General features: G+C 64.5%; 72 protein-coding genes. 5 read left to right on the top strand and 67 right to left on the bottom strand.

Annotation, left to right across the window (positions count from 1 at the left end; translation table 11 throughout):
• Positions 1–200 precede the first annotated feature (200 nt).
• From BST13_RS33065 to BST13_RS39165, 3 genes are all read left to right on the top strand, one after another.
• Positions 201–587 carry a hypothetical protein gene (locus tag BST13_RS33065; protein ID WP_083169709.1) on the top strand — a complete coding sequence of 129 codons (387 nt, stop codon included), beginning with the start codon at positions 201–203 and terminating at the stop codon, positions 585–587.
• Positions 584–835 (top strand): hypothetical protein, encoded by a 252-nt coding sequence (locus tag BST13_RS33070; protein WP_083169711.1) that lies wholly within the window; start codon positions 584–586, stop codon positions 833–835. The genes BST13_RS33065 and BST13_RS33070 overlap by 4 nt, the downstream gene beginning before the upstream one ends.
• A gap of 197 nt (positions 836–1,032) precedes the next feature.
• A complete protein-coding gene (locus BST13_RS39165) occupies positions 1,033–1,194 on the top strand; it encodes a hypothetical protein (RefSeq protein ID WP_158087241.1) in 162 nt (53 codons plus the stop codon).
• Positions 1,195–1,386: 192 nt separating this feature from the next.
• Here BST13_RS39165 and BST13_RS33075 read toward each other — a convergent pair whose 3' ends face one another.
• From BST13_RS33075 to BST13_RS33395, 66 genes are all read right to left on the bottom strand, one after another.
• Positions 1,387–1,896, bottom strand: a complete 510-nt coding sequence (locus BST13_RS33075; protein ID WP_142282890.1) for a DUF2746 domain-containing protein — start codon at positions 1,894–1,896, stop codon at positions 1,387–1,389.
• A 249-nt stretch (positions 1,897–2,145) separates the two neighbouring features.
• Positions 2,146–2,634, bottom strand: a complete 489-nt coding sequence (locus BST13_RS38860; RefSeq protein WP_211296248.1) for a hypothetical protein — start codon at positions 2,632–2,634, stop codon at positions 2,146–2,148.
• Positions 2,631–4,103, bottom strand: a complete 1,473-nt coding sequence (locus BST13_RS33085; protein ID WP_083169717.1) for a glycoside hydrolase family 19 protein — start codon at positions 4,101–4,103, stop codon at positions 2,631–2,633. Before BST13_RS33085 ends, BST13_RS38860 begins: the two co-directional genes overlap by 4 nt.
• Positions 4,100–4,354 (bottom strand): hypothetical protein, encoded by a 255-nt coding sequence (locus tag BST13_RS33090; protein WP_083169719.1) that lies wholly within the window; start codon positions 4,352–4,354, stop codon positions 4,100–4,102. Before BST13_RS33090 ends, BST13_RS33085 begins: the two co-directional genes overlap by 4 nt.
• 71 nt (positions 4,355–4,425) lie before the next feature.
• Positions 4,426–4,551, bottom strand: a complete 126-nt coding sequence (locus BST13_RS40260) for a hypothetical protein (protein ID WP_281254783.1) — start codon at positions 4,549–4,551, stop codon at positions 4,426–4,428.
• On the bottom strand, positions 4,548–4,979 hold the full coding sequence (locus BST13_RS33095; RefSeq protein ID WP_083169721.1) for a hypothetical protein: 432 nt from the start codon (positions 4,977–4,979) through the stop codon (positions 4,548–4,550). Before BST13_RS33095 ends, BST13_RS40260 begins: the two co-directional genes overlap by 4 nt.
• Positions 4,980–5,019: 40 nt before the next feature.
• Positions 5,020–6,741, bottom strand: coding sequence for a hypothetical protein (locus BST13_RS39170; RefSeq protein WP_083169723.1), 1,722 nt, complete (start codon positions 6,739–6,741; stop codon positions 5,020–5,022).
• Positions 6,741–7,067, bottom strand: coding sequence for a DUF7572 family protein (locus BST13_RS33105; protein ID WP_142282891.1), 327 nt, complete (start codon positions 7,065–7,067; stop codon positions 6,741–6,743). Before BST13_RS33105 ends, BST13_RS39170 begins: the two co-directional genes overlap by 1 nt.
• Positions 7,068–7,082: 15 nt before the next feature.
• Complete coding sequence (locus tag BST13_RS39175; protein ID WP_083169727.1) at positions 7,083–9,740, bottom strand: hypothetical protein; 2,658 nt, start codon at positions 9,738–9,740, stop codon at positions 7,083–7,085.
• Positions 9,737–11,533 carry a hypothetical protein gene (locus BST13_RS33115; RefSeq protein ID WP_142282892.1) on the bottom strand — a complete coding sequence of 599 codons (1,797 nt, stop codon included), beginning with the start codon at positions 11,531–11,533 and terminating at the stop codon, positions 9,737–9,739. The genes BST13_RS39175 and BST13_RS33115 overlap by 4 nt, the downstream gene beginning before the upstream one ends.
• Before the next feature lie 4 nt (positions 11,534–11,537).
• A complete protein-coding gene (locus BST13_RS33120; RefSeq protein WP_083169731.1) occupies positions 11,538–11,900 on the bottom strand; it encodes a hypothetical protein in 363 nt (120 codons plus the stop codon).
• Positions 11,901–11,907: 7 nt separating this feature from the next.
• The gene (locus BST13_RS33125; protein WP_083169733.1) at positions 11,908–12,768 is read right to left on the bottom strand and encodes a hypothetical protein; all 861 of its coding nucleotides are present in this window, start codon (positions 12,766–12,768) and stop codon (positions 11,908–11,910) included.
• Between the two features lies 1 nt (position 12,769).
• A complete protein-coding gene (locus BST13_RS33130) occupies positions 12,770–18,073 on the bottom strand; it encodes a phage tail protein (RefSeq protein WP_083169735.1) in 5,304 nt (1,767 codons plus the stop codon).
• A gap of 30 nt (positions 18,074–18,103) precedes the next feature.
• On the bottom strand, positions 18,104–18,457 hold the full coding sequence (locus BST13_RS33135) for a hypothetical protein (protein WP_083169737.1): 354 nt from the start codon (positions 18,455–18,457) through the stop codon (positions 18,104–18,106).
• Entirely contained in the window at positions 18,426–19,151 is a 726-nt protein-coding gene (locus BST13_RS33140) for a DUF7391 family protein (protein ID WP_083169739.1), read from the bottom strand. Before BST13_RS33140 ends, BST13_RS33135 begins: the two co-directional genes overlap by 32 nt.
• 40 nt (positions 19,152–19,191) lie before the next feature.
• Positions 19,192–20,061: a fibronectin type III domain-containing protein gene (locus BST13_RS33145; RefSeq protein ID WP_083169741.1), complete on the bottom strand. Its 870-nt coding sequence runs from the start codon at positions 20,059–20,061 to the stop codon at positions 19,192–19,194.
• A 265-nt stretch (positions 20,062–20,326) separates the two neighbouring features.
• Complete coding sequence (locus tag BST13_RS33155; protein WP_083169744.1) at positions 20,327–20,728, bottom strand: hypothetical protein; 402 nt, start codon at positions 20,726–20,728, stop codon at positions 20,327–20,329.
• A gap of 30 nt (positions 20,729–20,758) precedes the next feature.
• Positions 20,759–21,205 carry a hypothetical protein gene (locus BST13_RS33160; protein ID WP_083169746.1) on the bottom strand — a complete coding sequence of 149 codons (447 nt, stop codon included), beginning with the start codon at positions 21,203–21,205 and terminating at the stop codon, positions 20,759–20,761.
• Between the two features lie 3 nt (positions 21,206–21,208).
• Positions 21,209–21,613 carry a hypothetical protein gene (locus BST13_RS33165; RefSeq protein WP_095533812.1) on the bottom strand — a complete coding sequence of 135 codons (405 nt, stop codon included), beginning with the start codon at positions 21,611–21,613 and terminating at the stop codon, positions 21,209–21,211.
• Complete coding sequence (locus tag BST13_RS33170; RefSeq protein WP_083169747.1) at positions 21,606–22,013, bottom strand: hypothetical protein; 408 nt, start codon at positions 22,011–22,013, stop codon at positions 21,606–21,608. Before BST13_RS33170 ends, BST13_RS33165 begins: the two co-directional genes overlap by 8 nt.
• Positions 22,013–22,468 (bottom strand): hypothetical protein, encoded by a 456-nt coding sequence (locus tag BST13_RS33175; RefSeq protein ID WP_083169749.1) that lies wholly within the window; start codon positions 22,466–22,468, stop codon positions 22,013–22,015. The genes BST13_RS33170 and BST13_RS33175 overlap by 1 nt, the downstream gene beginning before the upstream one ends.
• Positions 22,465–22,803, bottom strand: coding sequence for a hypothetical protein (locus BST13_RS33180; protein ID WP_083169751.1), 339 nt, complete (start codon positions 22,801–22,803; stop codon positions 22,465–22,467). The genes BST13_RS33175 and BST13_RS33180 overlap by 4 nt, the downstream gene beginning before the upstream one ends.
• Positions 22,803–23,843, bottom strand: a complete 1,041-nt coding sequence (locus tag BST13_RS33185) for a major capsid protein (RefSeq protein ID WP_083169753.1) — start codon at positions 23,841–23,843, stop codon at positions 22,803–22,805. The genes BST13_RS33180 and BST13_RS33185 overlap by 1 nt, the downstream gene beginning before the upstream one ends.
• Before the next feature lie 14 nt (positions 23,844–23,857).
• Positions 23,858–24,268 (bottom strand): head decoration protein, encoded by a 411-nt coding sequence (locus BST13_RS33190; RefSeq protein ID WP_083169755.1) that lies wholly within the window; start codon positions 24,266–24,268, stop codon positions 23,858–23,860.
• Positions 24,269–24,277: 9 nt separating this feature from the next.
• Positions 24,278–24,991, bottom strand: a complete 714-nt coding sequence (locus BST13_RS33195; RefSeq protein WP_142282893.1) for a hypothetical protein — start codon at positions 24,989–24,991, stop codon at positions 24,278–24,280.
• 122 nt (positions 24,992–25,113) lie between these two features.
• On the bottom strand, positions 25,114–25,383 hold the full coding sequence (locus BST13_RS33200) for a hypothetical protein (RefSeq protein ID WP_083169759.1): 270 nt from the start codon (positions 25,381–25,383) through the stop codon (positions 25,114–25,116).
• On the bottom strand, positions 25,380–27,092 hold the full coding sequence (locus BST13_RS33205; protein ID WP_083169761.1) for a hypothetical protein: 1,713 nt from the start codon (positions 27,090–27,092) through the stop codon (positions 25,380–25,382). The genes BST13_RS33200 and BST13_RS33205 overlap by 4 nt, the downstream gene beginning before the upstream one ends.
• Entirely contained in the window at positions 27,076–28,530 is a 1,455-nt protein-coding gene (locus tag BST13_RS33210) for a phage portal protein (protein WP_083169763.1), read from the bottom strand. The genes BST13_RS33205 and BST13_RS33210 overlap by 17 nt, the downstream gene beginning before the upstream one ends.
• A 12-nt stretch (positions 28,531–28,542) precedes the next feature.
• Positions 28,543–30,261, bottom strand: a complete 1,719-nt coding sequence (locus BST13_RS33215; RefSeq protein ID WP_083169765.1) for a terminase large subunit — start codon at positions 30,259–30,261, stop codon at positions 28,543–28,545.
• 6 nt (positions 30,262–30,267) lie between these two features.
• Complete coding sequence (locus BST13_RS33220) at positions 30,268–30,762, bottom strand: phage terminase small subunit (RefSeq protein WP_083169767.1); 495 nt, start codon at positions 30,760–30,762, stop codon at positions 30,268–30,270.
• A 252-nt stretch (positions 30,763–31,014) separates the two neighbouring features.
• Positions 31,015–31,383 (bottom strand): HNH endonuclease, encoded by a 369-nt coding sequence (locus tag BST13_RS33225; protein WP_083169768.1) that lies wholly within the window; start codon positions 31,381–31,383, stop codon positions 31,015–31,017.
• A gap of 7 nt (positions 31,384–31,390) precedes the next feature.
• Entirely contained in the window at positions 31,391–31,816 is a 426-nt protein-coding gene (locus BST13_RS33230; RefSeq protein ID WP_083169770.1) for a hypothetical protein, read from the bottom strand.
• Positions 31,816–32,028, bottom strand: coding sequence for a hypothetical protein (locus BST13_RS33235; protein ID WP_142282894.1), 213 nt, complete (start codon positions 32,026–32,028; stop codon positions 31,816–31,818). The genes BST13_RS33230 and BST13_RS33235 overlap by 1 nt, the downstream gene beginning before the upstream one ends.
• 156 nt (positions 32,029–32,184) lie before the next feature.
• Complete coding sequence (locus BST13_RS33240; protein WP_083169774.1) at positions 32,185–32,445, bottom strand: hypothetical protein; 261 nt, start codon at positions 32,443–32,445, stop codon at positions 32,185–32,187.
• 4 nt (positions 32,446–32,449) lie between these two features.
• On the bottom strand, positions 32,450–32,854 hold the full coding sequence (locus BST13_RS33245) for a hypothetical protein (RefSeq protein ID WP_083169776.1): 405 nt from the start codon (positions 32,852–32,854) through the stop codon (positions 32,450–32,452).
• A gap of 99 nt (positions 32,855–32,953) precedes the next feature.
• Entirely contained in the window at positions 32,954–33,178 is a 225-nt protein-coding gene (locus BST13_RS33250) for a hypothetical protein (RefSeq protein WP_083169778.1), read from the bottom strand.
• A 609-nt stretch (positions 33,179–33,787) separates the two neighbouring features.
• On the bottom strand, positions 33,788–34,123 hold the full coding sequence (locus tag BST13_RS33260; RefSeq protein WP_245839906.1) for a hypothetical protein: 336 nt from the start codon (positions 34,121–34,123) through the stop codon (positions 33,788–33,790).
• Positions 34,124–34,157: 34 nt separating this feature from the next.
• Positions 34,158–34,481, bottom strand: a complete 324-nt coding sequence (locus BST13_RS33265; RefSeq protein ID WP_083169782.1) for a hypothetical protein — start codon at positions 34,479–34,481, stop codon at positions 34,158–34,160.
• Positions 34,478–35,479, bottom strand: coding sequence for a hypothetical protein (locus tag BST13_RS33270; RefSeq protein WP_083169784.1), 1,002 nt, complete (start codon positions 35,477–35,479; stop codon positions 34,478–34,480). The genes BST13_RS33265 and BST13_RS33270 overlap by 4 nt, the downstream gene beginning before the upstream one ends.
• The gene (locus BST13_RS39180; RefSeq protein ID WP_158087242.1) at positions 35,476–35,748 is read right to left on the bottom strand and encodes a helix-turn-helix transcriptional regulator; all 273 of its coding nucleotides are present in this window, start codon (positions 35,746–35,748) and stop codon (positions 35,476–35,478) included. Before BST13_RS39180 ends, BST13_RS33270 begins: the two co-directional genes overlap by 4 nt.
• A gap of 328 nt (positions 35,749–36,076) precedes the next feature.
• The gene (locus BST13_RS39185) at positions 36,077–36,289 is read right to left on the bottom strand and encodes a hypothetical protein (RefSeq protein WP_158087243.1); all 213 of its coding nucleotides are present in this window, start codon (positions 36,287–36,289) and stop codon (positions 36,077–36,079) included.
• Entirely contained in the window at positions 36,286–36,633 is a 348-nt protein-coding gene (locus tag BST13_RS33280) for a hypothetical protein (protein ID WP_083169788.1), read from the bottom strand. Before BST13_RS33280 ends, BST13_RS39185 begins: the two co-directional genes overlap by 4 nt.
• Positions 36,630–37,055, bottom strand: coding sequence for a hypothetical protein (locus tag BST13_RS33285; protein ID WP_142282895.1), 426 nt, complete (start codon positions 37,053–37,055; stop codon positions 36,630–36,632). Before BST13_RS33285 ends, BST13_RS33280 begins: the two co-directional genes overlap by 4 nt.
• Positions 37,048–37,236, bottom strand: coding sequence for a hypothetical protein (locus BST13_RS38485; RefSeq protein ID WP_211296249.1), 189 nt, complete (start codon positions 37,234–37,236; stop codon positions 37,048–37,050). Before BST13_RS38485 ends, BST13_RS33285 begins: the two co-directional genes overlap by 8 nt.
• 643 nt (positions 37,237–37,879) lie before the next feature.
• Positions 37,880–38,242 carry a GIY-YIG nuclease family protein gene (locus tag BST13_RS33295; RefSeq protein WP_083169794.1) on the bottom strand — a complete coding sequence of 121 codons (363 nt, stop codon included), beginning with the start codon at positions 38,240–38,242 and terminating at the stop codon, positions 37,880–37,882.
• A gap of 122 nt (positions 38,243–38,364) precedes the next feature.
• Positions 38,365–38,520, bottom strand: a complete 156-nt coding sequence (locus BST13_RS39365) for a hypothetical protein (RefSeq protein WP_170064367.1) — start codon at positions 38,518–38,520, stop codon at positions 38,365–38,367.
• Positions 38,521–38,710: 190 nt separating this feature from the next.
• Positions 38,711–39,091: an HIT family protein gene (locus BST13_RS33300; protein WP_083169796.1), complete on the bottom strand. Its 381-nt coding sequence runs from the start codon at positions 39,089–39,091 to the stop codon at positions 38,711–38,713.
• Positions 39,088–39,612 carry a hypothetical protein gene (locus BST13_RS39550; protein ID WP_211296250.1) on the bottom strand — a complete coding sequence of 175 codons (525 nt, stop codon included), beginning with the start codon at positions 39,610–39,612 and terminating at the stop codon, positions 39,088–39,090. Before BST13_RS39550 ends, BST13_RS33300 begins: the two co-directional genes overlap by 4 nt.
• On the bottom strand, positions 39,609–39,854 hold the full coding sequence (locus tag BST13_RS33310) for a hypothetical protein (protein ID WP_083169798.1): 246 nt from the start codon (positions 39,852–39,854) through the stop codon (positions 39,609–39,611). The genes BST13_RS39550 and BST13_RS33310 overlap by 4 nt, the downstream gene beginning before the upstream one ends.
• A gap of 67 nt (positions 39,855–39,921) precedes the next feature.
• Positions 39,922–40,482, bottom strand: a complete 561-nt coding sequence (locus tag BST13_RS33315; RefSeq protein WP_142282896.1) for a hypothetical protein — start codon at positions 40,480–40,482, stop codon at positions 39,922–39,924.
• Positions 40,483–40,768: 286 nt separating this feature from the next.
• On the bottom strand, positions 40,769–42,304 hold the full coding sequence (locus tag BST13_RS33320; RefSeq protein ID WP_083169802.1) for a DNA cytosine methyltransferase: 1,536 nt from the start codon (positions 42,302–42,304) through the stop codon (positions 40,769–40,771).
• The gene (locus BST13_RS33325; RefSeq protein ID WP_083169804.1) at positions 42,301–42,981 is read right to left on the bottom strand and encodes a hypothetical protein; all 681 of its coding nucleotides are present in this window, start codon (positions 42,979–42,981) and stop codon (positions 42,301–42,303) included. Before BST13_RS33325 ends, BST13_RS33320 begins: the two co-directional genes overlap by 4 nt.
• 190 nt (positions 42,982–43,171) lie before the next feature.
• Positions 43,172–43,327, bottom strand: coding sequence for a hypothetical protein (locus BST13_RS39190; RefSeq protein ID WP_158087244.1), 156 nt, complete (start codon positions 43,325–43,327; stop codon positions 43,172–43,174).
• Between the two features lie 508 nt (positions 43,328–43,835).
• Positions 43,836–44,846 (bottom strand): DEAD/DEAH box helicase family protein, encoded by a 1,011-nt coding sequence (locus BST13_RS33335; protein ID WP_083169806.1) that lies wholly within the window; start codon positions 44,844–44,846, stop codon positions 43,836–43,838.
• Positions 44,843–45,298 (bottom strand): hypothetical protein, encoded by a 456-nt coding sequence (locus BST13_RS33340; protein WP_083169808.1) that lies wholly within the window; start codon positions 45,296–45,298, stop codon positions 44,843–44,845. Before BST13_RS33340 ends, BST13_RS33335 begins: the two co-directional genes overlap by 4 nt.
• Positions 45,299–45,452: 154 nt before the next feature.
• Positions 45,453–45,659, bottom strand: coding sequence for a hypothetical protein (locus BST13_RS33345; RefSeq protein WP_083169810.1), 207 nt, complete (start codon positions 45,657–45,659; stop codon positions 45,453–45,455).
• A complete protein-coding gene (locus tag BST13_RS40500) occupies positions 45,656–46,090 on the bottom strand; it encodes a WhiB family transcriptional regulator (RefSeq protein ID WP_083169812.1) in 435 nt (144 codons plus the stop codon). The genes BST13_RS33345 and BST13_RS40500 overlap by 4 nt, the downstream gene beginning before the upstream one ends.
• Entirely contained in the window at positions 46,087–46,818 is a 732-nt protein-coding gene (locus BST13_RS33355; RefSeq protein WP_083169814.1) for a hypothetical protein, read from the bottom strand. The genes BST13_RS40500 and BST13_RS33355 overlap by 4 nt, the downstream gene beginning before the upstream one ends.
• Positions 46,815–46,943, bottom strand: coding sequence for a hypothetical protein (locus BST13_RS40265; RefSeq protein WP_281254784.1), 129 nt, complete (start codon positions 46,941–46,943; stop codon positions 46,815–46,817). Before BST13_RS40265 ends, BST13_RS33355 begins: the two co-directional genes overlap by 4 nt.
• Complete coding sequence (locus BST13_RS33360; RefSeq protein ID WP_083169816.1) at positions 46,940–47,398, bottom strand: hypothetical protein; 459 nt, start codon at positions 47,396–47,398, stop codon at positions 46,940–46,942. Before BST13_RS33360 ends, BST13_RS40265 begins: the two co-directional genes overlap by 4 nt.
• Before the next feature lie 614 nt (positions 47,399–48,012).
• A complete protein-coding gene (locus BST13_RS33370) occupies positions 48,013–48,801 on the bottom strand; it encodes a hypothetical protein (RefSeq protein WP_142282897.1) in 789 nt (262 codons plus the stop codon).
• Positions 48,798–49,130 carry a hypothetical protein gene (locus tag BST13_RS33375; RefSeq protein ID WP_083169822.1) on the bottom strand — a complete coding sequence of 111 codons (333 nt, stop codon included), beginning with the start codon at positions 49,128–49,130 and terminating at the stop codon, positions 48,798–48,800. The genes BST13_RS33370 and BST13_RS33375 overlap by 4 nt, the downstream gene beginning before the upstream one ends.
• On the bottom strand, positions 49,127–49,399 hold the full coding sequence (locus BST13_RS33380; protein WP_083169824.1) for a hypothetical protein: 273 nt from the start codon (positions 49,397–49,399) through the stop codon (positions 49,127–49,129). The genes BST13_RS33375 and BST13_RS33380 overlap by 4 nt, the downstream gene beginning before the upstream one ends.
• A 70-nt stretch (positions 49,400–49,469) precedes the next feature.
• Positions 49,470–49,733 (bottom strand): hypothetical protein, encoded by a 264-nt coding sequence (locus tag BST13_RS33385; protein ID WP_083169826.1) that lies wholly within the window; start codon positions 49,731–49,733, stop codon positions 49,470–49,472.
• Between the two features lie 112 nt (positions 49,734–49,845).
• Complete coding sequence (locus BST13_RS33390; protein WP_083169828.1) at positions 49,846–50,673, bottom strand: phage antirepressor N-terminal domain-containing protein; 828 nt, start codon at positions 50,671–50,673, stop codon at positions 49,846–49,848.
• Positions 50,674–50,731: 58 nt separating this feature from the next.
• Positions 50,732–50,986, bottom strand: coding sequence for a helix-turn-helix domain-containing protein (locus BST13_RS33395; RefSeq protein WP_245839908.1), 255 nt, complete (start codon positions 50,984–50,986; stop codon positions 50,732–50,734).
• A gap of 266 nt (positions 50,987–51,252) precedes the next feature.
• On the opposite strand from BST13_RS33395, the gene BST13_RS33400 reads away from it, so the two are divergent.
• Positions 51,253–51,987: a hypothetical protein gene (locus tag BST13_RS33400; protein ID WP_083169832.1), complete on the top strand. Its 735-nt coding sequence runs from the start codon at positions 51,253–51,255 to the stop codon at positions 51,985–51,987.
• A 529-nt stretch (positions 51,988–52,516) separates the two neighbouring features.
• Positions 52,517–53,011, top strand: coding sequence for a DUF2510 domain-containing protein (locus BST13_RS33405; protein WP_245839909.1), 495 nt, complete (start codon positions 52,517–52,519; stop codon positions 53,009–53,011).
• Here the strand turns inward: BST13_RS33405 and BST13_RS33410 are convergent.
• On the bottom strand, positions 53,008–54,138 hold the full coding sequence (locus BST13_RS33410) for a tyrosine-type recombinase/integrase (protein WP_083169836.1): 1,131 nt from the start codon (positions 54,136–54,138) through the stop codon (positions 53,008–53,010). The genes BST13_RS33405 and BST13_RS33410 overlap by 4 nt on opposite strands.
• Between the last annotated feature and the right edge of the window lie 185 nt (positions 54,139–54,323).

Below are 54,323 nucleotides of genomic sequence, written 5' to 3' on the forward strand. Positions count from 1 at the left end.
GTGGAGCTAAGGGGATTCGAACCCCAAAACGACATGCGAGTACACCCTCTCACCTGCTATTTCGCCGCTCCCCACCGACAGACACCAAGGCAAAACGCCAGGTGGCAATTGGTGCTTGATGACCACGTCATCAAGCACCAGACCGCAGCCGTTTGACAGCTCTGTCACACCAACCGCCCAGGTGGCAGTACGATCCGGCCATGCCTGCGCAGCATATTTGCCCACGGTGCGGACACGAAGACCGCTGCGAGTACGGAAGCTGGGCGGACCGACACCCGGTCCTCTCGACCATCGCTGGCCTGTTCACGATCACGCTGATGTCGATGATGTTCAGCGTCTACCCGGTAGCCGCGATCACGATGACAGCATTCGCCGGGGCATGGATGGGGGTGCGGTTGTTCCTCCGGGAGCGGCAGCGCCGCGCCGGCCTGGTCGCCCGCGCCGACTGGGAGCACGCCGCGATGATGGCGCGGCCCGCACCACCGGTCCAGCCCATGCACGTGCCGACGAACCCGCCGACGATGCCGCCGCGGCACGTCATGAACATCTGGCCGACGTCCCGGATCCAGACCGGACAGCAGCGATGAAGCGGCTACTGGCGGCGGTCTTCGGCGCCGCTGCGATCGGCACACTCGGCGCCGCGCCGGCACAAGCCGACCCCGGCCCGGGCCCCGGCATGTGCCAATACCTCGGCGCCAACTACAACACCTACTACCCGTGCACCGAGTACCAGCCGTGGCTGCCCTATGGGACAGGCGACAACCCGCCCTACGGCAGCCAGCTGCCGGCGTCGCAGTGCACCGGCATCAACATCCACAACGTCGGCTGCTCATAGCAGGGGAACCGTTCATTCCCCTGCTGCGTCTTATCGTGCATGCGGACTATCGAGGTGACCGACGCGGAGCTGCGCCTGTTGGCGGTGTATCGGCGGGCGTGTGTTGAGGATGGGCGGGCCCGTGGCATCGAGTGCGGCGATGGACCGGCTCCTCGATGAGCGCCTAGCTGCTGTAGCAACGTAGGAGGATGGGTCATATGAACTGCATGATCTGCGATCTGTATGCGGTGATCGACAGTCACGGTGACATCAGCTCAGACTTCGTCGCCGAGCTGGTTACGGTGCTGCCACCGCGCGGACACGCCTTCCACAAACTGGGCATCGCCGAGCAGCACTACGTGTCGCGGCTCGGGGCTTGATGCAACGACGAAAAGAGCCGCCCCCGACCGAAGTCGGGGGCGGCTCGATGCCCTTGGAGTGGCGTGGGTGAGAGTATCGCTCGGCTACGACAAGCCAGCGCTACATCATGAGCACGGCGGTCATCAGCACGGCGCACATGCCGACTACCACTGCGAGGTAGATCGCGCGGTGCACCTCCAGCTGGGGATCGGTCACAGCGGGTCCGCGCCCGGGTGCTCGCGGCGGATGAACGCATTCAGCCGACGCACCAGATCGGTATGCTCCTGTTTGATCTGGCGGTCCTCGCCCCGCAGGCTCCCAACATCGTCTCGGATACCGCTGATGTCCTGGCCGTGGTCGATCTGACGTTCCCGCATCTCGGCCTGTCGTCGGTTCAGTTCATCGAGCTTCTCATCGGTCCGCTTCTGCGCAGCCTCCCTGCTCGCCCGCTCAGCCTTCTGCGCGGCTTCCATGCGGTCCAACTGGTCACGCAGGTTCTCTTCCTCGGGATGGTCGTTGTTCACCTGACGCTTCACGGCTTTGACGTCGGCACCCACCTTGTCGATCTGCGAGCGGGTCGATCGGTGCTCGGTCCAGATCCAGAAGGCGATGACCGCGACGAGGCCGATGATGCCCCAGGTGGCCAGCTCCCACGGATTGTGCGCCAACTCGGGAAGCTCGGGCACCGTGGCCGCGTCCGGACGGATGATCATCATGATCATCGGCGCCACCGTGGTGTCCGCCAGTACTGGATCCACGACCAGTGGATGACGGGCCCGACCACGATGCCGGCCAGGAACCCGGCGAGGACGCTCACGCCCCGACTCCTGGCCTGCACGGCTGGCCTGCGCGGCGCTCGGTGCATTGCACTCCACCAGCCCGGCACGCGGCTCGTGGGCAGTCGCGCTGAATCGGGGCGTTCTTCGGAGAGTTCGCCGCCGACACACCAGGCGGCGCGGTGATCAGCGTCATCAGCCCTTGCCGCCCGTCACGGCACGAAGGAGATCCCCGACCGGACCGTTCATCACAGCATCTGTCACCTGCGTCCCGCCGGGCAGTAGCGCTGCGGCGCCTTGGATCGCGGCGACGCCTTCCGCGACCTTGGCTTGCGCCTGGTCCACGGCGGCGTTCACTCCGGCCTGCAGTTGTGTGAGCCCGTCGAACGCACTGGTCACGGGGTGCGGCTCCGCTGGCGGTACGGGATCGAATGTGCCGTCTTTCACCTGGCGGTTGGTGTTCTTCGCAGCCAGTCCGAATCCGAATGCGCTGAGCAGGCCCACGGCGGCAGTGACGAATCCGGTTGCGGCGTTGGCCTGGTCGGTGCTGACAATGCCGAACGTTGCCAGCGCCGAGAGCAGCGGGGTGATCAGTGCCAGCCCTGCGTACAGCTTGGCGCGAACACCGGCGTTGGGGTCCGCGGGTCCGAGAGTGTAGATCTTGGTCTGATCGGTCATGGTCATGCCTTTCCTGGGGTAGCTGCGGTGATCCATTCGGGGTGCGCCGCTTGAATTTCGAGGAGAACGTTGAGTGCCTGCCGCTTCGCAATGGGGTTGTCGACGTAGCGATTCAGGTCGAAATTCCATACGCCATTGGCCGCAACCCTTGCCAGGTCGTGGATGGCGTCCAGATTGCCGATGCGGGCCTGGTCCTCCCAGTACGGCTCGTGGGCGCCATGTGCATCCAGCGCCTGAATCAGCTTGTAGACCGGGATTTTCTCTTCACCGGGTTTGGCGTAGATGGACCATGAATGGACTTCGAGCATGAGCAATTCCTCCAATTCGTCGACGGGTTCGGTTGGGGCGGTGAGGGTCAGCAGTTGGTCGCCCAGGGCCAGGGCGCGGTTGTAGCGGGTCCGGCGCTGGTCGATGCCATTCGTGCCGCCGTTGATGGCGGCCGTGACCGCCGCGAAGCCGCGGTAGTCACCCCACCGCGCGTTCTCGCCGGCGTCGACGAGTGCGTTCATCGGCCGCTGCACCGTCCAGTACCAGGCGGCGCCGACACCGGCCCAGCGGAGATCCGCGAGCTCGGTCGGGCGGTCGACGAAATACGTTGGCGACGAAACCAATCCACGGTCGAACGCCCACCGGGAGAAGTCTGTGTAGTTGGCGCGCCCGGTGATCTGTATCCACGTGCGGCCCTTGAACCGGCGACCATCACCCGGTTGGGTATTGCCCAGGTCCCTGCGGCCTTCGTAGGCATCACCCGATGCGTACTCCTCCGTGGCGTTGAAATTGGCTGACTCATGCCCGGTGTTGGCGATGAAGGCCGCACTGCGGGGCGGCGTCGTGCATTCGGCCTGTCGCAGCCCGTCGGACATCGTGGTCAGGATCTGTGCGGCCCGATCGGGGGTGAGCCCGGTGGCGCGGGCGAGCACGTCGACCGCAGCGGGACTGCCCGGCCCGGTGGGCGCGTCTTCCAGTTTCGCGTCGAGGTACCAGAAGTCGTGGAACAGTAGTTCATTCCAGGCGCGGGCGCCGTCGTAGAGGGAGACGCCGACGCCGTTGACGTTGCCGTGTGATTCCCAGTCGACGCCACGGTCGGACATCTTCACCGGCCCGCCGGGAATGTCCATCGTCATCAGCGTGCACGCGGTGTGCGAGTACTCCCCACCGCCACCGTGCATGAGGCCGACGAGCATCACCGGCTTGAACGGCAACGCGGCCGGACCACCCGGCGGCATCCGTTTGAATCCGAGGTCGTAGACGATCTTGTGATCCAGCCGGAACGATTCCGTTGAGCCGTAACGGTTTCCGGGCCAGTCCGACCGACCGCCGTACCACGCGGCGGTCTGCAGCACCAGCCCGGAGCAGTCAGTCGAGTCCCGCGGGTCGAGGGTGAAAGCGCCGCCGTAGGCGTACGGCAGGCCAGCTCGGGCCCGGGCGCGATCGTGGACCTCCTGCGCCCGCTGGCGGGTCACGGTGAAGGTCACTTCTGACCGCCGAGGATGCGCCGGAAGTCGTTGATGAACTGGGCTGGGAGCGCAGCGATGAGGCCAGTTACGTCGGCGACCCCGTTGAGCAGCTTGTTGTCCCACTCCCCGGGGATGGCGTCGGTGAGCTTGCCGAGGGCCCAGTAGAAAGCGCCCTCAGCTTCAGCGCGATTCTTCGGGTCCTTGGCCCACTCGACGGCCGCAGCAACGATGGCGCGGCCGAGCGGCTTCCAGATCAGGCGTGTGAGCACGGCGTTCCTTCCGGTAGAGATGACGAAGGCCGCGCGATTGCGCGGCCACTTGTCAAGCGAGTGTGGATAGTTCAGGAGAAGTCGGAGCCGAAGTCTTGGTCGAGGATCGGGATGGGCCAGCCGCAGACGAATGCGTAGGCAATGGCGGCTGCGAGGGTGAGTCCAGCGGCGGTGCCGATGGTGATGGCTCGGATCACGCCAGCGTCAGGACGGGTGAGGGGCTGCCATCACTGTCGATGGTCAGTGTGTTGCCGGCGGTGGCGGTGACGTCGGCCGGGGTCGAGTCGAGCAGCACGTAGGCCAGGACGTTGCCACTGACCTCGTAGAGGACGGCCCAGCGTGCGGTGATGCCGGAGCCGCTGGCGGTCCACACCGGGTTGCTCGCGAAAACGACCGTGACGCTGGTGGTTCCAGACAGCACCAGGCTGACAGCGATGCCGCCGGTGGTGTAGCCGTTGGCGTTCGTCACCTCGTTGGTGACGCCTGCCCAGGTGGTCGAGCCAGCGCCGATGTTGGAGCTGGAGGTGACCAGCGCGACTTTGAAGCTGTCGCTGTCCAGGTCGAAAGTACCGTTGAGAAGGTTGGTGCGGGCCGTGTTGGTGAGGGTCCATGTTCCTGCAGCCATGAGTTATGTTCCTTTCAATTAGGTTATGGGACTGGGAAATTCAGACCCACTCGATGAGGGTGTATCCGCTTGCACCGGTTCCTCCGGTGCCGCCAGAACCGAGCGAGTTGGCGCCGCCGCCACCACCGCCACCACCGCCGTAGAGACCGCCGCCACCGCCGTTGGCGCCGTTGCCTGCGAAGGTGTTCGCGTTGCCACCGCCACCACCGGCACCGCCGTTGCCAGCCGCAGCGTTTGACGGTGTACCGCCGGGGTTGCCGCCCGACGAGCCGGTCACCGTCGCCGAGTCGCCGCCCTTGCCAGGGCTGGAAAGCTCGGTAGCGCCGCCACCGCCGCCAGCGCCCGCACCGTTGCTGTTGGTCGTTCCCGCGGTGCTGCTGTTGCCACCCGCGGTGCCATTGCGGCCGACGATGGTGACGCCCGACGCGGACGCGGTACCGCCTGCGCCACCGGTAGCGGTGCCAGTACCGGACAGGCTCTGGCCCACGGCGCCGCCGCCGGCAGTGATGGTGGTCGAACCGGATGAGAAGACGGAGTTTTGGCCGTTGGCCCCGGCGACACCGAGACCGCGGGTTGTCGAATAGGTGGACCCGAGACTGGCCGCCGGGACGAAGACCCGTTCGACCTTCGCGCCGCCGCCACCGCCGCCACCACCTGCTGCGTTGCCGGCGTTGGCCAGGCCGCCATTGCCACCCGACCCACCTGCGCCGATCAGCGTCACCCAGCATCCCGAACTATTGGCTGGGACGGACTGGTTCGTGCGGTTGGTGTTCTCTTCGTTGAACGGAGTGAAGTTGGTGACCGTGGGCTGGCCGCCGGTGATGGAGAGTGTTGGCCCGGTCGGGGTGATGGCCTTGTTGTCGGTCGCGGTGACGATGGGTTGGCCGCCGGTGAGCGTCAGCGCCGCGCTGGCCGGAGTCGCGACCTTGATGTCGGTGGCGGTCACTGCAGGCTGTCCGCCCGTCACGACCAGCGGAACTGTTGTGGGCGCGGCCACCTTGTGGTCGCTGACCGCGATACCGGGCTGGCCACCGGTGACGGTGAGTGCCGCGGCGCCAGGCCGCAGTGTCACGCCAAGTGCGGGATGCGAACCGACGATCGTCAAGGCGGCACCGGTCGGTGTGACAACAACGGGTGTTCGCACCGCCGGTGCGCCCCCGCCGATTCCAAGCGATGCCCCGCCAGGTGCGACGGTGATCCCGACCGCGATGACCGGCTGCCCACCGGTGAGCGACAGCACTCCAGGCGTCGGGCTCACAACCTTGTGGTCCGAGGCTGTAACGACCGGTGCGCCGCCAGACAGCGCGAGGGGCGCCGAAGTCGGGGCGATCAACCGGTGCGCAGTGGACGCGACGGCCGGGCTGCCGCCGGTGAGGGCCACGACAGCGCCGGACGGCTGAATCACCTTGTGGTCGCTGAGGGTTACCGCCGGCTGCCCGCCAGTAACCATGAGCCCGGCCGCGGCCGGGCGCAACGTCACACCCAACGCAGGGTGTGAACCGATCAGCGACAACACCACCCCGGTCGGGGTGATCACCTTGTTCTGGCTGACGCCTACCGTCGGGGTGCTGCCGGTGAGGGTCAGGCTGGCCGGGCTCGGTGTGACCAGCTTGTGGTTGGCCACCGTCACCACCGGTTGGCCGCCGGTGAGCGTCAGCGCGGCAGCGGCTGGTTGCGCGGTGACCGTGATCTCGGCCCACCAGCCAGGGACCTCGGAGGCGGTCAGGGTGTCGATGTCACCCGGGAGCCAACCGACGGGCATCAGGCGATCCCGAATCCTGCCCAGCGCAACGCGTCTTCATGGCTGGTGCCGGGCGGATACTCACGCCACCGGTCCAGCGTGATCGCTTCACCATTCGGGCCGCATTCGATGATCACGGTCGGCTCGACAACAACCTTGTGCACACCGCTATCTAGCGCCGGGATGCCCTGCGCTTCCAGGGTCTCGTTGATCAACGCGGTGGTCAGGGCGTTGACCCCGGCGTCCACGCTGACGGCGAGATCTCGGCCGTCACTGGTGCGGTAGTGCACGACTCCGTCACCCCACGGGGACATGTCGGTGTCCAAAGCTGTTGCGGTAGGCGCCATGTGAACCAACCCCCCTTACTTGTAGAGAATCGCGACGAGACCATTGCCCGGGGTGCCCGACGACCCGCCGGTGCGGGATCCACCGCCACTGTTAGCTGCGCCGCCGCCACCGCCGGATCCACCGCCGGGGAAGCCGCCGTTGCCGCCGGTTCCACCTGTGACGGACTGGATGGCACTGCCGGTGCCCTTGCCCGCGCCGCCGCCACCGCCGCCACCACCACACAGCGGGATGCTCGACGAGGTGCCTGCGCCGCCGGCGCTTCCTGCCGCGCCGGTGCCCGAACCAGCAGCCGCGCCGACGCCGCCAGCTCCACCGGTCGCGACACCCGAGTCCTCGCCTTTCGTGCCGCTGTCACTCGTGGTTGCGTCACGGCCGGTGCCGCCGTTGCCTCCGCTGCCCGGCTGCGACGTGGTGCCGACCAAGCCTTGGTCGGTGGCGATACCGTTGGCATTGGGTGCGCCCGCGAGAAGTGTTGTGGCGCCGAATTTGATCGATGACTGGCCGCCGTCGGCGCCCGCAGTGGTTGCTGCAACGCCAACCGTGACGTTGAGCGTCGATGTTCCCGGGGTGATGCCAGTCAGGTCCAGGTCGGCTGAGAGGTAACCGCCGTCGGAGCCGCCGAGGCCGCCCGCCGCGGTGGCAGCGTTGGTCGCTGAACCGTTCTGCCCTTTCCCTCCGCCGTTGATCACGCAACCCTTCATCTGCGTCGTGCCTGATGGGACGAGCCACGACGAATTGGAGCTGGTGAAGATCTGAACGTTCCACCCCGACAGGACAGCCGATTTGATCGATGCGACTGTGGTGGCGACCTCGGCCGGGGTGCCGGTCGCCGATGATCCGCCGAACCAGGTGTTGGACAGGTTCTTGAAGCCGTCGATGACGTCTTGGACGGGTGCGGTGATCGTTCCGCTGATGGCGCCGCCAGCGATAGTCCCTCCGGCGGCGATGTTCTGCAGTCGGGTGGTGATCGCGGCCAGGCTGGCGGTGCCGCCACCGAGGTTGGCCATCAGGTTGGTGAAGTCGCCTTGCCTGGTCAGCAGATTCAGGGGTAGCAGGATCGAGTTGATGATCTGCGTCCACACGTAGTTGGGGTCCAGGCCGCCGTCGATCAGGTTGGCGAAGCTACCCAGGTTGAACAGAGAGGTGACTCCGTCGAATGCTTCGGGCAGGTTCTGCATCCACGGGATCTGCAAGAGTCCCGTCTTGTTGTTGCTGCCGTCGTCGTACCAGATGCTGCCTGCGGTCGCGGTCGCGGTGACAACGAGCCGGGTGTAGACGCGGTCGACACCCGCGGGTGCGGTGTACGTGCCTGAGAGCTTGGTGAATCCGCCCGATGCCCCGCTGGGGGTGAACGAGGCAATAACGACGTCGGACACCATTGTGTTGCCGAGGAATTGGCGGACGCCGAGTTGGAATGGGACACCGGTGAAGACGAGGCCCAACCACTTCACCCAGGCGGACAGGTCGATCGTGTCACCTTGTGAGACGCCGATCAGGTTGGACCGCAACACCTTCAGCGTTCCGTCTGCGGTGGTTTTCGCACTTCCAGTGCCGTCCCCGGTGCGCGATACCGTTGGGTCAAAAGTCCAGATCGGGTTGTCGGCGATCGATGCGGCGTTCGGGAAACTACCCGCGGTCAACAGGTTCGGGTGCGTGTTGCCGATACTCGAATATGAGACGTGGCCGAGTAGCTCGGCGGGAACCTGGTTGAAGATGTTGAGCGCATTGAGTGCAGAGTTCGGCCCCAGCAGCAGGTTCAGCGGCAGCAGCATCGTGTTGACGAACTGCCGCACCGCGGCGATCGGGTCGAAGTCGTCGCCGAAGAAGTTGATGTTGGCCAGGAAGGCCAGCAGGTTTTGGAACGGCTGCAGCAGCTGCGGGAGTGGTGAGTTGACCACGTCGCCGCCGTCGTAGCCGAGTACCGCGAGCACCCCGTTGACGAAGTTGATGATCGCGGTCAGCTGGACGATGAACGGGTCGATCGCGTCGGTGATGAACTCGATGAAGCTGCCGAACTTCGTGAGGTCGATCCCGGAGAACAGCTTGATGATCGGCGCCAATGCCTGCCCGAGCGGGCCCAGATCAGCTCCGCTGATACCCAGTGCGGTGAACAGCTGGTCGAGCGAGGGCAGCAGGTTGTTGAGCCCGTCGAAGAGGTTTCCGAACGCCTCGAGCAGTTTCCGCACGTCAGAGACGAATTGCGGGTCGATGCCGAAAACCCCGGCCCACGCGGTGATGATGTTGTTGATGACGTCGACGAACTGTTGCTGCGGCACGACGTAGCCGAGGAAGAACTTCTCGGCCGCCTCGAACAGGCTGATCGGGAACGGCTTGTCGGAGTTGAAGCCGAACAGCGCGCCAAGAGCGGGCAGGATGTACTGCAGGTCGCCGAAATCCAGTGCGCCCTTGGCGAGTTCACCGCCACCCAACAGGACGATGATGTCGGCGACGAACTGCTGGAGCTGTTGCACAGGGTTTGCGGTGGCGTCGTTGATGCCCTGCTGCATCTGCTTCTGGTTGGCCGCCAGGTACTTCAGCTGGGCGCTGTGCTTCTGCAGCAGCTCGACCATCTTCTCTTGGCTGGTGGTATCAGCATCGGGGCCGTTGGCGATCGAGTTGAGTGCCCGCGTCTGCGGGTTCGTGTACGGGGAGCCGCCGAAACCTGCGGTCACAGCGTCATCTCCGCGTCGTCGAACCACACGCGCCCGGCTGTCATCGCCGCGCCGACATGCAACCGCAATGCCACGTGTGTGGACCCGACGGGTGTGAGCACGCTGCCGCCTCCCAAGATTCTCCAGGGCACGATTCCGCTGGGGTTGATGGCGCCGACTTGCACGGCCTGTGTGGGCTGAAGGTCGTCGTCGTAGAACTGGGCGACGATGCTGACGCTGTTGCCGGATGACACTGCGCCCGTGCACTTCACCGCGACCTGCATGGGGAAGATCTGGAAGTCCGACAACCCGAACGGCTGCGTGAGCAGATCGTGGTCGGTGCCGTCGGCGGTGATCGTGACCGACCCCAGCGCGTCGTGGCCTTGGCTGCCGTCCCAGGACCAGCCCGGCCCGGTCGGTGTCCAGCCGTTCAGGTTGTTGTCGAAGCCGCGGTTCTCGATGATGTTCGAGACGCCATCGGGGTAGTAGATCGGGTCGTAGTTGAAGGCACCCTCAGCCATCAGCTGCAGCTGGCAGGTGTTCTTTGCGACGTCGACCTGAATCGCAATGATCTTGTGGTACTGGCGGATATGCCCGACCCACGGCATGAACCCGGACACGATGATGGTGTCGCCCACGTCGAACGTGCCCATGGGTGCGTTCGGATGGTTCGGGTCAATCGTGATCTGTTCCCAGTACGGCGGGGTTTGGCGGCGCGCGAGCCGACGGTGCGCCCACGCCGCGGCCCGCTCGTTGGAGTCGATGTTGGCGGTGGACTCGTCGAGGTAGCGGCGCAACCGGTTCGGGTCCGCGTTGGCCAGCGTCGAGGAGTACTCGAAGCCGGGGAACCACCCTGTGACGCCGACGTCGCTGACCCAGTCGCTCTCGGTTTCGGTGTGCGGTTTGGCCGACAGCACGTTCTCGTTGAGAACGAACGCGAGTGTCTCCTGTATCAAACCCAAACGGGGATAACCCAGTTGGATTTTCTTGACGACGTCGGTGCGGTCAGCGTTCCATTCGGACCGCTCGATGTAGTCGAACGGGATATCGCGCGCAAGGGCGTCGATATAGTCGCCGCAGTCCAGTTTGTCGACGGCCCGAACGAAGGTGGCGAAGAAGTTGAGGTTGAGCAGGTCGCCGTCGAACGCGTACCCGGGCAGCATCTCGACGCCGCTCTCCTTCGGATACACCTCGACGCCCAGGTCGCCGTTGGCGAAGTCTTCCTGCAGGTGCCGCCAGATCTCCACCACGGGCTCGAACGCGTCGTTGGCCGCCCAGTTCAGATCCTCCAGCCACGGAATGCCTTTCGGGTAGGACGCGAATCCCTTGGCCTTCAGGTGCAGCACACCGCTCGACGGGTCCACATCGGACGGTTGCACGATGCCGGTGGCCCAGATGCGCCGCTTGCCCATCATCACCTTCTCGAGGTGGATGTACTGCTGCCACGGCTTGAAGTAGATCCCGGCCACCGACGGGTCGTGGAGGTCGACGTCGCACGCAATGTCGCACCCAGCCGACAGAGCACGCTGCACGACAAGGTTTGTCACGATCACATCGCGGGCGACGATCTCGCGACTGCGGGTCTCCTGGACGATGACCCGCCACCTGTTATCGGGCGGGAGGTAGACACCGTCATCACCGACGACGTTGATCGCGGTCCAGTTGTAGCGGCCGGACGCCGACCCTGATCGCGGGCTCGACCCGGCCGCGGCGCCGGCCCACCCGTAGTTGGCGGCAGCCTGCCCGTATGAGGTGCGCACACCAGTGGCCGCCCCCGTGAAGCTGTATGTCGCGGAGGCTGTTCCAGTCGCCATCAGGCTATGCGGACGATCCGGTGAGGGTGAATGTGGTCACGGTGTAGTTGCCTTCGGCGTCGGCGGTCTGGTCACCGCTGAGCGGCCAGTTGCCGTACCAGATAGCGCTGGGGCCGGTGCCAGACCAGAAGGACAGCCACTTGATCGGCCCGTTGGGGGTTGCTCCGGTGAACGCCATCGGCGCTGCCAACGAGAAGTTGCCTGGGCCGGTAACGACGGTCCAGGAGGGAACGACCGGCGCGGCGGACGACTTGCTGGCCGCGCCACCCTCCCCCGGGTTGCCGGTGTGCAGCTGGGCAGCGCCGATCGCAGCGCGGATCGCGTTGGCGCCGACAGTCATTGCGGCGTCGCTGAATCCTGACATCATGCTCCAATCACAGGGTGTTGAGTGCGTCGCGCCACAGCACCGTGCAGCCGCTCGCACCGGTGGTTCCGGTCGCTGTCCACGACATCGGGATGGGCGCGTCGGCCGGGATCTGCAGCTGGTCGAGGTAGCGGGTGTTGCCGATCAGGGTGGTGCGCAGGTTGAGGCCGTTGCTGTCGATGATTCGACGTGACCACGGGTAGCTGTTGACCTCGACCCGCACACCGGCGGGAATGGTGTACTGCAGCTGGATTTCGCATTCGCCGACGATCGCGAACGGGTTCACCGCGGGCCCGATGAACACGACGCGGAACCAGGACGGTGCGTCACCGCCGTCACGGGTGTAGAACACCGGGGCCGTGTTGACGGCGAGTGCCGCGCCGGTTTCCTGCTCGGTGTAGCTGAGCGTATCGACGCGCGCGTACTCGGCAGTCACCTTGTGGAACTGGCTACCCTGACGTTTCGGGGTGTAGGTGAACTTCCGTGGCCGACCGTAGATTTGGCGGACGACGCCGTAGCCGTCGCAGTAGGTGAGCGGCTTGAGCGCACCCCACTGCTGTTTGATCTCGTCGGCCTTCCACTCTTTCTGCAACGCGCTCAACAACTTCGATGACTTTGCCGTCAACGTGTCGGGCAGATGGCCCGCGATGTGGGGCAGCGGCGCGTTGTCGATCACCCCGATGGTGAAGGTGATCGGGCCCGCCTGCAGACTGTCCTGGCCCATTCGCACTTCGTCGGCCAGGGGGACCTGGAAGTCCTGGTTGTTGACGTTGTACGACTGAATGACGGTGCCCAGCAACGGATACAGGGTGCCTCGGCCGAACACCACATTCCCGATCTGCCACTGGTAGGGGCGCAGATTCTTCGACATGTCAGAAGTTCGTCGCCGCCATGGCACCAGTGGTGCCTTGTGTATTGACCATCCACATCGTCTCGTTCAACATCTCCCCTGGTGACTGGCCCGGACCGGCGTAGATATTCCACTGGGTGTTGACTTGCGGGTTCGGGTTCTGCCCGCCGCGGTAGTCGTACGTCTGGTTCAGCCAGGTGGGCACGTTGAGCGAGTTCTTGTTGCCCGGGTTGTCCTCGCTGTAGGTGATCAGCTGACCGGTGTTCTTGTTCAACAGGAACCGCACATCACCCATCAGCGGTGTGCCGCCGATACCGGCGGTCAGCTGCGACAGGAACCGGCCCACGTACGTACCGGCGATGTGGTACAGCTGCTGCCCGAAGTCGATAGCCATGTTCACGCCCTGCAGCGCGGCGCCGATCAGTTGCGCGATCTGCCCGGCCGACGACAGCGCCATCGACGCTCCCGCCGCGCCCCCCGACGGGTCGCCGCTGCTGCCCGCCCCGACCAGCCCGCCGATGGTGGACAGGATGCTGCCGGTCGCAGTGGCGATATTGGCGGCCAGGGTGATGTACTTCTGGACGTCGTCGACGAGCTTCATGACGTCTTCGGTGTTGCGGACGCCGTACACGAGGCGGTCGGCGATGTCCTGTGTAGCGCTCATCGCGTCCAGGCCGCTGCTGATGACCTGGAACACCGCCGAGACAGCGTTCGAGGCGCCACTGACGATCGACTGCGCCGTCGACAGTGCGCTCTGCCCCTGCTGGAATCCCGCGTCCTTGGCGATCTGGTTTTGCGTGGCCTCCAACGCGTCGATGGTGTTCTTGTTGCCGACGGCGTCCTGCGTTTTCAGGTCGGTGATCGTCGAGTCGATACCGGTGAGCGCGGACAGGACAGCATCATCGGATGCGCCCGGGGTCTTCGCCGCGTTGATCTGGGCGGCCAGTTCCGGGTTGCCCTGCAGATACGCCTGCAGCAGTTGGTCATTGACCGACAGATTCTTGTCGGAGGTGTCGAGCAGATCATCGAGCGACTTGCCCGACGGCAGCACCAAACCGTTGCCGGCCCCGACCGAGCCGCCGATACCGCCACCACGCTTGCCCGGCGCCGGTGCAACACCGGCGGCCTGCTGGAACGCCGCGGCCATCTCGTCTTTGAGTGCGATGTGAACGTGGTTGCGGTGCCCGGCCAGAGTTGGCGCGTCGTACACGCTGGTGCCGGGCGCGGGCTTGCCGCTCTTGATGTTGTCCGCGAACCCAGGGTCAGAGTAGATCAGCTCCTCGAGGAGTGAGCCGAAGTTGTCTGCCATGTACTGGGCGAACGCGCGCATCTGCGGCGTGTTCGCGGTGCCATTGGAGAAGTCGCCTGCCTGGCCGCGGGGATGCCAACCCTTGTCGACCGCGTGATCGTCCTTGCCCGACGTCAGCTGCAGGCCGAACTTGTCCTTGGCGATCGCTGCTATCTGGGCGATCTGGGTGTGCGCACCGTGGGCATCCGGCAGTCCCGTCGTCGGGATGACCGGGGCCCGGGCGGCCGGTGCCGGCTGCCCGAACACCAGCTGTCCGTTGCGCGTGTCGACCAGGTTGTCGCCTTGCCACTTGAACGGATTATCCGTTGTCGCATACTGCGATTCGGCGGAGAACGTGGTGTCGTACGGGGTTTTAAAGAGGTCCGGGAAGTGCGAGCCCTTGGTCCATGCCTCTACCTGGCCCGCGGTCATCGCCTGCCAGTAGCCGCGCATGTCGTAGTCGGTGATCGTCTCGTTGGGATTGAACGGAACGCCGTTCTTCGCAACCCAATCGCGGAACACCTGTTCCTGATCGGGCGACAACTGCGTCTGGTAGTTCGTCGCGGAGGGCTTCGCGAACTGTCGGTTATGCGCGAACGCCCGATCGTAGAATTCCGGCCCTTCAGCCGTGAACAGCGGCGCACCGGTGCCAGTAGTCTGCGGCTCCTTCGTGCCTGTAACCTGCGCCCATCCCGGGCCTTTCACGCCCTTGCCTTCGGTGGCGAGGATCTGGCTGCCCAGCCCGAGCTGGGCGCTGACATCCTTCCAGTACGACGAGCCCTTGGCCCCGGACCCCAGCTGCGGATTCTGGGTAAGGACCGCGGCGAGCAGCGGGTCAGTCGGGTTCTTCTCCAGCTGCTTGGCGAACGCGTCGTAGAACGCGTTGATCGCATAGTTGGGGTCGTTGACCTGCTCCAACGTGCCCCAACCCGAGCTCGGGCTCTGCTGATACAAGCCCGACACCAACCCGGCAGATCCCTGAATCCCACCGGAAATCGTTGGGTTGAAACCACTCTCGGCGGCGGCGACGGCCAGGGCGGTCTGGATCGCGGCGTCGTTCATGCCGCGGCCGCGGCCGGCCGCGATGATCGCCTTCTGGATGTCAGCTTTGCTCGACGACGCTGTTAGGCCGAGCGGGGTGTTCACCCCGGTCTTCCGGACGCCGCCGGCGGCGTTGCCGATACCGCCCGAGCTCGCCCCGAACACGTCAGCCCAGGTCGGTCCCTTCTTCTTCCCCTTCAGCGCGTCTCGCTGCAGCTCGTTCTGCTGCTGCGCGGCGATCTGCTCCGGCGTCATCTTCACCCAGGGCTTGGTGTTCATCCCGGGAATCAGGCCGAGCGCCTGGAACATCGGGGCAGCAAGGTTCTGGGTCACCAGGTCGAACCCGGACTGGGCGGCCTCCAGCATGGCGCCAAGGTCCTTCGCGAGGCCCTTGAGCCCGCGGGTATCGGAGAACTGGTGGCGCAGGTATGCCGACAGCACCGAATTGTCGGCTCCGGCGATGTGGGGCGGCAGCAGTGCACCGCCCAGGCTGTCGGCGCCACCCGCGGCCGGCGCACCGCCGCCGACACCGAGTGCCGCGCTGGTGGTCTCCGCCGTGGTTCGGGCCGCCGCGGCGACAGCGCCCTGCGCCGACGCCATACCGTCGGCCATGTCGGAGACCATCTTCTGACCGCGGATCTTGGTGTACCCGTCCCCGGAGAACGGACCCCACTTGGCCGGGGAGGACTGGAACCAGCCCGCGATGCCGTCGACGATGCCCTTCAGGGCGTCGTGCAGCATGCCGAGCCCCGTTGCTTCCTTCAGTCCCTGAATCAGGCCGCGGATGATGCTCTGGCCCCAACCCGGCGCCTTGTCGATGAGGCCGGTGAACCACTTCTCGATCGATCCGAACGCGTCGGGGATGGCGCTCACCAGTTTGTCGCACCACTCGATGAAGCCGCGGATGCCCTTGACTATCCCGGCGAACACTTCGATGCCCAGCGTGATCGCGGAAACCAAGTTTCGGAACAGGTCCACCACGACCGGCACGTAGGGCAGGAGTGCCTCGATAGCCGCGGTGACCGCCTCGAAGAGTTTCGGCAGCTGCGGGCCCACGCGCTGCGCCAGATCGAGGAAAATGTCGACGAGTGGACCGATCTGCGGCAGCAGCGTCGAGAATGCGTTCGACAACGTGTTGAACAGGTCGGGCAGCTTGGGGCCGACCTGCCTGACGATGTTGACCAGCGCGACGCCCATGTTGTACAGGAACTGGTTGAGCGCCGGCCCGATCGCGACGATTTGCGGCGCGAGCTCCTGCATCGACTGGGCGAACATGTTGAAGAAGTCCTGCCAGCCCGGCGCCGTCGCCACACCGAGCTTCACAAACGCTGTCACCAGCGATGACAACCCGCTGACCAGCGGGCCGAGCAGCGGCAAGAACGCATCGGTGGCCTCGCGCACCGCGCTGAAGAAATCGGTGAGTGCCTTCTGCCCCTCCTCCGACTGAGTCCAGTTGTTCAGCGCGATGGCCATCTGATCGAGCCACCCGAGAAGCCCACCGCCGCCGAAGTTTTCAGCGATGGTCATGATCGTGCCGAACGCCTGGCTCACGTTGATGACGGCGTCGACCAGGTGGCCGAACCCGTCGATGGCGGACTGAATCCACGCCTGGAAGCTGCCGTCGGCGGTGGCCTGGCCGAGCATGCCCACCATCACTGTCAAGGTGTTGCTGATCGCCCCGCCGATCTGCTCGAAGAACGACGACCCGATCACGGTCAGCTGCTCGAAGATGCCGAACAGCGGCTTGATCGCGGGCTGCATGGCCTGTAGTCCGGCGGAGATGTTCTCGATGAACGCCGAGAATGCTTGCGCCGCAGCAGGTGTCTCAAGTAGCCCGGCGAGCTCGTGGGCAGCGTCGCCGAAAATGCCCGCGATCTTGGCCATTCCACCCGACACCAGCGGCAGCCAGGTTTGGATCAGCGGCTTGATGTCGTCGGCGACCTTGGTGAAGAACGAATCTTGGACCGCGGCGCCGGCCAGTTTGAACTCGTCGCGGAATTCCGCGATGCTCAGCATCGCCTGCGCGGCAACCGGACCCATGTCCTTGATGTCCTCAAGGAACTTCTTCGGGTCGTCGGCCATCATGTCCTTGAGCGCATCACCGACCCCGTGGAATGCGACTTCCAGTGTGGACATGGAGAATCCGACACCCGCCACGACAGCGGGCAGCAGGCCGAGCGCGCCGGAGAGCTGCTTGGCGGCGTCGACCACGTTGATGATGCCCTGCACACCGGCTGCGCCACCCAGCCCGGCCAGGCCGCCCAACGACGGGAGTCCCAGCGCCAGGCCGCCGATCTTGCCGACGGCGAGTTCTAGGCCGGCGAGGTCCTTGACGAAGTCGCCGATGGCACTGCCACCCGACCTGGCGCTGCTGCTGACCTTTTCGATGCCTTCGGAGGCCAGCAAGAGCCCAGCGGACGCGGCCTTGCCCTCGGGGCCCAGCCACGCCACCGCTTTCGCCGCCACGCCCAGCGCCTGCGCCAGGCCGCTCGCCTTGTCGGTGGCATCGTCTTGGACAGTGCTGAGCCGCTCGAGGTTGCGTGACAGGTTCGGGATGATGTTCGACAGGCCGGACATGACCTTCTGCCCAGCCGACATCTGATCGGACAGTGCACGGTGCGCGTCACGTTCGGCGTCGATCGCCTTGGCGTGCCGCTTGTGTGCGTCATCGAGATGGCGGTAGGCATCTTCGATGTCCTCGGCCGTCGCCTTGCCGTCCAGCAGGGTGCTGTTGAGCCGCCGCTGTGCCTCGTCGACGTCGGCGCTGGCCTGGCGGACATCATTCAGCCGAGTGCTGTAGCCCTGCGCTGCGCCGCCGGCCGAATCGAACTCGCGGTCCGTGTCCTTCAGCGTCTTCTGGGTTTTCGTCAGCGACTTGTCGGCAGCCGTCGACGATGCGGTGACACTGTCGAGGTCCTTGGCGGCCGCACGCGCACCGCCGCCGTCGTAGTCGATTTCGATCTTGCCGTGGGCACGGCCGAGCGAGTAATCAGGCAACGGTCAACCCACCGTCGACGGTGCAGAGCGTCACAGGACGATTTCCTCGTCGCCGTCGCGTTCGCCAATGACCCGGGCGTGCGCCGAAGCCGATCCCTCGGTGGGATCCGCGAATCCCGTTGCCGATTGGTTCATGTCACCGCCCATCAGTCGCTCCCATTCCCGGATTCGTTGTGTCCGCGCGATCACCGGGTTCTTGCTCTGGCTGACCTCATCGAGGCGAGCGAGCACCCCGCGACCGAACGCCGCGATGCCCCGGTTGAAGTAGAACGTTCCGAACTCCCCGACGCGCTCGTCGAGAACCGCTATGTCACTGGGCAGCTGGCAGAACAGCTTCGCCATCTCGTAGATCTCATACGCCAGCGTCGGGTTCGTTGCGTACACTTTTCAGCGCCGCCAGCTGCTCCCCCAGCGCAGCAGACTTCAGCTCGTTGGGCAGCGCGGCGTTGAAAATCGCCATCTTGTCTTCGATCTCGATCTCGCTGGCGTTGATCTGCTCGTCGGTGCTGGGGCCGTCGAGCACCACCCGCGGGCAGACCACGGCCGCCGCGACAACTCGGTTGACCGGGCCGAACACCTTGTCGCTGGTCTCGGGGTCAACGAAGGCGCGCGCCGCCTCCTCCTGTGCACGCTCGGCCCTGACCGGGTCGTCACCGCGGATGTCCTTGAGCAGCTCGGGACCGAAACCGTCCAAGATGTCCATGAGCTTCAGATCGATCACCTGCATCTTGCGCAGGCGCCGGATCCGCACACGGCCGCCGCTGGGCAGGTCGAGGTCTTCCTCGGCCGCCTTCTTGAATCCGTATGCGGGAACGGAAGAAGCCGCCGCCGACACCGGCCCCTCTGCGGGGGTCGGCGCCGACGGCGGCTCAGATACAGCTTCCGTGGGTGGGAGGTGGACGTGGTCGCGATGCCCGGCCGCGCCCAGCTCAGGACCAGGCTCGTACGCGCAGCCTGCGGCGTGCGGCCGCGTGATCCTGGTGCCGCAGCACCAATCACGGAAGGGGACGTCGTCCACCTCGGCCCGTACGCCGCGGGCGACGGCACGGTTCTGCTGCTCTTCGATGGGTGATGTCATGGTGGCCTCCTAGGGGCTCTGTCGAATGACGTTGCGGCGGTTAGCTCGCGGGAGTGGTGGCGGACACGGCGGCGCTGTAAGAACCGACGGTGGTGCCGAACTTGCCCGCGACCCGGAACTTGTGTGCCGTCGACACGGTCAGCCCGGTCAGGGTGGTCGACGCTGTGGTCGGCGCGCCGCCGGCGGCGGAGCTGACCGCAGTCCACGTGGTGCCGCCATCGGTGGACTTCTGCACCACGTAGCTGTCCGCGGTGGGCAGCTCGTTCCACGACAGCGCCACCGTGGTGGACGTGACCGCACCGACGGTCACGTTGCTCGGGATCGGCAGCGGGTTCGGCACCGGCGTCGAGCCGAGAGTCGACTTCTGCTGGTTGAACTCGATCTCGTACAGGTAGTCGTCGTCGTCACCGGGCATCGGCGTGCCCATGAAGTCAATCGACGGCACCATGAAGGTGCCGTACTTCATGTCGGCCTGGATCTTGCCGTTGGCCTTGCAGCGGAAGATGCGCGCGACGTTGTCGCCGCCACCGTTGGACAGGACCTGGCCCTCCACGCGGAAATAGGGACGCTGGTCGCTGCCCTTCTTCCGCACGACCCGCTTCACGTTCGGCTCGATGCCGGACTCGATGAGCTGGCCACCGGTGACGATGGAGAACGTCATCATGTCCAGGCCGCCGGCCTCCAGCGAACCGTCGACGGTCGCGCCCTTGCCCTGGATGGCGACCGCGGACTTGTCGTCGCCGTCGAGGGTGTCGAAGTCTTCCGACTCGGTGAATGCCAGGGTCTGCGCGATCGGCAGGCGGTAGGACGTCGGGCCCAGGATCGTGCCGTCGGTATCGAGGTACGGAGTGATCCATACCCGGCGCAGGCCGTAGGGCTTGGTGTCCGGGTTGCCTGGAGATGCGGTCATTTGTGGTACTTCCTTTCAGCAGCTGGGGCTCCCCGGCCTCTGGTGATGGGGTCCTTGAACTTCAGCGTTTCCAACAGCTCACAGTCGGGAAACGAATATCTGTGCAGCACAACAGAATCGCCACCGGTGCAGCGCCAGTGGTTGCACTTGACTTCGATCCTGTTGCCGTCGATGACCTTGAAGTGCAGTGCACCCCCGGCGCATCGAACGTCGAAGACGTCTTCCACCTCGTCGGCGGGAACGTCAGGTACGGGCACGACGGTGGTTAGCGTTCGACCTTGTTGCCGTTGCCGTCGACCAGCTCGAACCGATTGCTGTTGGTCAGCAGGTAGTCGAGCTGCGCGTCGCTCAACGCGCTGGCCGGCACGCGGTAGTTGTTCTGCAGCTTCCACACCAGCGAGGTCTTCGCCTCGATGCCGACCTCGGCCCACTGCTGGACGGTGATCTCGGCGTAGGTGCCTTCACCCAGTCGCGACGGCCGGTTCTTGAGCTCCTCCGCATTGGCGGCCGCGGTGCGGGCACCGGTGTAGAACACGAACTTGCCACCGCTGTCACTCTGCGGGGCTGCCGCCTCGGCCTCGGCTTTCGCCTTGTCCTCGTCGGTCACCGCGGGTTGTGCATCCTCGACCGGCGCGATGCCGCTGGTCTGGCTGGATCGTGTTGCCATTACCTCATACCTTTCGTTGGGTCGCGCTGATCACGCGGTTACCTTGCAGCTCAACGCCATATAGGCGGCCTGCCGACAGATCGTCATGTACTTCGGGTCGGTCACGTCCGGGCCGCGGCCTTCGAACCCGATGTAGTTGAGCCGGTATCCGTCGCCGCCGACGACGCCGGCTGGCGAGTCCTCGACGGCCGCGAAGATCGCGTCGACGCGGTCGATCATGTTGTCGATCCGCCCGTAGTCGGTCGACAGGGCGGTCGGCACGTGGAAGTAGAGCTCCAGGTGCCGTTCGGCGTTCTCTTGTACGGACTCCTCGAAATCGGTGTGACGCCAACACACCACGATGAACGCCCCATCGCTGGGCCGCTGATCGGCTTCGAAGTTCGGCACAATCACCAGCGCTGGCCAGCCGGCCGGGCTGCCCAGTGCGGCCAGCTCGGTGTCGTTGCGCAGCAGGTCCAGGACGGCTGCACGGGCCACCGGTCAGCCCTTCCGCAACGTGTTGAGGGTGCCGCGCAGACTCTTCATCAGCTTCTTCCCCTGGGCTGCGACGGTCGGCATGATGATCTGGTCCTTGCCGTTGTTGCTGATCTCCAGCCAAATGCCGTAGTCCACACCGTGGCTGAACCAGATCGACTTGTGCGTGCCTGCCAGCTCGGTCGCCGTGAACAACGCGGCGCGCGCCTGGCCCGGCACGCGGTCGTCACGATTCCCGTCACTGTCGCGCCACGGCGCCTTTTCCTTCATCTGCGCCTCGCCGTCGACGGCCGCGATCGCCATGAACGCGTCGACGACCTTCTCGTAGTCCGGCTCAACGTCCTTGACGTTGTCGCGCAGCTTGACCAGCCCGGAGTTGAGTTCCGAGAGGCGGCCGAACTTCTTAGCCACCGCTGTGACCAGTCACTTTCAGGAACGCGATGACAATCGCTGTGATCTGGTAGGGCCGCGTGTTGTCCACCGTCTGCACGCTGTACTTGGCGGCGAAGTCCTCCCAGCTGTCGCCGACCTCGACGACGGCGTCGTAGGCGCCCACCATCTCCAGCCGCAGTGTGCGGACGGTCCCGAGGTCGGTCGTCGACGAGTCGACACCGTCGAGGGCCTGCTTGTTGAACATGGCGAACACCTGCGGATCCCGCGGGACCGCCGGTGCGTAATCCTTGCCGCCGCCTGGCTTCTCGGTGACGGTGCCCGCCGCAGGGATCAGCGCGATCGGCTGCCCGCGCAGCGCCAGGAGCTCGGCGACGGCAGCCCGGGCCTCCGCGGTCATCCCATCGATCGGCGCGGACATCAGCAATGCCTGGGCCGCGTGGGCTGCCAAGGCGCGACCCCGACGGTGCCGAACTTCTTCCGCCGCTTCCGCAGCCGCACCGAATCCAACTCAGCGTCCGTGAACTGCACGCGGCCGCGCGTCGGGTCGGACGCATACCAAGACCGACTGGTCGTGATGTCGGGAGTGGTGGTGCTGCGCTGGCTGGCCCGCTCGGGATTGCGGTACAGATCCAAAACCTTCTCGCAGACAAGCACCTTCACCCGGTTCAGCCGATCAGGATCGCCAGCAGCCTCCGACTCGGCGGCGATTTCCGCGAGCGGCTTGCGCAGCGACGGGATCTTGCCCATCAGTTCGCTCTCCGCGTCACCGATGCGGACGTTGACCCAGGCCAGCCGGTCCGATGGAATGGTCCCCTCGAACCGGCTGGTCACATCCTCCTGGTTAGCGAACTTGCCCTGGACAGGTGCGGTCATTCGACCCGGACGCCCGCATCCCGCAGCTTGGTGACGATCTCATCGCGCTTGTCGTCCTTGGCGACCTCAACGCCGTGCTTGGCGGCGTATGTGGCCCAGTGGTCGCGGCCAGACCCGGGACCGGCCAGCGGTGGCGGCTCATCACCGCCACCGCTGGAGTTGTCCTCGGATCCACCGCGCTCGCCGCTGGCGTCGTCGTCCGCCGGAATGGTGTCCCACACGTTCGGGTTGGTGATCTTCTTGCGCGCCCAGGCAGGCGGCTCGTCACCGGGACCGAACGAGTGCAGGACGCCCTTCTCGTCGAACAGCGCCACGTAGGCGGTGAGCGCGGTCATCAGGCCACATCCGCAACGGTGAGCAGTCCGGCGTTCGTCAAGATCGGCATACCGACCGCGTCGACGAAGGTGAACTCCCGGTACGGCGGGCCGACCTTCTCGACAACACCGACGATGCCGGCAGCATCACCGAAGGTCATCTCGGCCTGATTGGACTTGGCCAGCTCCAGAGCGGTCGCGCTGAGGCCGAACGCAAAGAACCCGAGGTCGCCCAGGTTCTCCGGTAGCAGAGCAACCCTGTCCGCGGCGAAGACTCGGGTGTTCGAGCCCTCGACGTTGAGTGAGGTGTCGTAGCTCGGCAGTACCACCGGCAGTTGCTCGGAGTCGAGCAGCGTGTTCAGCTCAGCCAGAGACACGCTCGTCTTGCCAGCGGTCGCGCCGTACACGGCGTCGATGATCTGCTTGTTGCGCCGCAGATCACCGAGGCGAGCGCGACCGGTGAGCATCTTAGCCGCCCGGCCGTAGCCGTTGGCGATCCGGATCTCCTGCCATGCATCGAGGTCGGTCAGCGGTACCGAGGCGGTGTGGTCGGTCCACAGAGCACCTGCCGGGGCGGTGATCTGGTTGGCCGGCACGCCGTAGTCGGCCTCGCCGCTGAAGCCACCTTCGTTGATGGTCAGCTTGCCGTCGGTGAGGACGTCGCCCCAGGCGAGTTCGCGGCGGTTGTTCATCGTGCCCACGAGCCGCTCGGCGTCGTTGTAGGCCGCGTTGACCTGGGCCGCCTTGTTGGTGCCGCCGAGCCGGGCGATCTCGACTGCGATGGTCTCGTATTCGCCCTGGTTCAGCGAATCCGAGAAGGGCAGCAGCTCAACGTACTTGCCCGATCCGGCGTCGCGGGACGACACGTGGATCGTTCCGTCGAACGACCGGTAGGACGCGGTGCGGTTGGTCTTGACGAACTCCGCCCAGTCGATCCGGTTGTTCTGGAAGTAGCGGGTCGGGAACATGTTGACCAGAGCCAGATTCGACTCGACCGGCACATTGCGGATGAACGTGGTGAGCGCGTCCGGCGAGACCGGACCGTCGAAAACGATTGCCATGATTCAGTTCTCCTTCACAGCCACACGATCAGGGGCAAGTCGGTCTTGCCATTGGCGTCGATCCCGGAGTTGGCCGGCAGCTTGGCCACGTTGACTGCACCGTGGATGAACCGGGCGCCGCCGACCTTGGTCAGGGTGTTGCCGGTGTTCGGGTCCACTGCGCGCACCGAGCTGAACAGCAAGCCTGCGCAGACCTGGGTGCCGTCCGACTTCGAATCGTCGTACGGCCCGTACAGGCCCGACGCGGTGATCTTCGCGATCGCAGTGCCCGACGGGATGTAGCCGTTCGCGAAGTGCGTGGCCTTGGTGAACTTCGAGATGTCCAGCGTGATACCAGGAGTGATGTCGACGCCGTGCTGTCCAACGAGCCACGACCGGTCCTCGACCTGGTAATTGCTGGAGCGAACAGAAATGTCAGTCGACATCGTTAACTCCTAGTCCTTGATGTAGCCGCGACGCCTTGCCTCGGCCAGTCCTTCATCGCGCCCGGACGTCGCCGGCGGCTGCGATCCTCCTTGGCCCCACTGTCTGGGTTGTGGTTCACCGGTCGCCTGACCGCCGAAAGCGGTTGCGAGACTGGTGAGATGCCCGATGAGCGCGTCCTTATCGAACTTGCCGTCCTTGACGAACGTCATCGGATTGATGCCAGCGAGCACAGCTGACCGCTGCGCCTCTTCCTGCACGAACTGGCCCACGATGGCATCGGTGAGCTGACCGGCCCACTCTGCGGCCGCCTCTTGCGCGGCCGTCGCAGCTGCTTCTGACCGAGCGTCCTCGAGGGCACGCTCGCTCGGCTGCAACTGGTTTCGGCGCGCGTCTTCCGCGTCCTTCTTCCACTGCTTGGCCTGCTCTGGAGTGATCCCCTCGTAGGCGCGGAGCGTGTCGCTCTTGCGCCGGTCGTGAAACTTCCAGTAGGCAGCCTGCTGCTCCGCGTTCATGTCCGCGATCGGCGTGTTCTCCGGGAAGCCCCTGTCGGGCGGCGGATCCGCCGGCGGCGTATCTGCAGGAGCTGGGTCAGCTGGCGGATCACCAGCCGATGGCTCGCCGAGTGGCTGAGATCCGCCCATGACGGGCCAGATCGGGCCACGGCGCCCGATAGCGAGTGCCTGCAGTCCAGGAATGGTGGGGTGGAACGGTAGGTCGGTCACTGACTACTCCCCTGTCGGGATGGGAACCCATGACGGGTCCAACCGCCGGTCATGGCGGAAGATTGTGTGCATACGAAACAACCCCGGAGCTCAGCTCACGGGGTTGTTGTGTCTACGAAGTATTAGCTGACGGGTATGCGATCGAGATGGTAGAGAGCCCGCTTGCGGACCTTGTGATACACGCTCGACCCATACGCCATCTCGTTGACCATTTCGCGAACATCGGCCGGCAATGCGACCTGCTCCGCATCGAAAGTAGCGAGTCCTTGCAGGACAGCCTGGTCCCATTCGCTACTGGCGATGTAGTGGTCAACCATGGTGTTGCTGACCGGCAGCACCTTGCGGAGGACCAAAGCCAGGTCCTCCAACATGTGCGATTTGGTCGCGGTCACGAGTCCAGCTTACGAGTCAGGTCCGCCGGGTTCAACGGAACGGGCACCGGGCGGCCTGTGGCGTCATTGCGATGCACGCCATCCCCGCTGAGCGGATAGGCTGTGGCGACCTCCCAGTATCGGCCGTAATCGTGCACCGGTACCGCCAAGATGACTCCGTCGTGTAGGCCGCGGAAGACGACTCCGAGGTTCTCCGGTGTGATGTTGCGCTGGAGGTCTTGGCCCCACAGAATCGCCTCGACCGCTTCCAGCAGCTTCGTTTCGTCCCAGCCCGCCGGTAGTTCGCTCTTGCCCGGGATACCGGTACCGGCCCTGTGTCCACCACCGCCATGCCCGTCTCCGTCGAGCATGTAGGCGAGATCGTCGTCGATCAGCGGCTGGACATCGGACGGCCGCAGCGGCGCCGGGTCACCGTTGTCCATGTCCGGGTAGCGATCGTCGGGGGAACCTGCCACCGGCGGGATGTTACGTGGCGGTTCGCCGCCGCCACCGCCAGCGCTTGGCTCAGGCTCCTCTGCTTGTTTGCGCAGCTTCGCGATGAGCTTCTCGTGATAGGCGATCTTCGAGGAGCTCTCGGGCTCGCCGTTGGACCGCAGCCGCGCTAGGTTCTCCTCCATCACGCGCAGCTGGTGCTTGGCCACCTCGGCCTGGGCCGGCTGATCGGACTGCAGCGCCGTCCCGCCGACGCGCACCTTCGACTTGGTCGTGCGCGGCTTGTACTTCGACTTCGGCACCATCACTGAGCCGAGCTCGCCGTGCTGGTCCACCTTGTAGCGGGTCCGCTTCAGGTGAGCCGACGACGTCCCTCCGGCGTCCTTGTACAGCTGGTTCAGGTCGACCGCGTTCAGGTCATCGGCCGGGTCGTAGTCCTCGGTGATGGCGGCGATCGTGCACTTGCAGTGCGCATGAATCGGCATCAGTTCGGCGACGTAGTAGATCCGGTCGGACGCCGCGATGCACATGCCGCACGTGCCGCCGCGGGACAGCTCCGGATGGATAACCCGCCGGTACCCGATGATCTTCGTCTTCGCCTGCGGGCTTCCGTCCAGGTCGACCGGTTCAGCCGCGGACACCAGGACCTGCTGCTGTGCGAGACGCTGCGCGAGCATGAGGTTGTCGTCGATCAGAGCATCGATGCGCTGCCCGGCCAGGGCAGCGGCCTGGACATCGGTTGCGCCCTTGGACTTTGCGTACCGGTACACCGCGGCCGGCCGCTTGAACACACCCAGCGTGGTCATATCGGCGGTCGAGACCTTGGCGGAATCCTCGGCGTAGTCGACGCTCACCGCGTGCTGGCGCAGAACGAGTAGCCCGTTCTTGATGACTGCAGCTGGCGCCCGAACGTCGAGCGGTACCGACTGTGTCGCCGGTACTTTCACTCCAACCGCGGCCAGCTGATGCGCCTGACCGACCGCCGCGGCCTTCGCCGCAGCTTCCTGCGCCGCGGCCATGATGCGGGCGGCCTGGGCAGCGAACTCAGCCACCGCGGTCTCGTCGTACGGGTTCACCGCCGCCCAGAGCTGATGAATCGCCTGCTTTGCGTGTGCGGACGCCCGGTCCCTGGCCGCAATGACGGTGTCGGCGGCCGCCGCGGTGGCGATGACTGCTTGCTCCGCAGTGGGTTTCGGCGTCTTCAGTTCGGCGAGCTGTGCGGACGCCTGCTCAAGGGCCTGCCGATAGGTGATCGGTGGGCTAAGCGGTGCCGACATTGGCCGGTTCCACCGCCGGCGTGGGCGCCGCGGCCGGTTGCGACGGTTGCGACGGCGTCGTCGGGGCACCAGGCAGCAGGATCGCCTCGGCCGCCATCTGGTTGATGTTCGCCTCGGTCTCCTCCGGCGACATCTCCCAGATCTGCTCGTTGCGTTGCTGCAGCGACAGAGTGCCGACAGCCTGCGACGACGCTGAAGCCTTCTCGGCCAAGGTGCGGAACTCGATTGGCCCCCAGTGCAGCTTGATCGAGGTACCGCGATCGGCCTCGCCGCTGAACGCGAAGAGGATGCGCCACAGCAACTTCATCTGCGGAGTCGCACGCGAGCGCCGGTCACGGATCTTCGATGTCGCCGACTCACGCATCAGGCCAGCGCCCTCAGCGGATCCGTTCGCAGCGTCTGGGGTGATCAGGTGCAGCGGCGTCGAAGTGACGGCGGCGAACTCCTTCACATCGTCGCGTTTGGCGTTCAGGATGGACGACAGGTCCAGCGCCTGCGACTCCCAAAACTTGAACCCGTCAGGGACTTTCCACAGCGCACCCGGGTTCGCACTGAATACGGTGGACGCCAATGCCTCCCAGTCGACCGGGTCTGCCGTGTCGTCATCGTCGTCGTCATCGTCGTCGTCGCCGATGATCGCGCGCTGACGGAACGCCTGGTACGCCACGATGATCAGCCGCTTCAAGGTCATGTCATTGATGCGGTCGAGCAGGTCCAGGTGCCGTTCGTATTCGCCGAGTCCGTGCGGGTTGAGGAATCGGACGATCGGGATGCCGCCCAGCTTGTCCAAGCCGCTGATCGTCTCGGGCCGATCGGGATTCTTCACTGCCCACTTCGAGCCATCGAAGTCAACATCCCAACGGCGGCCAGGCAGAAACAGGTGCGCACGCTCAACCTCGTCGACCAGGTCGTAGTCCTTGACCAACGCCGCACGCAGTCGACTGGGGTTGGTGCGGTCGGGTATCCCGATGCAGCGACGCGGGTCGATCGCGTGCGCGGTCGGGGTGTCCCCGTTGTTGTCGACGGCCATCGCAAATGCTTCGCCCATCGAGAACTGGTAACCGAACAGGTCTTTCGTCATCGCGCCGAACCCGGACTCGTCCATGATCCGAGCGCCCACGTCGTCGCCGCCGGCGTCGTTGTCGACGAGCGTCGAAACGGCCTGCTGCTCCATGCGATCCAACATCGCGTTGACGCACATCGGCGCGTAGTTGCAGCGTGCCTGCCGAATCACGTCCCGGAACGCATCCTCGTACCCTTCCGCCACCTGCGGCAGCGGAGCATCACCGACGTTGTAGGACCACAGTGTGTCCAGGACCTCGTTGCGTGGGCGGATGGCCACCGGGCGATGCAGCTTGTCCGACCACTCCGGACGTGTCGCTTTCGTGAAGCGCGCGTTGAGCTTGTCGAACCACTCCTGGGGGGTGAGCTCAGCCAACTTCCCACCCTCCTATCGGATTCGAGCGAAGACACGCTTCTTCGGCTTCGGCACTTTCGGCAGCACGTCCATGCGGGCCTGCCACGACAAAATCCCGGCCATGCAGAAGTCGAACTTCCGGTCGGGGTGAATCTTGGTGAGGATCCAGACTTTCTCACCGGTCTCCTCGTTGGCGACGAGGTTGGTGCTGCGCCGGCCCGCGTTGCGCAGGTGCCGGGTCAGGTCGCCGACGTTGGCCAGGTCGCCGTCGTTGTCGCCGGTCGGGCTGTTGTGCTTCACGCTGCCCGAGGCGATCGCATCCTCGTATGCCTGGATGGCCTTGAACATGCGTCGCCGCTGGTTGGTCCAGAACTCTTCGACCACATCCGGGTGGGTCGCCGCCCACGAGCCGACCGTGTAATTCCAGTGTGGCGGATCGGCGTACAGCTTGAGCACGCGGAACCGCTTGAACAGTTCCTTGCGCTTCTCGTTGACTTCGAGCTCGTCGACTTCCCAGTCGTCCGGCGCGTCGTGGGGTCTCTCCCACCCACCTTCGAGCTGTTGGAGTCCCGTTTTCACGTCGGTAACCACGAACCCTGTCGCGTCCCGCATCCGAGCACCGTCGAACCCGATCGTGACGAATGCCCGAGGCGGGATGACGTCGGGCACGTAGAGGTTGTTCCAGCGCCCGATATCGAAGGCTTGCGCGGACTGCTGCAGCCAGCGGTTGGTCCACACCCGTTCGAGGTAGCCCTTGTTGGCCTTCGGCTTGTCCCACCGAGCGGCGATCTGCTCAAGATCGGTGCGGCTGGCCAGATCTGGACCGGACGCCTCGCGGATCGCCTCGACGCGATCGGAGAACTTCCGCATGTCCCAGCCGTCAGAGGCTTGGCGGTGGAAGTAGAACGTGTCGGGCCGCTCGACTTCATTGCGGGCCATCGCTTCTGCTTCGAAGTGATTGTCCTCAGCAACGGATTCCTGGCCTGGTTCGCCGGCGGTTGTGACGGCCATGCCCCACGGGTCCTGGGCGTATCTCTTGCCGAGGTTCTCGTCCATGGTCGTGACGGCGGCTTTCTCCGTCGGCAGGTACAGGCGGTGCGTCTCGTCGTAGCCGTTGAAGGTCGTGCGGCCACCGTCGTTGGTGTCCGGCGCCGTGGCGACCGGTATGCACTTTCCGTCGGCCTTGCCGTCGGGGCCGACCCGCAGGATCCGGTCGACACCGACATCGAACGCGTCCGGACCGATGCAGTCTTCACCGCACCAGTGACACAGATCCCCTTGGCACTCTTCGCAGAAGCACCGCGCGATGCGGGCGTTCTCGCAGATGACCTTCAGCGCGCCGTACGCCAGCTCCTCGACCTGGATCTTGGCGTTGGCGAGCAGCGGGATGAACGGGTCGACGACCGGGCGCCCCAGTGCGAGCGAGCCGTCGGGGTTGTACCCGTTGAACCGCACCGGTGCGTGCGGGTGCAGCTCGGCGAAGGCGATCTGGCCGAGGAACTCGGTCTTGGCCGCGCCCTTTCGGATCGAGACGTTGGTCCGCTTGAAGCGGCGGCGGCCGGCGTTGCGATGCTTCTTCGGCCAATGCTCGTAGGACCGGTAGGTGACGTACTGCCAATCCTCGGACATCCGGTACGGCTGCGCCTTGAGGTCGCCCGGGCCGAATACCGAGTGAGCCTCGAGGAAGTCGCAGACCTGTTCCCCGAGAGTCGGATACAGGACGTCGCCGTCCGGCGGGACGATCAGCTCCATAGCGCGCTACTGCACGGCTGCTAGGCGCCTCTTGCGCGGGTCCACTCGGGCGGTCGCCTGGGGGGCCGCCTTCGCCGCCGTCGTTGAGGTTGCGCCCGACGACGCTCTACGCGCCGCGTTCTGCTTCTCGCCCTCAACCCGCAGCACTTCCCACTGCAGAGTCCGCCGCGCCATCGGCGTCAGCCCGAACTGCACCAGGATCTGCCGGTACTCACCCGCCAACGCCTTCGCAGCGGTCGGCTTCGTATCCGGATCCAACATCATCTGGTACAGCCGCGCCGCGACGTACAGCAGGTGGGTGTCGACGTCGATCCATTCCTTGCGGGGCTCGGACGTCCACAGGTCGTCCCACCACGCGACCACCTCGGGGTACCACTCGATGCTGCTCGGCAGCTTCGGTTTCTCCGTAGTCTCGGCGTCCGGCTTACTCAGCGTCGCGCGGGTCGTCGTCTTGTTCCGACGTCCACGGAGAGTCGGGTCCTTCGCAGTCGGTCCGGGCATGGCGGGCTCCTATGTCAGGAAAGATGCAGTTCCCATGTCGGGAGCGATGAAAGATGCTGCGGCGCAACACATCTGAGATGCTCAAATGCCCTGCGCGGCAGGCCCTTTCAGGGCGACTGACGCGGGTTTTCGCCAGGCCCCGAAAATTTTCCCAACCCGTACAGAGCATTTTTCACAGAACTACGCGGCGTCCCCCCTTGCCCCCGGGGAGGGGGTGGGCGGCCTGGGGGTCCGGCGCGGCCGGGCGACGGCTCAGGAGCGCCGCTTGCTGGGGCCACGATCGACGGTGCGCGCCTTGTGCTCGTTGCACGGGTCGCATGCTGCCTGCCAGTTCGTCGGGTCGTAGGCGAGGTCTGGACGCCGCGCTGCTGGCTCTCTCTTGTCGACCGTGGTGGCGTAGCCCGTGCAGATCCCTGGGTATTGGATCTGGCACTGGTAGCCGGCCGCCTGCAGGACCTGCGGCCGAACTTCCTCTTTCCAGCGCCGATCTGAGGTGATGCGGCTCGACGCGGTGCGTTCGCCTGCCCATGCGATCGTGTGTTCTGGGCAGTAACGCGTGTTGCGGATCAGGTTGGTGCAGTTGCCGTTGTCGCCTGGACAGCGGCGCGGTGCGCGTGGCATCCGCCGCCTACCTGCAGGTGTCCACGTGCAGGTGCTTGAGCAGGGCGCAGGCGATGCCGTTGACCGCGTGGGCCATGACCTCTTCGCGTTCGTTCATGCTGCGCTGGCTGTACGGATTCAGGTGGAGTGCCTTGAGTCCGAGGCTGCGCCATGTGTATGCGACTGCGGCGTGCACTGATTCGTGGACGATGGTGTCGACGGTGAGCTGCTCGTGGCTGAGCCGCATGATGCCGAGGTATCCGCTGCCCGGATTGTCCGTGTGCGGCTGGAAGCAGCCAGCGCAGTTGTCCCAGAAGCCCGGTACGTCGGATGGCCTGAGCCGTTGGGCTGCGGCCTGCAGCTCGGCGATCGTGTCGTAAACGGCGACGGTGAGCCAGTACCACGGTGATCCAGCACCAGCACGGTGCCGCACGGTGAAGCGGGTCTGCGGCATCAGGGCTGGTACACGATGGGCCAGGTGCCGATGAGGTCTTCGATCTCCTCGAACTCCAGGTCGAACAGGGCCTCGGCGCCGCCGATGTCGATGATGAACCAGCTGAGTGCGTCGTCGTCCACATCGGGCCTGATGCTGTGGACCGGCGCCCGTAGAGCGAGCACTCCCTCGGTGGCGCGCACCGTGCCTATCGGATCATCAGGTGCAGCCATCGAACACTCCCGGGGGTTTGTCTCACGCAAAACGCCCCGGGCCGGAAGGCTCTCGGGGCGTTGCGTTCCCGTACCCGGAATTGGGCACAGTTGTACTTGCGAAACAGTGTCCCACGAAATCACACGATTGTCATTTACCCGTGGTAGCGCGTCGGATCAGAACCGCATCTCGTCGTCCCACAACGCGACATGCTCGTCCTCGTGGCGTTGCACATCGGCCGCCAGATCCATGAGTGGTTCGAACAGAGCACCGAGCTGAGCGCATGCCGCACCGATCCCCGCCAGCTTGGCCGCGGCATCGCTGAGACCGTGCGCGATCGTGGATACCGCGCAGACGATCTCCGCCTGGACGACAGCCTCTGCCGCTCCAAGGATGATCCCTGCCTCACGCAGCGCGTCGTCCCGTGGATTTGGCACAGATCTACTTCGCGTCGTCCGAGGGTTTGTTCTGGCCGGGCTTCGGCCTCAGGGAGGGCATGTCCTCCAGTAGCTTCTTGAAAGCCTGCTGCTGTCGCTCCCTCTCCCGCTCCAGCGCCTTCATAGCCTCCTTGATTCCCGTTTCCGCGACTTCACCAGCCTTTTTCATCGCTGCTCTCCAGTCGTCTGCCAGCCGGTCTCCGATCTGCTTGGCCGACGAGCGCTCAAGCGCATCCGAGATCGCCTTCCGCTGTCCCGCCAACTGGCTATCCAGCGCGTCCTTGATGAACTTCTGTTGCGCTTCCAACTGGGCTCCAACTTGGCTCATCATTTCCCGCGTACGTCGCTCGTTCTCCTCGAAGAACGCTCTGACCTGCTCAGAGAATCCGTCGCCCATCAAATCGGCCATTGGTCACCCCTTCTGATTTGCCTCGAACGCGGGCGGATGCGCCGATCCGACCCGCCAGGCCAAGACGCTACGACCAAATGGCGGTCTGAGGCGTCGGTTTCACAAATCCACAGCCGTCGGCGAGCGCGCTGCGATCTCCGAGTTGATAGCCGCGGCATGGCGCGATGCCAGCGTGAATTCGGTCCAATCGACCGCGAGCTGATCGACGGTTACTGGGTAGTCGTAGCGTCGGGCGAACAGGTGCTGCGCTTCAGCGTCCGCGCCCATCAGTGCCGCGTAACCGGTTGCGAGCACGTAGCTTTCCTTGAGTACTTCAGCAGCCATATTTGATCTCCTGACCTCAGCTTCACGAGAGCGCTCCGACGCCCCAGTCCTTACCGCAACTGCATCGAATGCCGTCACGGTGGCCCGTGATCTTGTGCCCTCTCAGCTTGTGCCAGAAGCCCGACCAGTAGCCGTACATCGCGCACCCCTTGCGTCAAGCAGAACAGGGGCCAGCTGCATCCACGAGAGTCTGCGAGGGGGACGCTGTACCTTCCAGGCCCGGTCTCAGTGAGTGGGCGCGTGCGACGTTTCCGTCCCGGCTGGCCTCTGTTCTGTTGTGGTTATAACTTAGCATCTAATGCTGTTGGCGTGCAACACTTTTCGATATTTCCTCCGTCTGTCAGCTACGGCACTTGCCGCAGAGTTCGGTTTCAGCGTCGATGTGCCTGTGCTTCTCGCCGCACTGACGGCACTGATCGGGCCACGTAGTCACCACGACGTCGGCCACGCGCAGGGTGAAGCACTCACATGGAACGCCGATATTGCGTTGGGTCGCATGGTCGAACCGAGACGCCTTGTAGTGGCAGCGGCCGGTGTCGTCGTGCCATGACGTGTTGTGGCTGCATTCGCACCACGCGCCCAGGTGTTCGCCCACGCTCGTTCCTTACGTCAACCTGCAGCGATGCGGTTGGCGTGCCAACGGTTCGCCATGACCATCAAGTCGTCGGCCAGGAATGGGAAGTCAGGACGGCACGATTCGGCGTAGGCCCGCAATGCTGCCATCGCGTGCGGGTCGTGTTCCTCCAGCACGAAGCACTGACCCAGCGGCTTGCCGTTGACCTTCTCAACGCGGTATTTGCCATACAGGCCGCGATCCTGGTCGGGCGGCGGGTCGGCACTGAACAGCGCCATCACAACACCGTTGGACTTCTCGTACATGTCCAGCACCCACCGCACGCTGCCGTCCCACTGCCGCTGCATGAAGGGTCGAAATCGTTTGCTCATGGTTCCTCCGTTTCGCCGATAAGTGGTAATTGCGTCAGCTGGCTCGCCTGCGTGGGCCGCCCCGGTCTTCCAGGACCGCGCGTACATCGCCCCACCGGTACTTCCCGTCGTCGGTGGTGTGCAGGTTGTAGCGCTGCTTCCAGTTCCGGATGCCCGACTCGGTGTAGCCGAGCAGGCGGCACAGCTCTTCCGGGGTGAGGTAGGCGTCGTCGGCGACGGTGGAGTCGGTGGGCAGTGCCCAGCCGAGTCCTTCTTCGCGGATGCCGCGTTCCAGGGCGGTGGTGTCGATGTGCTTGCCGAGTTCGTGCCACAGCACGAAGACGAGTTGGCGGAGGCGGTTCTCTCGGATGAAGCTCATGCGCTGTGCCTGTCGAGCGCGGTGACGAGCTCCACGGTGGTGGTGAACCCGGCGACGCGGGCCGCGCGTTCGAGGTGCCATTCCTTCTCGGCGGCCAGCCACGCGGTGACCTGCTTCTCCCAATTAGCTTCGGCGAGCAGCCATTTCAGCAATTCCATGTCAGCCTCCTCTTGCACCTTCAGGTGGAACTTCGTGAACCCGGCGAGCCGGTGGTAGTCGTCCTCGGTGAATCCCCTGCCCCATTGGGAGTTCGGGGGGCATTTCGAGCAGTGGATGAGGTCGGTGCCGTATTCGCGGTGCAGGGCGCGGCGGCCGCAGCCGTGGCACGGCATGGGGTATTCGCGGCGCTGGTCGCGTTTCCGAGCCCCGTACATGCCGCGGATCAGGTCGTGCAGTCCCCAGAGTTCGAGGGCGATGTCGACGCCGGACATGAGGACGTGGCGGCCGCCGGTGCCGTCGAGCTCGTTGCCGTCACGATCCAACCCCTGGTACTTGCCCGGGCCGAGCTTGACGTACTCGGTGGGTTCCTCACCGTGGACCTCACCGGAGCGGTCCCACCGCAGCACCCAGTCGGCGGGGGCTTCGAGCAGCACCGACAGGTTGGGGTGCACGAGGTCGACACCTGTCTGCAGGCGCAGTGACCGCTTCACCGGTGGTGTGTAGTCCTTGTCGATGGCCGCGGCGACGATGTCCGCTGCCAGGTCGACCAGCTCCAGCATCAACACCTGCTTCGCCTCGGCATCGGTGTTGAGCGGCACACCCGGGCTGCTCGTGTACGACACCCGGACACCCTGCTGGGATTGCTTCTCCCCCATCAGGACTTCCAGGGCATCCCAGTCGTCTTCGAGCCGTTTGAAGATCTTCGAGACGTGGCGGATGCACTTCTCGCACAACTGGCCGTCGGCCGTGACGATAGCGGCGTGCTTGGTGCCGCGGTTGTCGAGCTCGGTGCCCAAGCAGCGGCCGGCGGGCACCACGCAGCGGTGCAGTTCGGTCACTGAACGTCCTCCACGGTGATGCGGGCCCCGATCGCCGCGGCGTAGCGGGTGAGCACTGCGAGGCTTGGCGAGTAGCGGCCACGTTCCAGGTGGCACACAGCGGGGCGGGTGACGTGCATGCGTCGAGCGACCGTGGATTGCAGGATGCCCTTGGCCTTGCGGATAGCAACGAGCTGGCCGACGAGATCGGACACTGTTTCGGTCACGCGGGCCTCGCTGGTTTCGATGTGGTGTGCCAGTAACCGCACGGGCACTTGTAGACCCGGCACGGCATCGCCTTGCCTCGCGACCTTCGACTTCTCCAGAAGATGTGCAACTCCCGCTCCGCTTTCACCTGGGTTTTGAACTTGCGCTTGTCCGGCGTCGGGCAGGCCACCGGAAGTGGTGCAGCGAGGTGGTGCTCGATCCCGATGCTCAGGGCGCGGTTCCGCGTCTTGCTCGGGTCGCCATGCCAGTGCCACCCGCACGAGCAGCGGATGTGCCACTGCCGCTTTCCGCCTGGAATTCGGAACGACGTTGTCATCAGGGCGTGTCCTGGGATACCCCACGTTTCGGGCTCTCTGCGGTCTTGTGCCGTTTCCGGTGCCTCGATATCGGTCACTGACCGGCCTCCGGGGTCCTGGTGCGGGACACGCACGGGCAATGCCGGGTCTTGCGAACCGTTTTCGGCCCGGACGGTGACGGCACCTGCACATCGAACGTGCACAGCTCGTCGGGCTGAGCGCCGCACTCGGTGCACGGCCGGTGGATGCACCCGTCGTAGGCCGCGGGGACACGCCGCCCACCACCCAAGTCGTCGTAGCTGCTCATCGGGCCTGCTCCCACTCCCACATCTCGGCGGCGTTCATCCCCTTGCGGTTCGGACCGGCGCCGACGCGGATCTTCGGCGCGACCTTCTGCGCCAGTGCCAGAGCCTCATCGAGGGAGAACCGGTAGGCCCTCTTGAATCGGTCGGTGCGACTCGATGGGTTGGTCTCGTAGGACTTGTGCCCGTCCTTCCGATAGCAGCACGTACCGTCGGTCACACACCACCGGTCGCCACCACGCCACTCGACGTACAGGACGTAGAGCGACCTGTTCACACCGTCGATCGGTCCGGGCCACGCCGTCACCTCGTACCGGGTCGGCCTGGTGAAGACCTCTGCGCCGCTCACCGCGCAAGCTCCTCGCTGATTGCCGCGATGATCCTGTCTGCGTGCGTGGAGGTGTCGATGACGGTCTGAGGCTTGCCGTCAGCTACCCCGAAGTGGACCTTGCCGGCGCGGCCGCCTGAGATCTCGACCGTGGCGGCGGCCTTGATGATCGACACGATCTGCTGCGTGGTTTCCCACATCAGGGCTTCGGCGTCGATCCAGTCGGCCACCAGCGCAACGAGATCACGGTGGCCGATCCGGTCGGCGTGGTCCCGGAGCAGCTGCGCGCCGTGCTGCAGGTCGGCTATGCGCTGTGCAACGGCGCCGTCTCCGGTCGATTTCGGGGCTGAGAGCCCGCCTGCCGGTTCTGGCATCCGATCCCCCACGGGTGGTGGCGTTGACGCGTCTGGGGCTGCGTGGGGCCGGTCTGCGGTATCAGGCATGGCGAGTCTCCTGGTGGTTGCACTTGAGAACCGAGTCGTCGTAGGTGATGTCACCGAACTCGTCACAGATCGGGCAGTCGTCAATCGCCTTCTGCCGCGCGGCCGCGCGCTGCCGCTTCTCCTCGGCCTCCAGGCGCGCGAAGTAGTCCGGGTGTGCCTTGTCCCACTTCCGGCGCTTCATGCACGGCAGGCAGGAGGTGGTCTCCGAATTCGTTTCATGGTCGGGGCATTCGGGGCGGGGGCCCTCCCCAACTGAACCAACAACGGAAGGTGACACTAGAACTGGAACTGATACTGAACTGGGGGGCTTCGGACCCCCTTCGGAATCAGTAGGGGGTTCAGAGCCAGTCGAAAGGGGGTTAGAAGGGGGTCCAGAGGGGGTTAGATCAGGATCGATTTCGTCGGCCAAATCCGTTGCTTGCTTGAACCGCAACCGCCTCAGCTCTGCCGCCAACTCCCGCCTCAACTTCTCCGACGCGATCAACCGAGCATTCTTCGGCACTGACCTCCACGCGTTATTCGTCTTGCCCGTAGCGGATTTCGCACTCACCAACCTCACATAGGACCGCACCAACAACTCATCGGTGTCGTAGTCCACGAACAGGAACCGGTGAGCTTCCAGGACAGCGAGGTCGGCTTTCAGCTGCTCCACGGTCAACTCATCGCAAGCCTTCACCAGCAGGTCTAGGTGCAACGTCAGACCGCCGGCCGTGTCCAGGTCCTTCTGCGATAGGACTTGGCAGAACGTGCACTGCGCCATGCGTGGAAGCCGCTGGAAATCCCTGTCTTTCCTCCACAACCCTTCATTGATGAGGGCCGCAGCATTAGCCATCGAACACCGCCTCTGTGTGCTGATTCGCGACGACGTTGAGCAGTGGTTGTAGCGCGTGGATCTGCTGCTCCTCTGCCTCGTAGGCATCCTCGCGGTTGTGGAAGTAGCCGTGGACCTTGATGTCTCCGGCGAGTGGCCACCAGATCTTGTCGCGGCGGTGTTGGTGAAGTCGCTCGGGCATGTTCTTCGTGACGCCCACGTACAGCGGAACTCTGATGCGGCGCTGGGACTCGTACACCGTGTAGACCGCCCATTGCCCGTGCACGGCGTCTTGGCCGCGTCGGGGCGGCAGGTGGCGGGCGTTCAGGGTGGTGACCAGAAGGTCGTCACCCAGCGGTATGCGCTCTCGCGCCATCTAGTCCTCTTCCTCTCGGTTTGGGCATTCGGGGTGGTGCCCTTGCGTTTCGGGATGCCACCCACAGTCAGGACAGCGGCGCATTCCGATCGCTTCTCGGCGTGTGAACAGGGAACGCACCGTCATGGCTCGGCCACCGTTCTCGGTAGGTCGCATTCCAGGTAGAGGGACGGAGGGATCGGTGGCGAGTAGCGCTGCACCTTGTGCATCCACCGGTCATGACCGTCAGCGCATTCGATGAGTTCGATACGGACGCCGCAGTGCTTGCAGATCCTCATCGCATGTCCTCCAGGATTTTTAGCAGTGGCACCATGTCTGCCCGTGCGTGATGAGCACACACTGGATACGGGTCACCACTGTCGGGGTCGTAACGCACAGCCACCGTCGTAGAACCACACGGCTGGAAACGCCCCTTGCGGGAGACGCCCTCAGTGCAATTCGGATACAACGCAGCACGGAGAAGGGTGGTCATCGGTCAGCCTCCAATGCTCGACGCCACCGTTCCCGCTCCATCTGCTGCGGTGTCCACGGCAGGGGCAGGTCATCATTGAGCCGCCGCGGCACGACGTGAAGATGGGTGTGGCGCACCGTTTGTGTCGCGTCTGGTCCGATGCTCGTGATGATGTTGGCCTGGATGCCGCGATAGGCCACCCACATTGCCGCCGAGAACATCAACTCAGACGCCACCTCGGGATTCGCCGCAGCATCTGAGGTGTGCTTGCAGTGAATGACGAGCACATGCCCATCGGTGACCGGACTGAGCGGATTGACGATTGCCTTATCACCACTCGGCCGATAGACGATGTCGAGGTTTTCCCAGTTGTCAGGGCAGAACGGGCAATCGCTCATTGGTCACCCTCCAGTCGGGTCTCATGGGCGCGGGCTGCCGAATGCATCGAGTCCTGAATGCTCTCGTTGCTGTGAATGCAGCCAGCCCAGAAGTGGAGATCATGGATGGCTGCCGCATAGCCCGCCCGCAGCCGTTCGACTTCTGCGTTGGCAGCGGCGAGTTCGCGGAGTAGGTCAACCTGCCGTGCCGATGCAGCCTCGTAGCCGTCCCCCGGCTGAATACCGAAGTCCAGGAATAGGTAGGCGAGGGTTTCTGATCCCCACTCGCCATACTCGGGGATTTGCACGGACAGCCCTTGAGTGCTTCTCAGTAGCTCCACCTCGGCGACCAGCTCGGGCACCAACGATCGGGCCCGCGAGATGAATTGGGCGTCCGCGAGCGCGTAAACCCGTGGCGCGATGTACTCCTGGCCCACCTCTGGTTCCTGGAATACCTCGAACGGAGCGTTTCCGTAGTTGCCCCACGGCCCTTCAGTCACGCCTTCCAGCGCCGCCTTGGCTCGCTCCACAACGTCGCTCATCGGTCCTCCAGCTCCTCAGTGGTGTAGATCAGTGCAGAGGTGCTACAGGGCCAGTCGCCCTGGCAGTGTTCACACGTGGGCAGGCCGCTGGGGTGGCCATCGTCCACCCGCTGATGCAGTTCGCGTATCGGCTTCAACGCCTCACGGGCAGCGAGCCTCAGCGCTTCCGGTTTCCAGACTCCACCCTGAGCTTCGTATTCCTCCCACGCCCTCTGCGCGGCTTCGACTGCTGGGTCGCTCATCGTGTCCTCCTGGTTGATCCGGTGGTGCGTCGTCGATAACGGTGTCGGAGCATCGATTCCGCGGTCATCAGAAGAGCTCCCCGCCGTCGAGCCGCAGCTGCGATTCCTGCTGGCCAACTCGGTCGCGGTACCGCTCCATCGCATACCGGCACTTACGGCGACCGGCATGGAAAGTCACTGGCGGACCGGCGGGAACGACGATGTTGGGGAACGTCTCCCGCTCTTGCCGGTGGGTCACCGGCTCAGTGCACTCAGGGCAGATGCCGGGTGTGTCGTACCGCGCCATGCGTTCGGCGGCCGACTTGGCTGTGCGTTCGGCCATGATGGCTCGGCACGGCAGCAGCTCGCCGCAGTGAACACACAGTCCGTAGTGATCGTGGAGAACAGTCGGGCCGCCGTAGGTCCAGCCGCGATGAATGTCCTGTTTGTTGTCGTCGACGCCGACGGGCCGCATCCGATAGACGGTGTACTCGGCACCGGGGTTGTCCCTGTGCGGGACGCCCTCCCGAATGTCGATGACGACCCAAGGCTTGAAGTCACCCCACGTGACGATGTCGCCAGGTTCCGGCTGGAACTTGCGCCGGTTGGCGTCCGATGGTGACCAGTAACCGAACTCGGGATGCCTCACGACGCACCGCCTGTCGCTTCGTGGCGGTACGGTGCCGTCCATGTCCCGCCCCACCACCACTGACTGGTCCTGGTACCAGTCCGCGATGGTGCAAATCCGCCCCGACGCGTGGATCGCCACACTCCCCATGACATGCCCACGCTGCCTACTCCCCTGGTCCGACGACGGGCTAACACCGATCCGCGGACATGTTCACCGCGGCCGAGGACACCCACCCCAAGCGCAGGTATCCACCACCAGCTACCGGTGCGCCGAATGCGGACACACCGCCTACGACCAGAAGTGATCACAGGACCACCCCGAGCGACTCAGCCACGACACCAACGAGATCCCGCGCGGCAGGTGGGGTGACCGCATTCCCCGCAAGTCGAACCTGTTCCCGACGATTACCGAGCATCCGGTACCCCTCGGGGAAGTCCATCGCCCGTGAGTACTCGCGCGGTTCGAGCATCCGAAACCGGACATCATCGAGGCTGCCCGTGAACCCGGTTGCGATCCCGTCGGTTTCACGAGTGGTGCGCGCAGGGATCGGCTCAGCCGTCGACGTGGCGCGTTCCCGCCATGTCCCGCCGGACGGGGTGATCAGGCCGTGACGTTCCACCGTCGTGACCGTCGGTAGGGCTTCGCTGGCCGGGACAGTGCCGCCGGTGCCGTAGTAGCTGGTCACCAGACCGTGATGGTTGCCCGATGCGGTGACGGTGGCCAGCGGGTCGCTGACGGCGCGTGCTGTGCTGCCGCCGCCGCGCAGTTCGGCGATGAACGCTGGCGGCTGCACCAGGGCGTGCCCCGCGCCATCGCTGACAACCGTCGTCAATGGTTCGACAGCGGGGTCAAGATCGCGGATGCGGTCGCGGAACTGCGTGAGGAACGCCAGCCCTGTCTCATTGCGCGCGGTCGCCGTGCGCATCGGCTCATCGGCAGGCCGCGCTGCCTTCCCGTCACGGCCTTCGACCGGAACCAGAAGCGGCCCCCAGTAGCGTTCGATGCCGGCGCGGATCCGTGCCATTGTCTTGTCCGCGAGGGGCTTTGACCGGTCACCGATCCTGGTGCCTTCCAGCGCCCAGTCGATGATCTCGGCGGCCGGTCGTGCGATCGGCTCCACAACCTGGTTGCGGCACTTCACATGCGGGCAGACGTAAACGTACTGACTGCGGTACTTGCCGATCGTGTTGCCGGGCCTCTTCCACGACTGCATGGCACGCACCGGCCCGCACTCAGGGCAGATCGCCTGCGGCCGGATCACCCGCTGCAGGTCCGGTGCCCGGTTCCCTCGACGCCAGAACACGCAGTAGAACCGGTCCCGAGACTGCGGCGCGCCAGGCCCCAGCATCTGGGCGTGCATCGAGTTGAGCATCACCACCTGGTGCGAGTAGCCCAGCGATTCCATCGCGGACAGCCAGGCCCGGTAAGGCGGCCACGCGGTCACCTCGACGACGTTCTCCACGATCACGGCCTCGTAGAGGAAGTACTCGGCGAACCGGACGACGTCCCACATGGTGGCTCGCGACCGCTCGGCCGCGGCATCGGGCAGTGTTTCCCCGAACAGGTCGGGCTGCTTGTCGGACTGCTTCACGCCTTGAGCGATGGAGTGTTTCGTGCACGACGGGGACAGCCACGCCATCTTGGCGGGCGGGAACAGTCGGGGCTCGTACTGGGAGATGTCGGCGCAGATGTGCTCGGCGTCGGGGTGATTCGCTGCGTGGGTGTCGATGGCCAGGTCCCAGTGATTGGCCGCCGCGACTAGCTGCACGCCCGGCACTTCCAGCGCACCCGTGCTCGATCCGCCAGCGCCGCAGAACATGTCGATCAGGGTGAGGGTCATACGCCCGCCTCAGTGCGGTCGGCCTTCTCCTCCATCAGTGCGGCAAGGATCGACAGCTTCATCCGGTGCCACACGGAATCGTCAATCACCGCCTGTCGGCGATCCGAACCCGACTGCCTATCAGGGTCGCCACCCGAGTACGCCCACAAGCACGACTCGCCACGGCGGTAGTTGACGGCGTACATGGTGCCGCCGCAATCCCTGTCGTCCAGGTAGATCGAGTCAGGCAGGCCAGTGACATAGTTGCGGACGTTCGGCACGTCGGTGATCGCGGCGAAGTCCTTGTTGGCCTGAGATTCCCGATCAGCCTTCGTCCTCCGCGATGGAACTAAGCGGCCCGTCTTGCTGTCGATGCGCCAGCCGTCAGGCACCGGCAGATAGTCGGGGTCGCCGGGCCTGCGGTATTCCATCCGGGCGGGAACGCGAAAACCTAGGATGGTAGAGCTCTTGGCGAATATGGAGATGTAGGCGTCGGTGAGTTCTAGCCCGATGGATTCCGCTAGGACACGCACTCTTTCGAGATGGTCCGTGTATGCGGCCTGCCACCTGTCGTAGGCGTCGATCTGGTTCGGGTCGGTGGTCAGCCACCACACAGCGGGTAGTGCTGACTTGCTGGGGACGCCGTCGCCGACCAATGCCCTGGCCACGTCGAGGTCGTCGTAATCGATCGCTGTCACTTTTCGGCTCCGTTCAGTTCAGCGGTGTAAGTAGTGCAGGTGCAGGGGGTTTCAGTACGTCCGGTGTGCTCGTAAAAGTCACCGACCTTCCGCCCCTCAGTGGATGGGGGTCCGTCGACACGCACAACACGGCATCGACGATCAGGGTGCGGTAGATGACCACAGTGGGCACACATGACACTGAGGGTCATCAGCCGACCACCAACGTGATGATCAGGAGCGGGACCGTGAAGTAGATCGCGAACACAGTCCAGGCGTGACGGCTGATCTGCTCCATCCGCCAGTTCTCGCGGTATGCGACAACGAGTTCAGCGGTACCGGCGACAATCCATTCGAGGAGATTCACGGCACCTCCTGGATGTCCACGACATGCCCCCGGTTGTAGATGGCATGCCGATCCGCATGCCCCCGGTTGTAGATGGCATGCCGATCCGCGAACACTTCAGCACCATCACGATCCGGAAAATGGGATGGGTTACGAGCCCACACAGGGCAATCCGGGCACACAGCTGTCACCGGTGGTGGAAGTACGACTACCGTGCCGTCATCCTCCAGCAGGGACCGGCGCCGGTTGATCAGGACGGGAACAGTTTCCGGGCAATCCTCCGCCTGCGGGATCAACCACCCGCACTCGCGCGCAAGGTTCCGCTCCGACTCGGCGAATAGGTGACACGCAGTACAGGCGTGAATCCCGTTCGATGCCAGGTTCGTTGACTCGCGCTTAGAGCCGCCCATACCTCGGGGCCGGCGGTGGTGAATCTGCGTCGCTTGGTCACCGCCGCATGCCCACCGGATCTCGCACCGGCCGCCGGATCTTGTGGTGATGAGTTCCCGCACTGCGGGAGAGAATCCGGTCACGACGCCTCTCCCAATTCCTGCTGCACTGGCTCTGACTCAGCAGGTGGTGCTGCCTCCAGCACTTGCGCGCGGGCCATGATGGCGTCCTGCACCGTCGGCCCATCCAACACACCGACGTTCAACACCTCACTGGCCTTGGCCTCACGCCAAACCCCGGTCAGCTCATCCTTCGACCCAGCACGATCCACCCGATCCAACAGATCCAGAACCCGGTCCTGCACCGATGCGAACTCCCGAACATGCGCCGTCTTCGGATCACACTTCAAAATGTCGAACACCAACTGTTCCAACGTCATATCCGGAACACGCTTGGCCTTGTCCTCACCCGGAACGATCCCCGCATGCACCGAGCGGGCCCCGATTATCTGCGGATGCTCACCACGCCCCAACCGCACCCACACCGACGCGTCGAACGCTAGATCCTTCTGCCCCTCCACCTTCCACGTCCGTCTGGTGGTGGGCTTACCGTTGTCCATCTCCATCTGATCAGCGCCCCGCGCCGTCATCACCGCAATTCCGGGGAATCTCATGAGGATCCGCATCAGGTCCTTGTGGCGGCCGTTGGCGAGGTTCCACAGGTCCGGGGTGATCTGAATCTCGGCTTCAGGATCCTTCTCGAGCTTCTTGCGGTTGGCGTCACGCCTCCTCGCCTTCGCATCCACCCACTCCTTGAGGTCAGACCATTCGGCAGTCATGGAGTCGATCACCAGGACGACGGGTTTCTCGCCGGCGTCGACAGCGCGTTGGGCTTCATCCCGAGCGGCCTTGACCTGCTCGATGATGGAGGGCCAGGTGCCGTCATGCTCGACCACTTCGTACCGGGCTCCGGGGATGGCGCCGTACTCGTCGGCAGCACCTTCACCCCAGTCGATCCAGAGTGTCCGGCCAACCTTGTCCGACGATGAGAGGACCGCAGCCGCCCACGATTTGCCCGCTTTCTCACCACCTTCAACGAGCAGCAGCGGCCAGGGAACAGAGCACGTTGGTGGTCTTGTCTTGAGGGTCATTGTTCGATCTGCCTCAGCCCGTCAAGGGACACCTGACCACTCGTCAACAACTGGGCCACGAGGAACGGCGTCTCATCGTTGCCCTTAACCGCCAGATACGGCTCCCCCTGCTTCACCGCCATGAAGTCGACCGGTTCACCGTTCCAATGCACCTGGCCGTCAATCTCACTGAAGGTCTTTAGGAACGCGGGGTTGACCGATTCGACGATCTCGTCAGGGTGGTGTTCTTTCACCCACGCCAGCAACGCCCGATCATCGGACACGACAATGGACTTGCGGCCCTTCACCCACGACGCTTTGCACAGCACCTGATCGCCGTGCCGACCGGCGACGGTGTCACCGAACGGCAACGCCTGCAGTTCCTGCTTCGCCAGCGCCAGCAGTTCCCCCGCCCGCTTCTGGATGTATTGGAATACGCCAGCTCTCGTGGCGGCGTCGTGCAGTTCGGTCATCGTCTTGCCCTCTTCTCCCAATCGGCTATCGCCGCAGTAACTTGCTCATCTGTCCACTCGTAATCACCGAACGGCAGGGCCCTTTGATGCGGACCCTCATGGCCTTCCTGGTGTTCGCACTGGCCGCCCGACAGTGTTCGGGCCTTGCACTGATTCACGCCGACCTCGCGATGAGTTTGCGTTTCGCTGTGACGAGGTGTCCGCCTGTCACCCTGATGGACGTCAACGCTGCAGCGAGCTGGTCATCGCCGATCTCGTCGTACAGCCGGTCGATCTTGATGTACGCCTGGGCGAGAAGGTCCCGCACCTGCGTGAAATCCGAGTCGACGTCATGCTCAACTTCGACAGGCCAGTAGGTCATGCCGCACCATCCTTGGACCGCTTCGCCCGCACCCGTGCCGCATACTCACGTCCCCGGCGAAGCTCATTCGTCTTCCGGCACTCGTCCGAGCAGTACCGGTGCCAACCGCCCCGTTTCACAAACTCTTTCGAGCATTCGTTGCACTGCGCGAAAGCCTTGTCGGATCGGCCGCTGCGCAATCCGGTGCGTTCACGCTCAGTCAGCCCACCCCAAATGCCCGATTCTTCAGGGTGATCCATCCCGTACTGCAAGCACTCGGAACGCACCGTGCATCCCACGCACACTTCGCGGGCTTCGAGAATCTGTTGCGGTGGTGTGTTCTTCTCCGGATACCAGAGGTCTGGCCTGCCGTACCTCCTGCACGCTCCTCGCGCCTGCCACGGGTCGCGATTGACGATTCTGACAATGCCGGATCCGATGACTGCGCTCACGCCGCGGCCCTCCTCTTCTCCCGTGAGATCGCGACTTTCAGTGACGCCACCTTCATGCCCAGTGCCTTGGCGATCTGCTCTTCACTCCGGCCAAGTTCCCGGTATTCCTCAACACGTTCGAGGAGTGGCACGCGTTCCTCTGCGCCGATGTCGGGTACCTCGTCAGGGTCGTCGATGTCCTCCCACGCGAGCGGGGGCACCCAACCCGATGCGGCAGCACGGCGCCGCGATTGTTCCGACGGCCCCGGCTTCATTGCGAGCCGGTCGAATACCTCCATCACCGCGAGCGCTACCCGCGCCGTCACGAAATCCTGCTGCCCGAGTGCCTTCATTCGGGACTGCACGACGCCGAGTTCTCTCGCGATGACTCTTTGCGGCCACCCGATAGCCCCGAGCGCCTGCAGTCGACGGCGCGTGCCGATGGCGCTGATGTCGGTACCGGTCGGAACGAGCCCGTCGGGGACGGGGATGGCGAGCATCTTCGCCTCGGTGGCCCGCTGCAGCTTGCCGCCGGCCTCGATCTGCAGGATGGCCGCCTTGGAGACGCCGCTGGCGTAGAACGTGTTGCGTTGCACGCCGAGGGAACGCAGCAGGTTGTATCGCTCACGAGTGCGGTCGGCGGTGACGTATCCGCGTAGGGGCGCTGCCCGATAGTGCTTGGTGCACAGGCCCTGATCGCCAGACTCACGGGCGCTGTTGGGGCAATTGGGCCTGGCGCAGGTGCTCATGGCTGCACCCACACGATGGTTGTGGTGTCCGGTGGGGTGAAGTACAGCCCGTACACCGCGACACCAACGAGGGCCCCGAAGAGGACCATCCAGCACAGGCCGTCAGCGATAAACCTTCGGATCACGCCGCATCACCCGATTCGCGGACGAGTTCGACCACCCTTGCGCGTAATTCGGTGGGGAGCGCTGAGAACCGCGCCTCGACCAGTTCATTGGCAAGGCGTTCCCGAATCTCCTGGTACTGGTCCCAGTACCGCTGAGCCAGCTCCTCAAGTGCGCGCGATTCGACCGTTTTGTCACCAGCCGCACCGAGGTTCGCGTCGAACAGAGAGGCGACATGACGGAGGCAAACTACACGGGTGATCGTGATGTCACTCGTCTGATGGCCTCGGTAAGCAGTCATCACTGCATCGGGAGTTCCAACACGGAATCCGTTGTTGCTAACTGACTTGACTACAGCCACCGGCTCCCCGCACGGGATCTTGTTGGTCCGCTTAGTCTGCGTGCAGGTCAACCCATCGCCGGGCCGCCAAGCACGGATGAGCGTCCAGGGATCAACCGCGCTCCAGTCGTCGCTCATCCGAGTACTCCTGCGCATCCACCCGGGCCGGCCAAGGGTGGGTTCATGGACCCGTCAGGGATGATGCAACGTAGGGGTTGCCAGTAGTAGCCGATGCGGAAGGTGTTGAGGCGACTACCGTCTGGGAATGTGCGGCCCTCACAATAGGCACCCCACGATGACGAGCTGAGTCCTGCACCGTTACCTGGGCACCAGAACGGTGGTACCGGAGTGAACGGATCCGGCAATGCCTCAGCACGAGCCGCCCAACCAACACCCGTACCAACAAGCACCGCAGCCGACAAGGTCGCGACAATCCAACGGGCAGTGCGCTTATGAACAGTCCTGTACATCACGCCGACACCGCCAGCTCTTCGGCCTGGTGACGACCAACGTAGCTACCGGGATCGATTTCAGCGCTGGCGGAATGCCTTCCCACCGCGCCGTCCTCCACCCGGATCGGCCTGGCACCTTCCATGCGGAACAACACTCGCTCCAGGGGTGTCGCCCACGCTGGTGTAGGCCAGAGGGTTTCAGTGGTTGATACGCTCGGTGTAGACATCGGATTGGTTTCCTCTCATCTGGTTGGTTTTCCGGTGTTTCGGCGGGTCGTCGGGCAAGGACGACCCGCCGACCTACTTAGTGACGTGCAACTTGGCGAGCAGCGAACTGGCAATGCCCTGGTCGACCACAAACGGCGGCATTCCGCGCCCTTCGAGACGCGTTCTTACGGCCGTGATGTGCGCGGCCAGATCCTCATGCGAGACAAGGCGATCCGGCTCGGACTCATCTGCCTCGAACTGGGCAGCTAGGTCACGCAGTTCGGCGACGAGCTGCTGGCACCGTTCCAACGGTGGCCGCGTCCCATCGAGCCCGACGAACCACTCCAACCCGAGCGCAGCTTCGTACAGCAGATCCGACGGTGGGCGTTCCGGGGAGGGTGACTCGGGGCCACCCACCTCCCCGGAACTATCCGCGCGCTGCGTCCCCTCAGCACGCGACAAGTAGGCTTCCATCCCGGAGCAGTCCGGCTTGCCACACGTGACGCAAACAGGCTCCAGGTAGTTCGTCGGCGGCTCATCGCTGGCAGCCCGGTCGAACAGTTCGTTGGCTTCCCACGCCTCACGCTCATCAGACGCCGACTTCAACGCATCAGCAATCGCCCTGTCCCGCTTCTGCTTCGGTAGGCAGAGCTTGGTGATCTCGAAGAACTTGTCTGGGTCAACCTTGAGCAGAGCTACAGCGTTCTCGTCACGAGCATCGAACACCCGCCCACCCGACCCGTCATCGCGCCAACCAGGATCAGCCAGCAGGTTCGGTGGCGTGTGATCCATCGGGCACAGGGTTCGAGCAGCCAAGTCGATACCATCAGCGACAGCATTCAAGACGGCATCAACAACCGGCCAAAACCACCGCCCCGTCACTGGTCAACCTCCACGGCGTCAGCGGCAGCGAACAGTGCTGCACCGAAAGCCCTAGCCTCGCTAGGGGGAAGCGGATCATCGTCGCCGTTGTCGTAGTCCAACTCGGCGCTGATGGTCCGCCACTTCTCGTTGAACATGACGTATGAGTCACCCACCTCCCACACCCGCTCCTGGTGGCGTGGCGAAAGAACCGGCTCGGGCAGTTCCACGACGGCGATACGGGAAGCCTTGAGTGCAGCGAGGATGCGGCGCGCATCGTCTGCGGCGAGGTGCGCATACTTCGGGCCGCCCAACACTTCGGCGATGACAGCTTCGACGCGCGCCGTCACGCGTCCACCTCCGCGATCCGCCCATACAGAGCAGCGAGCAACCGCACCAACTGCTCGGCATCGCGACGACCACCAGCAACATGGGTGTGCTGGTAATCGACACCGGCCGCAGCGAACAGGACCTCGTTCAGCGAGACGTACCACTCGCCGTACTCGTGGCCGACGGCGTAACAGATTTCAGGCCCGAACTCACCAACACGCGCAGACACACACCCCGCCTGCCCATCCGCAGGCTCACGGACATCAATCACGGTCACCTCGTCCACCACCAGCCGAGAATCAAACGAGCACCACCAAGCAGCGTGAGAGCCAAAGCGCCCAGGAAGAACAGGATGTCGATCACGCCGACAACCTCCGGCGAGACGTCCGCGTCATGCTCGACGCTGCCGGAACCACAGGAACAGCAACTCGTTTCGGGCGTAGCAGCTCGATCGCCTGATCGATGTCATCCTCGGTAGCACGCCACTTGCGGCCGGCCTTGAACCCCGGAAGTCGGGGTTCGGTGTCACCGCGGAGGTGGCGGTGCAGCCACTCGATATCACTGGGGCTGGCCGAACCGCGGAGCGCTTTCGCGTACTCCTCGTCAGAGAATGTGCGCTTCACGAAATCCTCCCTTGCACAGCAAGGTTGAGCAGCCGTTGAGTCGCGCCCGCATGGCTCAGTTGGACGAGCAGCGATAGGGACTGCAGGACGACAAGGGCAATCAGGAGGCCGGTCACGAGGCACCTCCGGCGATGACGGTGAGGGCTGATTCGGCTACGACAGTCGCGTAGTGCTTCGCCCACACCGAGTCGAACAATGGGCGGTCCGCTTCGGTATAGGCGTAGACCTGGCGCACGGTGCCGTTCGGCAGCTCCTGATGGTGCCGCTCGGGCTCACGGTCGTGCTCGACGATGTAGAGGGCCTTCAGCCGCTTGCCAAATCCTGACGCTTTCGCGTCGATCAGTCCGCGCTTCAGGCCCTTGCTCGCGAGGTAGTCGGAAACGTACAGCGGCACGTCGGCCGGATTGATCTCCGGCGCTTCCCCGAGCGCGCGGGACACGATGATGCGGGCCTTGGCTTCAAGGTGCTTGGGGTCGATCAGGCCCTTGGCGAGTTGCAGAATCTCCATCTGCCCGCGGGCTTGCCGTGCGATGCGGTCAAGCTGGTCCTCGGTTGCGCGAGGGTTGATCGCCCCACCCTCGTTGAAGTAGGCGTCGAGCGCGTCGGCCGCTTCCGCCTGGAACGCCTCGATGATCGGCCGCGCTTCATTGGACACGCGGTTGGTGTCAATCGTGGCGAGCCACATCGTGAAGGTTCGCCGGTCGACCATCGCGATCTCGCGACGCTGAGTGTCACCATCGATCTGCGTCACGATCATCGTGACGCAGGCCCATGACTTTCCGTTGAGCTTCACGCGCTGCGCATCGAAGGCGATGCCGATCGCCTCGCATGCGTGGCGCAGGGACACCATCGGTGTGCCGTCGATCAGCGTGGCCATGATCTGGCGGTGCGTGCCGGGGACTGGGATCGGCACGAGTTCGGTAGTCTTCTGTTTTGACATTCGAGCTTCCTCTCGGTGTCGGTAGCCCTCACCCCTTGCCGGGTGGGGGCTTTTCCATTTAGGCGGAGATCTTCTGATTGGAGCTGTTTCGTACTCCGTTTGGGGATTCATTGAGCACGAAAAGGAGCCCCACGGGCACGTCGAGAGCCTCCGCGATGCGCTCAGCCGTCCGCGGCTTGCATGACCGCTTCTCGCCGGTGCACAACCGGTGAATGAACGACTGGGAGACGTCCGCGTAGCGGCCCATCCGCGCCATCGAGAACTTCTTCTGATTCATCAGAGCTCTGAGCGTGTCACCAGATTGAAGGCGCATCCAACTCCCCTTCGGGTATCGCGTGTATGTCATGACCGTACTCTGGTGAATGCGTCGGTGTCAACTGTCATGGGATGATGATTACCCATCTGGTGTATGGCTGTCAACTACTCACACTGATGTAGTTCCGCAGCCTGCGGCTATGCCAGGGGCGGCCGATGTGACGTTGGTGAATGGTCAACCCGACGCGCAGGGGCTCAAATAGGTGAATGGATTGGACAAGCTGCCAGTTGCGTTCTATACGCGAACGCGGGATGGTTCATCCCATGAGCGAATTGATGCGGTTGATCCAGTCCCACCTGGACCGCTATGGCGTCACCCGCGCGACGTTCGCGAAACGCATCGGGACCACGCCCCAAACAGTGCAGAACTGGAAGACCAGATCGACCACCATGCCGAAGGCTGAACACCTACTGGGCATCGCCAATGAGACCGGCATCCCCTATCTCGCCGTCGTCGATGCCGCGCTCATGGACGCCGGCTACAGATCGTCACTGGCCGACGATATCGACGCACTCAAAGTCCGTCTCGCCCGCTACATCCGGGAATCGGACCGCGGCGTCGAGGAGATCCAGGAGTACCTCTCCCAGCCCTACTTCCCCACCGACTACGACCTCAAGAACCTTCGCCCAGGAATGACACAGGAGGACCTCAATGCTTTCATCGACCGACTGATCGCCCGAACCGACGCGGCCCGGTATGGCAACGACGAGCTATTCGACCGCGAGTTCCTACACCAATACCTGACAGACCACCTGACCAAACTGAACGAGGAGAACGCCGATGACATGGAAGCTGAAACGGAACCGTCAGCACCGGAGACGATCAACGAAGACCAGGAGGCCGGCGACGACGACGATGAGGAGGTAGTCAGGCTGCCGTCACGCACCGAGTCGCCGCCGAAGCCGCGGCGTCGCAACGCATCCGAGATTCAGGACAGGATTCCGAGACCGTCGAATCTGCGCCAACGTGGCACGCACAAGCCGGGCATCGACCAGTGACCACTCCGAGGGAGGAAACGCATCCATCTCGGCATGAATCTCGTCGAGTACGTCGGCCAGTTCGTCGTCTGTTCCCATCTTGTCCCCTCGCTGAAAGGCTGCTGTGAGAGGCACCCTAGGTGGTTGCTCCGACAAGTATTTGACGACCCAGCAAATTACAATAGGGTGATTTGAACGCCTGGTTAATCCCGTCTGCCACTGGCGAAGAACCCCAAGTTAGCGATACCAGCAAAACAGCGGGGGGGGGGCGTCCAGGCAATCTCTTCCCACTGACCATCCGCAGATGCAGGCCGAAAATCGCCAGCTAACACCCGTCGGCGGTAACCCTGTTTTCTGCACGCACCCACACCTGCAAACAGGGTTGCCGGGGACCATGACAGCGAAGAGTGGGGCGCCGCACGGTCGGTCTCCCCGCCTCGCTGACGCGACCGTTAGGGCAAACGTCCACAGGCAACCCACAGTCGCCATACGATTGCGCAATGCAACGTCCCGCATCCCGGGTCCCCGCGTGCCGACCAGGACACGCGGCGTGACCATCCCCGTCGTCTGCCCGAAGTGCCAAGGCCGCCTCCAAATCAGCGGCCAAGCCAATTCGTTCCGCTGCCCGACATGCGGCCTGTTCTCACCCACACCATCCGCAGCACAGGCCATTTCCGCGCCTCCGCCGACACCGTCGGCCGGGTGGTACCCAGATCCGCACGGGGCGCAGACGCAACGTTACTTCGACGGCCACACTTGGACTGACCAGATCGCACCGCTGTCCGCTGCGCGACCCGTGAAGTCCGGCGTGGTCGCGGGGCTGCTGCAACTGTTCCTCGGGTTCTTCGGCCTCGGCCGGTTCTACCTCGGCTACACCTCGATCGGCGGCATACAGCTCACCCTTGGGCTCATCGGGCTCATCACCACCATGCTGTGCGGGATCGGGATGGTCATCCTCGTGCCACTGGGCATCTGGGTGCTCATCGAGGGCATCATGATGATCGCCGGCGCGATCCCCGACGCCAGCGGCAACAAGCTGCACTAGGACAGCATCCCCGCGATGACCGCGGCATTGTCTTGGCCCGACGAGCGGTCCAGGTGCCCGTACACATCCGATGTCGTCTGGATGGACTCGTGACCAAGCTGGGCCTGCACCGCCGGCAGCGGGCGGCCAGCCTGGATGAGCCACGAGGCGCAGGTATGCCTCAGGTCGTGCACGCGAGGCTTCTTCGTCAGACCGGCCTCCATAGCTCGCTCAACCGCCGGTGTCCACACGTTCGGGTTGAACGAGTGGATGCGGACCGGTCCGTTGTCGGCGGCGATGACACCGCCCGCGAATTGACCCTTACCGCGGCCGGAGTTGGTGAACACCCACTCGCCTGTCAAGTCCAACGGCTTCAGGATCGACGCGGGTACGTTGATCGTGCGGACAGACTTGCGGGTCTTCGGCACGCCGAGCACATACCCGCCGGCCCCGGTCTTCCACGCCTTGCTGATCCGCACCGTTCCAGCCTTGATGTCGATGTCAGCTGGTCGCAGTGCGGTGGCTTCGGACCATCGGCAGCCCGACGACACGAGGAACCGCACCAGCGGCTGCCAGTACTGGGGTACCACCTCGAGCAGAAGCGCGAACTCAGCCTTGTCGAGGAACACCATCTCGCGGCGATCCCAACGCGGGTTCTTCACACCCTCGGCCGGGTTGGAGGGCAGCACCCCGTCCTTGACCGCGGCCTTGAGTGCCCCGGAGACGAAGTCGCGCTTGTTCTTGATCGTCTTGGCCGACCCGGGCATGGCGTTGACCCAGCGGGCAATGTCGTCGCGTGACAGCGCGGTCAACGGTATATCGGCGAGGGTGCCCAGATCGTTGCGCACGTAGGCGCGGTAGCGGGCCAGGGTGCCGGGCTCAACGCCGGTGAGGTGGTCGATGTGCTTCGACAAGAACTGGGCCACGGTCTGTTCTGTGCGCGGCGCCTGCACGATCTTGAGGACCTCGCGGGCCCGGTCTGGTCCGAGCTGGTTGATCAGTGCGCAGGCGTGCTCTGCGTCATCGACGTCACCATAGGAGATGGAGGTCTGTTGCATCTTGCCGGTGCCATGATTGAGCTCACGGAACATCACCGAGTGGTAGACCGATCCGTCCTTGCGCTTCCGATCCTTTTTGACCCACGCCATATCAGCAGCCCGTCGACCTGCGATTACGATGGATGACGCGGCTTGATGACTGTGAGTCCACGTGACCAGCGTAAACCCGCCCCGCCGATGACGGCGGTGATGACGGGAAATATGCCCGTCGTGTCTGAGCGTTTCACCTGCGGTTTCTCGCCCATTTTCGGTGGAGCTAAGGGGATTCGAACCCC

The sequence above is a fragment of the Mycobacterium aquaticum genome, from assembly GCF_002086485.1.
Classification (GTDB): Bacteria; Actinomycetota; Actinomycetes; order Mycobacteriales; family Mycobacteriaceae; genus Mycobacterium; species Mycobacterium aquaticum.

Excerpts from the sequence above, each read along its gene's own strand:
- BST13_RS39165 (WP_158087241.1), top strand. The coding sequence starts at position 1,033 with ATGAACTGCATGATCTGCGATCTGTATGCGGTGATCGACAGTCACGGT.
- BST13_RS33260 (WP_245839906.1), bottom strand. The coding sequence starts at position 34,123 with ATGAGCAAACGATTTCGACCCTTCATGCAGCGGCAGTGGGACGGCAGC.
- BST13_RS33115 (WP_142282892.1), bottom strand. The coding sequence starts at position 11,533 with ATGGCGACTGGAACAGCCTCCGCGACATACAGCTTCACGGGGGCGGCC.
- BST13_RS33120 (WP_083169731.1), bottom strand. The coding sequence starts at position 11,900 with ATGATGTCAGGATTCAGCGACGCCGCAATGACTGTCGGCGCCAACGCG.
- BST13_RS33065 (WP_083169709.1), top strand. The coding sequence starts at position 201 with ATGCCTGCGCAGCATATTTGCCCACGGTGCGGACACGAAGACCGCTGC.
- BST13_RS33190 (WP_083169755.1), bottom strand. The coding sequence starts at position 24,268 with ATGTCGACTGACATTTCTGTTCGCTCCAGCAATTACCAGGTCGAGGAC.
- BST13_RS33355 (WP_083169814.1), bottom strand. The coding sequence starts at position 46,818 with ATGAGCACCTGCGCCAGGCCCAATTGCCCCAACAGCGCCCGTGAGTCT.
- BST13_RS33225 (WP_083169768.1), bottom strand. The coding sequence starts at position 31,383 with ATGCCACGCGCACCGCGCCGCTGTCCAGGCGACAACGGCAACTGCACC.
- BST13_RS39170 (WP_083169723.1), bottom strand. The coding sequence starts at position 6,741 with ATGCCCGTCGGTTGGCTCCCGGGTGACATCGACACCCTGACCGCCTCC.
- BST13_RS39365 (WP_170064367.1), bottom strand. The coding sequence starts at position 38,520 with ATGAGGATCTGCAAGCACTGCGGCGTCCGTATCGAACTCATCGAATGC.
- BST13_RS33345 (WP_083169810.1), bottom strand. The coding sequence starts at position 45,659 with ATGACCTACTGGCCTGTCGAAGTTGAGCATGACGTCGACTCGGATTTC.
- BST13_RS33185 (WP_083169753.1), bottom strand. The coding sequence starts at position 23,843 with ATGGCAATCGTTTTCGACGGTCCGGTCTCGCCGGACGCGCTCACCACG.
- BST13_RS33140 (WP_083169739.1), bottom strand. The coding sequence starts at position 19,151 with ATGACATCACCCATCGAAGAGCAGCAGAACCGTGCCGTCGCCCGCGGC.
- BST13_RS33105 (WP_142282891.1), bottom strand. The coding sequence starts at position 7,067 with ATGGCGCCTACCGCAACAGCTTTGGACACCGACATGTCCCCGTGGGGT.
- BST13_RS33310 (WP_083169798.1), bottom strand. The coding sequence starts at position 39,854 with ATGAGCGACCCAGCAGTCGAAGCCGCGCAGAGGGCGTGGGAGGAATAC.
- BST13_RS33145 (WP_083169741.1), bottom strand. The coding sequence starts at position 20,061 with ATGACCGCATCTCCAGGCAACCCGGACACCAAGCCCTACGGCCTGCGC.
- BST13_RS38860 (WP_211296248.1), bottom strand. The coding sequence starts at position 2,634 with ATGACCATGACCGATCAGACCAAGATCTACACTCTCGGACCCGCGGAC.
- BST13_RS33245 (WP_083169776.1), bottom strand. The coding sequence starts at position 32,854 with ATGGCCGATTTGATGGGCGACGGATTCTCTGAGCAGGTCAGAGCGTTC.
- BST13_RS33265 (WP_083169782.1), bottom strand. The coding sequence starts at position 34,481 with ATGAGCTTCATCCGAGAGAACCGCCTCCGCCAACTCGTCTTCGTGCTG.
- BST13_RS33400 (WP_083169832.1), top strand. The coding sequence starts at position 51,253 with ATGAGCGAATTGATGCGGTTGATCCAGTCCCACCTGGACCGCTATGGC.
- BST13_RS33075 (WP_142282890.1), bottom strand. The coding sequence starts at position 1,896 with ATGATCATGATGATCATCCGTCCGGACGCGGCCACGGTGCCCGAGCTT.
- BST13_RS33335 (WP_083169806.1), bottom strand. The coding sequence starts at position 44,846 with ATGACCCTCAAGACAAGACCACCAACGTGCTCTGTTCCCTGGCCGCTG.
- BST13_RS39185 (WP_158087243.1), bottom strand. The coding sequence starts at position 36,289 with ATGAGCAGCTACGACGACTTGGGTGGTGGGCGGCGTGTCCCCGCGGCC.
- BST13_RS33175 (WP_083169749.1), bottom strand. The coding sequence starts at position 22,468 with ATGACCGCACCTGTCCAGGGCAAGTTCGCTAACCAGGAGGATGTGACC.
- BST13_RS33360 (WP_083169816.1), bottom strand. The coding sequence starts at position 47,398 with ATGAGCGACGACTGGAGCGCGGTTGATCCCTGGACGCTCATCCGTGCT.
- BST13_RS33215 (WP_083169765.1), bottom strand. The coding sequence starts at position 30,261 with ATGGAGCTGATCGTCCCGCCGGACGGCGACGTCCTGTATCCGACTCTC.
- BST13_RS39550 (WP_211296250.1), bottom strand. The coding sequence starts at position 39,612 with ATGAGCGACGTTGTGGAGCGAGCCAAGGCGGCGCTGGAAGGCGTGACT.
- BST13_RS33205 (WP_083169761.1), bottom strand. The coding sequence starts at position 27,092 with ATGTCGGCACCGCTTAGCCCACCGATCACCTATCGGCAGGCCCTTGAG.
- BST13_RS33230 (WP_083169770.1), bottom strand. The coding sequence starts at position 31,816 with ATGCCGCAGACCCGCTTCACCGTGCGGCACCGTGCTGGTGCTGGATCA.
- BST13_RS33070 (WP_083169711.1), top strand. The coding sequence starts at position 584 with ATGAAGCGGCTACTGGCGGCGGTCTTCGGCGCCGCTGCGATCGGCACA.
- BST13_RS33320 (WP_083169802.1), bottom strand. The coding sequence starts at position 42,304 with ATGACCCTCACCCTGATCGACATGTTCTGCGGCGCTGGCGGATCGAGC.
- BST13_RS33250 (WP_083169778.1), bottom strand. The coding sequence starts at position 33,178 with ATGGCTGCTGAAGTACTCAAGGAAAGCTACGTGCTCGCAACCGGTTAC.
- BST13_RS33220 (WP_083169767.1), bottom strand. The coding sequence starts at position 30,762 with ATGCCCGGACCGACTGCGAAGGACCCGACTCTCCGTGGACGTCGGAAC.
- BST13_RS33410 (WP_083169836.1), bottom strand. The coding sequence starts at position 54,138 with ATGGCGTGGGTCAAAAAGGATCGGAAGCGCAAGGACGGATCGGTCTAC.
- BST13_RS33170 (WP_083169747.1), bottom strand. The coding sequence starts at position 22,013 with ATGTCCGCGCCGATCGATGGGATGACCGCGGAGGCCCGGGCTGCCGTC.
- BST13_RS38485 (WP_211296249.1), bottom strand. The coding sequence starts at position 37,236 with ATGAAGCGCCGGAAGTGGGACAAGGCACACCCGGACTACTTCGCGCGC.
- BST13_RS33235 (WP_142282894.1), bottom strand. The coding sequence starts at position 32,028 with ATGGCTGCACCTGATGATCCGATAGGCACGGTGCGCGCCACCGAGGGA.
- BST13_RS33390 (WP_083169828.1), bottom strand. The coding sequence starts at position 50,673 with ATGTCAAAACAGAAGACTACCGAACTCGTGCCGATCCCAGTCCCCGGC.
- BST13_RS33300 (WP_083169796.1), bottom strand. The coding sequence starts at position 39,091 with ATGAGCGATTGCCCGTTCTGCCCTGACAACTGGGAAAACCTCGACATC.
- BST13_RS33295 (WP_083169794.1), bottom strand. The coding sequence starts at position 38,242 with ATGGCGCGAGAGCGCATACCGCTGGGTGACGACCTTCTGGTCACCACC.
- BST13_RS33340 (WP_083169808.1), bottom strand. The coding sequence starts at position 45,298 with ATGACCGAACTGCACGACGCCGCCACGAGAGCTGGCGTATTCCAATAC.
- BST13_RS33285 (WP_142282895.1), bottom strand. The coding sequence starts at position 37,055 with ATGCCTGATACCGCAGACCGGCCCCACGCAGCCCCAGACGCGTCAACG.
- BST13_RS33155 (WP_083169744.1), bottom strand. The coding sequence starts at position 20,728 with ATGGCAACACGATCCAGCCAGACCAGCGGCATCGCGCCGGTCGAGGAT.
- BST13_RS33125 (WP_083169733.1), bottom strand. The coding sequence starts at position 12,768 with ATGTCGAAGAATCTGCGCCCCTACCAGTGGCAGATCGGGAATGTGGTG.
- BST13_RS33180 (WP_083169751.1), bottom strand. The coding sequence starts at position 22,803 with ATGACCGCGCTCACCGCCTACGTGGCGCTGTTCGACGAGAAGGGCGTC.
- BST13_RS33095 (WP_083169721.1), bottom strand. The coding sequence starts at position 4,979 with ATGGCTGCAGGAACATGGACCCTCACCAACACGGCCCGCACCAACCTT.
- BST13_RS33395 (WP_245839908.1), bottom strand. The coding sequence starts at position 50,986 with ATGCGCCTTCAATCTGGTGACACGCTCAGAGCTCTGATGAATCAGAAG.